The organism is Pseudodesulfovibrio portus, from assembly GCF_026000375.1.
Lineage (GTDB): Bacteria > Desulfobacterota > Desulfovibrionia > Desulfovibrionales > Desulfovibrionaceae > Pseudodesulfovibrio > Pseudodesulfovibrio portus.
In genome coordinates this window covers 1,309,511-1,364,637 of record NZ_AP026708.1, presented here as the reverse complement: position 1 = coordinate 1,364,637, position 55,127 = coordinate 1,309,511, and the positions used below count along the sequence as shown (strand labels likewise).

57 protein-coding genes (1 of these 57 cut by a window edge) are annotated in these 55,127 nt (G+C 63.4%); 28 read left to right on the top strand and 29 right to left on the bottom strand.

Annotated elements, in window-relative coordinates:
- On the bottom strand, positions 1 to 671 hold the 5' portion of the coding sequence (locus OO730_RS06580; RefSeq protein ID WP_264983789.1) for a substrate-binding periplasmic protein. It extends 94 nt beyond the left edge of the window; only the first 671 of its 765 coding nucleotides appear in the window; it begins with the start codon at positions 669 to 671; its stop codon lies beyond the left edge, outside the window.
- Positions 672 to 767: 96 nt separating this feature from the next.
- Positions 768 to 977 carry an FmdB family zinc ribbon protein gene (locus tag OO730_RS06575; RefSeq protein WP_264983788.1) on the bottom strand — a complete coding sequence of 70 codons (210 nt, stop codon included), beginning with the start codon at positions 975 to 977 and terminating at the stop codon, positions 768 to 770.
- Between the two features lie 280 nt (positions 978 to 1,257).
- Here OO730_RS06575 and OO730_RS06570 point away from each other — a divergent pair, with 280 nt between their 5' ends.
- From OO730_RS06570 to OO730_RS06555, 4 genes are all read left to right on the top strand, one after another.
- Entirely contained in the window at positions 1,258 to 1,782 is a 525-nt protein-coding gene (locus tag OO730_RS06570; RefSeq protein WP_264983787.1) for a Spy/CpxP family protein refolding chaperone, read from the top strand.
- A gap of 169 nt (positions 1,783 to 1,951) precedes the next feature.
- On the top strand, positions 1,952 to 2,770 hold the full coding sequence (locus OO730_RS06565) for a DUF4405 domain-containing protein (RefSeq protein WP_264983786.1): 819 nt from the start codon (positions 1,952 to 1,954) through the stop codon (positions 2,768 to 2,770).
- A gap of 6 nt (positions 2,771 to 2,776) precedes the next feature.
- Positions 2,777 to 4,645, top strand: a complete 1,869-nt coding sequence (locus OO730_RS06560; protein WP_264983785.1) for a two-component system sensor histidine kinase NtrB — start codon at positions 2,777 to 2,779, stop codon at positions 4,643 to 4,645.
- Between the two features lie 146 nt (positions 4,646 to 4,791).
- A complete protein-coding gene (locus OO730_RS06555; protein ID WP_264983784.1) occupies positions 4,792 to 6,180 on the top strand; it encodes a sigma-54-dependent transcriptional regulator in 1,389 nt (462 codons plus the stop codon).
- An 8-nt stretch (positions 6,181 to 6,188) separates the two neighbouring features.
- Here OO730_RS06555 and OO730_RS06550 read toward each other — a convergent pair whose 3' ends face one another.
- On the bottom strand, positions 6,189 to 7,364 hold the full coding sequence (locus tag OO730_RS06550) for an SGNH/GDSL hydrolase family protein (protein WP_264983783.1): 1,176 nt from the start codon (positions 7,362 to 7,364) through the stop codon (positions 6,189 to 6,191).
- A gap of 61 nt (positions 7,365 to 7,425) precedes the next feature.
- Here OO730_RS06550 and OO730_RS06545 point away from each other — a divergent pair, with 61 nt between their 5' ends.
- From OO730_RS06545 to gltX, 4 genes are all read left to right on the top strand, one after another.
- Positions 7,426 to 8,052, top strand: a complete 627-nt coding sequence (locus tag OO730_RS06545; protein ID WP_264983782.1) for an MBL fold metallo-hydrolase — start codon at positions 7,426 to 7,428, stop codon at positions 8,050 to 8,052.
- Between the two features lie 100 nt (positions 8,053 to 8,152).
- On the top strand, positions 8,153 to 9,214 hold the full coding sequence (locus OO730_RS06540; protein ID WP_264983781.1) for an HDOD domain-containing protein: 1,062 nt from the start codon (positions 8,153 to 8,155) through the stop codon (positions 9,212 to 9,214).
- A 68-nt stretch (positions 9,215 to 9,282) separates the two neighbouring features.
- The gene (locus OO730_RS06535; RefSeq protein WP_264983780.1) at positions 9,283 to 9,504 is read left to right on the top strand and encodes a NifU family protein; all 222 of its coding nucleotides are present in this window, start codon (positions 9,283 to 9,285) and stop codon (positions 9,502 to 9,504) included.
- A gap of 172 nt (positions 9,505 to 9,676) precedes the next feature.
- On the top strand, positions 9,677 to 11,074 hold the full coding sequence (gene gltX / locus OO730_RS06530; protein ID WP_264983779.1) for a glutamate--tRNA ligase: 1,398 nt from the start codon (positions 9,677 to 9,679) through the stop codon (positions 11,072 to 11,074).
- Positions 11,075 to 11,160: 86 nt separating this feature from the next.
- Here the strand turns inward: gltX and OO730_RS06525 are convergent, their stop codons facing one another.
- Complete coding sequence (locus tag OO730_RS06525; protein ID WP_264983778.1) at positions 11,161 to 11,358, bottom strand: SHOCT domain-containing protein; 198 nt, start codon at positions 11,356 to 11,358, stop codon at positions 11,161 to 11,163.
- A gap of 342 nt (positions 11,359 to 11,700) precedes the next feature.
- Positions 11,701 to 11,916, bottom strand: coding sequence for a 50S ribosomal protein L28 (gene rpmB / locus OO730_RS06520; protein ID WP_264983777.1), 216 nt, complete (start codon positions 11,914 to 11,916; stop codon positions 11,701 to 11,703).
- 325 nt (positions 11,917 to 12,241) lie between these two features.
- Between rpmB and OO730_RS06515 the strand changes: the two genes are divergently transcribed.
- The 10 genes from OO730_RS06515 to OO730_RS06470 all read left to right on the top strand — a co-directional run bounded on the left by OO730_RS06515 (position 12,242) and on the right by OO730_RS06470 (position 21,995).
- Entirely contained in the window at positions 12,242 to 12,760 is a 519-nt protein-coding gene (locus OO730_RS06515; protein WP_264983776.1) for a YceD family protein, read from the top strand.
- A gap of 74 nt (positions 12,761 to 12,834) precedes the next feature.
- Positions 12,835 to 13,014, top strand: a complete 180-nt coding sequence (gene rpmF, locus OO730_RS06510) for a 50S ribosomal protein L32 (RefSeq protein ID WP_264983775.1) — start codon at positions 12,835 to 12,837, stop codon at positions 13,012 to 13,014.
- Positions 13,007 to 14,056 carry a phosphate acyltransferase PlsX gene (plsX, locus tag OO730_RS06505; protein ID WP_264983774.1) on the top strand — a complete coding sequence of 350 codons (1,050 nt, stop codon included), beginning with the start codon at positions 13,007 to 13,009 and terminating at the stop codon, positions 14,054 to 14,056. The genes rpmF and plsX overlap by 8 nt, the downstream gene beginning before the upstream one ends.
- 81 nt (positions 14,057 to 14,137) lie before the next feature.
- A complete protein-coding gene (locus tag OO730_RS06500) occupies positions 14,138 to 15,124 on the top strand; it encodes a beta-ketoacyl-ACP synthase III (RefSeq protein WP_264983773.1) in 987 nt (328 codons plus the stop codon).
- 140 nt (positions 15,125 to 15,264) lie between these two features.
- Positions 15,265 to 16,008: a 3-oxoacyl-[acyl-carrier-protein] reductase gene (fabG, locus tag OO730_RS06495; RefSeq protein ID WP_264983772.1), complete on the top strand. Its 744-nt coding sequence runs from the start codon at positions 15,265 to 15,267 to the stop codon at positions 16,006 to 16,008.
- A 31-nt stretch (positions 16,009 to 16,039) separates the two neighbouring features.
- A complete protein-coding gene (locus tag OO730_RS06490; RefSeq protein ID WP_264983771.1) occupies positions 16,040 to 16,273 on the top strand; it encodes an acyl carrier protein in 234 nt (77 codons plus the stop codon).
- 97 nt (positions 16,274 to 16,370) lie between these two features.
- A complete protein-coding gene (gene fabF, locus OO730_RS06485) occupies positions 16,371 to 17,609 on the top strand; it encodes a beta-ketoacyl-ACP synthase II (protein ID WP_264983770.1) in 1,239 nt (412 codons plus the stop codon).
- Positions 17,610 to 17,908: 299 nt separating this feature from the next.
- Positions 17,909 to 19,147 carry a serine hydroxymethyltransferase gene (gene glyA, locus OO730_RS06480; protein ID WP_264983769.1) on the top strand — a complete coding sequence of 413 codons (1,239 nt, stop codon included), beginning with the start codon at positions 17,909 to 17,911 and terminating at the stop codon, positions 19,145 to 19,147.
- A gap of 193 nt (positions 19,148 to 19,340) precedes the next feature.
- Positions 19,341 to 20,072: a substrate-binding periplasmic protein gene (locus OO730_RS06475; RefSeq protein WP_264983768.1), complete on the top strand. Its 732-nt coding sequence runs from the start codon at positions 19,341 to 19,343 to the stop codon at positions 20,070 to 20,072.
- Between the two features lie 87 nt (positions 20,073 to 20,159).
- Positions 20,160 to 21,995 (top strand): SLC13 family permease, encoded by a 1,836-nt coding sequence (locus OO730_RS06470; RefSeq protein WP_264983767.1) that lies wholly within the window; start codon positions 20,160 to 20,162, stop codon positions 21,993 to 21,995.
- 102 nt (positions 21,996 to 22,097) lie between these two features.
- Here the strand turns inward: OO730_RS06470 and OO730_RS06465 are convergent, their stop codons facing one another.
- The 17 genes from OO730_RS06465 to OO730_RS06385 all read right to left on the bottom strand — a co-directional run bounded on the left by OO730_RS06465 (position 22,098) and on the right by OO730_RS06385 (position 41,667).
- The gene (locus tag OO730_RS06465) at positions 22,098 to 22,838 is read right to left on the bottom strand and encodes a dienelactone hydrolase family protein (protein ID WP_264983766.1); all 741 of its coding nucleotides are present in this window, start codon (positions 22,836 to 22,838) and stop codon (positions 22,098 to 22,100) included.
- A 100-nt stretch (positions 22,839 to 22,938) separates the two neighbouring features.
- Complete coding sequence (locus OO730_RS06460; protein ID WP_264984135.1) at positions 22,939 to 24,606, bottom strand: radical SAM protein; 1,668 nt, start codon at positions 24,604 to 24,606, stop codon at positions 22,939 to 22,941.
- A 35-nt stretch (positions 24,607 to 24,641) separates the two neighbouring features.
- Positions 24,642 to 25,898, bottom strand: coding sequence for a cell division protein FtsZ (gene ftsZ / locus OO730_RS06455; protein WP_264983765.1), 1,257 nt, complete (start codon positions 25,896 to 25,898; stop codon positions 24,642 to 24,644).
- 48 nt (positions 25,899 to 25,946) lie between these two features.
- Complete coding sequence (gene ftsA / locus OO730_RS06450; protein WP_264983764.1) at positions 25,947 to 27,185, bottom strand: cell division protein FtsA; 1,239 nt, start codon at positions 27,183 to 27,185, stop codon at positions 25,947 to 25,949.
- 53 nt (positions 27,186 to 27,238) lie between these two features.
- Positions 27,239 to 28,129, bottom strand: coding sequence for a cell division protein FtsQ/DivIB (locus OO730_RS06445; protein ID WP_264983763.1), 891 nt, complete (start codon positions 28,127 to 28,129; stop codon positions 27,239 to 27,241).
- The gene (murB, locus tag OO730_RS06440) at positions 28,126 to 29,007 is read right to left on the bottom strand and encodes a UDP-N-acetylmuramate dehydrogenase (RefSeq protein ID WP_264983762.1); all 882 of its coding nucleotides are present in this window, start codon (positions 29,005 to 29,007) and stop codon (positions 28,126 to 28,128) included. The genes OO730_RS06445 and murB overlap by 4 nt, the downstream gene beginning before the upstream one ends.
- Positions 29,008 to 29,015: 8 nt before the next feature.
- Complete coding sequence (murC, locus tag OO730_RS06435; RefSeq protein ID WP_264984134.1) at positions 29,016 to 30,422, bottom strand: UDP-N-acetylmuramate--L-alanine ligase; 1,407 nt, start codon at positions 30,420 to 30,422, stop codon at positions 29,016 to 29,018.
- Positions 30,423 to 30,492: 70 nt separating this feature from the next.
- Positions 30,493 to 31,572 carry an undecaprenyldiphospho-muramoylpentapeptide beta-N-acetylglucosaminyltransferase gene (murG, locus tag OO730_RS06430; protein WP_264983761.1) on the bottom strand — a complete coding sequence of 360 codons (1,080 nt, stop codon included), beginning with the start codon at positions 31,570 to 31,572 and terminating at the stop codon, positions 30,493 to 30,495.
- Positions 31,569 to 32,693: a putative lipid II flippase FtsW gene (gene ftsW, locus OO730_RS06425; RefSeq protein ID WP_264983760.1), complete on the bottom strand. Its 1,125-nt coding sequence runs from the start codon at positions 32,691 to 32,693 to the stop codon at positions 31,569 to 31,571. The genes murG and ftsW overlap by 4 nt, the downstream gene beginning before the upstream one ends.
- The gene (gene murD, locus OO730_RS06420; protein ID WP_264983759.1) at positions 32,686 to 33,990 is read right to left on the bottom strand and encodes a UDP-N-acetylmuramoyl-L-alanine--D-glutamate ligase; all 1,305 of its coding nucleotides are present in this window, start codon (positions 33,988 to 33,990) and stop codon (positions 32,686 to 32,688) included. The genes ftsW and murD overlap by 8 nt, the downstream gene beginning before the upstream one ends.
- Positions 33,991 to 33,994: 4 nt before the next feature.
- Entirely contained in the window at positions 33,995 to 35,071 is a 1,077-nt protein-coding gene (mraY, locus tag OO730_RS06415) for a phospho-N-acetylmuramoyl-pentapeptide-transferase (RefSeq protein WP_264983758.1), read from the bottom strand.
- Entirely contained in the window at positions 35,068 to 36,453 is a 1,386-nt protein-coding gene (locus OO730_RS06410; RefSeq protein WP_264984133.1) for a UDP-N-acetylmuramoyl-tripeptide--D-alanyl-D-alanine ligase, read from the bottom strand. The genes mraY and OO730_RS06410 overlap by 4 nt, the downstream gene beginning before the upstream one ends.
- A 2-nt stretch (positions 36,454 to 36,455) precedes the next feature.
- Positions 36,456 to 37,982 carry a UDP-N-acetylmuramoyl-L-alanyl-D-glutamate--2,6-diaminopimelate ligase gene (locus OO730_RS06405; protein ID WP_264983757.1) on the bottom strand — a complete coding sequence of 509 codons (1,527 nt, stop codon included), beginning with the start codon at positions 37,980 to 37,982 and terminating at the stop codon, positions 36,456 to 36,458.
- Entirely contained in the window at positions 37,957 to 39,864 is a 1,908-nt protein-coding gene (locus OO730_RS06400; RefSeq protein ID WP_264983756.1) for a penicillin-binding transpeptidase domain-containing protein, read from the bottom strand. Before OO730_RS06400 ends, OO730_RS06405 begins: the two co-directional genes overlap by 26 nt.
- Positions 39,865 to 39,965: 101 nt before the next feature.
- Complete coding sequence (locus OO730_RS06395) at positions 39,966 to 40,244, bottom strand: hypothetical protein (protein ID WP_264983755.1); 279 nt, start codon at positions 40,242 to 40,244, stop codon at positions 39,966 to 39,968.
- Positions 40,241 to 41,221: a 16S rRNA (cytosine(1402)-N(4))-methyltransferase RsmH gene (gene rsmH, locus OO730_RS06390; RefSeq protein WP_264983754.1), complete on the bottom strand. Its 981-nt coding sequence runs from the start codon at positions 41,219 to 41,221 to the stop codon at positions 40,241 to 40,243. The genes OO730_RS06395 and rsmH overlap by 4 nt, the downstream gene beginning before the upstream one ends.
- Positions 41,221 to 41,667, bottom strand: coding sequence for a division/cell wall cluster transcriptional repressor MraZ (locus OO730_RS06385; protein WP_264984132.1), 447 nt, complete (start codon positions 41,665 to 41,667; stop codon positions 41,221 to 41,223). The genes rsmH and OO730_RS06385 overlap by 1 nt, the downstream gene beginning before the upstream one ends.
- 284 nt (positions 41,668 to 41,951) lie before the next feature.
- Between OO730_RS06385 and pyk the strand changes: the two genes are divergently transcribed.
- Positions 41,952 to 43,394 (top strand): pyruvate kinase, encoded by a 1,443-nt coding sequence (gene pyk, locus OO730_RS06380; RefSeq protein WP_264983753.1) that lies wholly within the window; start codon positions 41,952 to 41,954, stop codon positions 43,392 to 43,394.
- A complete protein-coding gene (locus OO730_RS06375) occupies positions 43,394 to 44,404 on the top strand; it encodes an HD-GYP domain-containing protein (RefSeq protein ID WP_264983752.1) in 1,011 nt (336 codons plus the stop codon). The genes pyk and OO730_RS06375 overlap by 1 nt, the downstream gene beginning before the upstream one ends.
- 72 nt (positions 44,405 to 44,476) lie before the next feature.
- Here the strand turns inward: OO730_RS06375 and OO730_RS06370 are convergent, their stop codons facing one another.
- Positions 44,477 to 44,965, bottom strand: coding sequence for a CBS domain-containing protein (locus OO730_RS06370; RefSeq protein WP_264983751.1), 489 nt, complete (start codon positions 44,963 to 44,965; stop codon positions 44,477 to 44,479).
- 238 nt (positions 44,966 to 45,203) lie between these two features.
- On the opposite strand from OO730_RS06370, the gene OO730_RS06365 reads away from it, so the two are divergent.
- Positions 45,204 to 45,974, top strand: coding sequence for a DUF3108 domain-containing protein (locus OO730_RS06365; RefSeq protein WP_264983750.1), 771 nt, complete (start codon positions 45,204 to 45,206; stop codon positions 45,972 to 45,974).
- Here the strand turns inward: OO730_RS06365 and OO730_RS06360 are convergent.
- Positions 45,971 to 46,246, bottom strand: a complete 276-nt coding sequence (locus OO730_RS06360; RefSeq protein ID WP_264983749.1) for a hypothetical protein — start codon at positions 46,244 to 46,246, stop codon at positions 45,971 to 45,973. The two genes, OO730_RS06365 and OO730_RS06360, sit on opposite strands and share 4 nt — an antisense overlap.
- Positions 46,243 to 46,548: a hypothetical protein gene (locus tag OO730_RS06355; protein ID WP_264983748.1), complete on the bottom strand. Its 306-nt coding sequence runs from the start codon at positions 46,546 to 46,548 to the stop codon at positions 46,243 to 46,245. Before OO730_RS06355 ends, OO730_RS06360 begins: the two co-directional genes overlap by 4 nt.
- A 267-nt stretch (positions 46,549 to 46,815) precedes the next feature.
- Between OO730_RS06355 and rlmD the strand changes: the two genes are divergently transcribed.
- Complete coding sequence (rlmD, locus tag OO730_RS06350; RefSeq protein ID WP_264983747.1) at positions 46,816 to 48,198, top strand: 23S rRNA (uracil(1939)-C(5))-methyltransferase RlmD; 1,383 nt, start codon at positions 46,816 to 46,818, stop codon at positions 48,196 to 48,198.
- A gap of 115 nt (positions 48,199 to 48,313) precedes the next feature.
- Here rlmD and OO730_RS06345 read toward each other — a convergent pair whose 3' ends face one another.
- From OO730_RS06345 to OO730_RS06330, 4 genes are all read right to left on the bottom strand, one after another.
- Complete coding sequence (locus tag OO730_RS06345) at positions 48,314 to 48,691, bottom strand: hypothetical protein (RefSeq protein WP_264983746.1); 378 nt, start codon at positions 48,689 to 48,691, stop codon at positions 48,314 to 48,316.
- 122 nt (positions 48,692 to 48,813) lie between these two features.
- Complete coding sequence (locus tag OO730_RS16245; RefSeq protein WP_323373372.1) at positions 48,814 to 49,350, bottom strand: CatB-related O-acetyltransferase; 537 nt, start codon at positions 49,348 to 49,350, stop codon at positions 48,814 to 48,816.
- Between the two features lie 124 nt (positions 49,351 to 49,474).
- On the bottom strand, positions 49,475 to 49,717 hold the full coding sequence (locus tag OO730_RS06335) for a hypothetical protein (protein ID WP_264983745.1): 243 nt from the start codon (positions 49,715 to 49,717) through the stop codon (positions 49,475 to 49,477).
- A gap of 109 nt (positions 49,718 to 49,826) precedes the next feature.
- On the bottom strand, positions 49,827 to 50,507 hold the full coding sequence (locus OO730_RS06330; RefSeq protein WP_264983744.1) for a substrate-binding periplasmic protein: 681 nt from the start codon (positions 50,505 to 50,507) through the stop codon (positions 49,827 to 49,829).
- A 211-nt stretch (positions 50,508 to 50,718) separates the two neighbouring features.
- On the opposite strand from OO730_RS06330, the gene OO730_RS06325 reads away from it, so the two are divergent.
- The 6 genes from OO730_RS06325 to trhA all read left to right on the top strand — a co-directional run bounded on the left by OO730_RS06325 (position 50,719) and on the right by trhA (position 54,966).
- Entirely contained in the window at positions 50,719 to 51,966 is a 1,248-nt protein-coding gene (locus OO730_RS06325) for an HD domain-containing protein (RefSeq protein WP_264983743.1), read from the top strand.
- A 119-nt stretch (positions 51,967 to 52,085) separates the two neighbouring features.
- Positions 52,086 to 52,682: a cobalt transporter CbiM gene (gene cbiM, locus OO730_RS06320; protein ID WP_264983742.1), complete on the top strand. Its 597-nt coding sequence runs from the start codon at positions 52,086 to 52,088 to the stop codon at positions 52,680 to 52,682.
- On the top strand, positions 52,679 to 53,302 hold the full coding sequence (locus OO730_RS06315; protein ID WP_264983741.1) for a hypothetical protein: 624 nt from the start codon (positions 52,679 to 52,681) through the stop codon (positions 53,300 to 53,302). Before cbiM ends, OO730_RS06315 begins: the two co-directional genes overlap by 4 nt.
- A gap of 108 nt (positions 53,303 to 53,410) precedes the next feature.
- Positions 53,411 to 53,722, top strand: coding sequence for a hypothetical protein (locus tag OO730_RS06310; protein WP_264983740.1), 312 nt, complete (start codon positions 53,411 to 53,413; stop codon positions 53,720 to 53,722).
- A 57-nt stretch (positions 53,723 to 53,779) separates the two neighbouring features.
- On the top strand, positions 53,780 to 54,226 hold the full coding sequence (locus tag OO730_RS06305; protein WP_264983739.1) for an RrF2 family transcriptional regulator: 447 nt from the start codon (positions 53,780 to 53,782) through the stop codon (positions 54,224 to 54,226).
- A 98-nt stretch (positions 54,227 to 54,324) separates the two neighbouring features.
- A complete protein-coding gene (trhA, locus tag OO730_RS06300; protein WP_264983738.1) occupies positions 54,325 to 54,966 on the top strand; it encodes a PAQR family membrane homeostasis protein TrhA in 642 nt (213 codons plus the stop codon).
- Positions 54,967 to 55,127 lie beyond the last annotated feature (161 nt).

The following is a 55,127-nucleotide window of genomic DNA, read 5'->3' as shown; positions in this document are numbered from 1 at the left end:
ACGCGGGCGGGCGTGTCGGCGTGAAAGGCGAAGTAGAGGGGGATGGAGTCAAGGGTCAGGGCCGTTTCGAAAAGGTTCGTGTCGATCCCCTCGCGGGCCATGAGATGGTAGGCGGCCGCCGTGGCCAGCAGAAGTCCGTCCGCCTTGTCTGTCACCAGGGCCTTGATGGCCCCCTGCGGCGTGGGGAAGCGCAGGAAGTGTTTCTCCTCGATGGCTGTCCCCATGAGTCCTTTTTCCGGTGCGCTGTTGATGACCGACGCCAGGATCATCGTTTTTGCGTCGTGGATGCGGGCCAGGCGAAAATGGCGGAATTTCTTGACGATGATGCCCGACTTGGCAGTGAATATCGGGCCGACCAATTTAAAGCCATGGTCCTGTTGGTGGCTTTTGGACAGGGCGAGAAAGACGGTGCCCGGCTCTTTGTAGTCCCGCTGAAGGAACTGGGCCATGGGTATGCTCCGGCTTTGCGCCACGGAGTGTCCCGTGATCCGGAACAGGTAGGTGAGCAGATCGCCGGCCATGCCGGAAGGCTTCCCGTCCTTCAGGAATTTGAAGGGCGGTACGGAGTTGGTGATGACGGTGAAGGATTGGGCTGCGGCCAGGCGCGGTGACACGAACAGGAATGCCGTGGTGCAGCAAGCGATCAGGCAGGTCTTGCAAAAGGGCAACATGCGAAGCATTCCTAACATAGGTTGTCTTGAAAGTCTGCAGCGGCGATGCGCCGCCGGTGGTCGTTCGCCCCGGCCCGGGGCGATGAATCAGATGGATCAGCCCCCGCCGCCGCCACATCCGCCGCCGGTGTTTTTCAGGGCGTTGAAGTCGGGGCCGGGGCTATCGACCTTTGCCGCGCAGGCGCTCATCAGCTTTTCGGTGTTCCCGGATCCGCACCGGGGACAGACGACCTCGTCCTTTTGCGAGAAGATGAGTTCCTCGAACTCGTGGCCGCATTCCTTGCAGGCATATTCATAGATGGGCATGCTGTGTTCTCCGAAACAGAATTGATGCGTTCAATGTGGGTGCTGCCCGGGGAAAGTCAAGGTCTTCCCGCTTGCACTTTGCACGGAGTTTGTGCAATGTGTGTGCATTGGGGTGCACAAAAAACAGTGTTTCGGGACAGTGCGATTTTCAAAATAGTTTTTATTCCTAGTCTCTTACATGTTTGGCACGGCAGATGCTTCATGCAGTGGCAAGAAGATACACACTCTCACTATCTTCCTGGCGCATTGAAACATTTACCAAATCAAAAGGAGTTCAAACATGAACAAGCAGAATCTTACCATCGCGGCACTGGCGGCTTTCCTGGTTCTTTCCATGACGGCAATGGCTTTCGCCGGTCCCGGCCAGGGTCGCGGCGCGAACCGTGGCTCCTGTTACCAGCAGAACGGCCCCTACAGCCAGCTGACCCCTGAAAAGCAGCAGGCTGTCCAGGCCATCTTCGAGAAGTACGACGCCAAGTTCGACGAACTGCGCACCCAGCTGTGGACCAAGCACTCCGTGCTGCAGGCCCTGATCAACGGCGGCAGCGCCGACGAGAAGAAGATTGCCGGCCTGACCTCGGACATCACCAAGCTGCGCGACCAGATGCGCGACAACCGTGACGCCATGCGCGCCGAGATCGAGAAGGAAACCGGCCTGGTCGGCTTCGGCCCCGGCTTTGCCCAAGGGCGCGGCTACGGTCGCCATATGGGCAACGGCTCCGGTCGCATGGGCGGCGGTTACGGCATGGGCGGCGGCTACGGCATGGGCAACGGCCCCGGCTACGGCCCCTGCGTGACCAACTAGCAGACATGAAATACATTTTCCGTTAACCCGGAAAACAGGATGCGTGCGGGGCGGCGAGCTGATGTGGCTTGTCGTCCCGCAACCGATATTATAATTCACGGCAGGCAGGTTCCGTATCAGGTCAAGGTCGAGAAGGGCGTAAGGCCCGCAAGCCCGTGAGGAGAAACCCATGTTGCGCAAAATTACGTCACTGACATCTTTTCTGACCTTCATCGTCTCGATCGTCACCAGCGTGGTCCTGTACGTCGTCCCCCACGGCCGGGTGGCCAACTGGGCGGACTGGACGTTCTGGGGCATGAGCAAGGATGACTGGGGAGCCACCCACACCACCGTGGGCACCCTGTTCTTCATCGCATTGCTGCTCCACCTCTGGCTCAACTGGAAGCCGCTCATGGCCTACATGAAGAACCGGGCGCGCGAGATGGTGGTCATGACCGTGCCCATGGTCATCAGCCTGGCCCTGACGGTCTACGTCTTTGCCGGGACGCTCATGGGACTGCCGCCCATGCGGCAGCTCCTCGACTACTCCACGCAGATCAAGGAGTCGGCCACCGAGGTCTACGGCAACCCGCCCTACGGGCACGCCGAAGACTCCAGCCTCAAGAAGTTCTGCGGCTATCTCGGCTTCGACCAGGCCGAGGCCATGGCCGCCCTGGAAAAGGCGGGGTATGTCCTGGAAAAGGGCGAGCAGTCCGTGATCAAGGACATCGCCCGCACCCGGAACGCCAGCCCGCAGCAGGTCTTCGACGACATCCGGAACGCGCTGGGCGGCGACCCGTTCTCCTCTCTGCCCGCCACCCCGCCCGAGGGGCTGGGCAAGCTCAAGCTCAGTGATCTCTGCGCCTCCTTCGGCCTGGACCTCAACGAGGCCATGGCCCGGCTCGAGGCAAAGTCGTTCGCGCCCGCGCCCGACCTGTCCATCAAGGACATCGCGGCCAAGGCGAACGCGGTGCCGCGCGACGTGTACGCCGCCCTCCGGGGAGAGTAGGTCCCAATGGAAGTCGCACGCCGAGACAGCAATGAGAAAGGCCCTCTGGTGGCCCTGGTTCTGGCGCTCATAGTTTTGGGGCTGGGCAGCCTGTATCTGACCTGGCAGTCCATTGCGCAGCAGCGCAAGATCGTCGAGGACCACATGATCATGACCGGCAACTCAATCCTGCGCGGCGTGGACAACAACATCTTTCGCATCGGCCGGAGCCTGCGCATGGGCGCGCAGTCCTCCCAGGTCTTCCGGGCCATGGCCGAGGAATTGTTCAAGGAACTGTCCAAGTCCGACGACATCGTGTTCATCACCCTGTTCGGTCCGGACGGCCAGCCCCTGGTGTCCTCGGCCAGCCGTGAGCAAACACCCATCTTCAAGCTGCCCGACTCGGTGAAGGTCGATCTGGAACCGGGCCGGGCCTGGCACGTCATGGCCGAGGTCCAGAAGAAGGGCGTGCTCGTCTCCGGCTTGCGCGCCCGGCAGGGAATCGCCGTCCTGAGCGGCCTCCCGGACGACGGGTCGGAATCCGAGCACCGCCAGAGGCGGGGGCGCGGCATGAATATGGGCGGCATGATGGGCCAGGACCAGGTCCCGGACGGGCCGCCGGTCTTCCTGGTGGTCGGCCTCAACGCCGAGAAGCATCTGGCCCAGTTCCGCAAGTACCGGCAGGCGGCCACCTACCAGACCGGGTACGTGTTCCTGGCCGCAGTGGTCTTGTGGTCCCTGGCGTTTGCCTATCTGAGGCGGCGCGAGGCCAGCCGCAAGCTGCTGCGCATGGAGCGGTTCCAGAACCAGCTTCTGGACAATATGCCCGACGGCCTGGTCACCCTGGCCGCCGACGGCGAGATCATGGCCGCCAACCACTCGGCCAAGAAGCTTTTCTCCCCGGCCGGAGCCGAGGAACCCCCGGAGATCATCGGTTCCAACTGGCGCGACCTCGACCTCGGCCACCCCGAGGGCGACGGCGACGCGTCCTCCCCCTACAAGTGGCAGCAGTACGACTACCAGGGGCGCAGGCTGGAGATTCTCACCCTGGCGCTCATGGCCCACGAGGAGGGGGGCGACCCGGAGGAGGGGCGGCAGCTGGTGCTCATCCGCGACCGCACCCGCATCCGTTCCCTGGAAGAGGACCTGAACGAGGCCAAGCGGCTGGCCGCCATCGGCTCCCTGGCTGCGGGCGTGGCCCACGAGGTGCGCAACCCGCTCTCGTCCCTGCGCGGTTTCGCCCAGCTGTTCGCCAACAAGCTCAAGGGCCAGGCTCCGCTGGATCAGTACGCCACGGCCATGGTCCAGGAGGCCGACCGCCTCAACCGCGTGGTCACGGACCTGCTCTATCTGGCCCGGCCGCGTCAGCTCGCCCCGGTGGCCATCGACCTCTCAGGCGTGGGCGATTCCCTGAAGCAGCTCATGCGGTTCGACTTCGAGAACAAGCAGACCGAACCGGTTTTCGAGTTCGGGGCCGAGCCCGTGTATGCGGACCAGGACGCGCTTCGGCAGGTGCTGCTCAATCTCATTTCCAATTCCCTGGACGCCATCGAAGGCTGCCCGGAGTGCGACAAGCCGGGCCACATCAGGCTGACCTCCGAGCCGGGAGACAACGGGGTCTGGATCACCGTGGCCGACGACGGGCCGGGCATGGACCCGGACCTGGGCGACGACGTGTTCAAGCCGTTCATTACCGGCAAGAAGACCGGCACCGGCCTGGGGCTGGCCATTGTCCAGAACATCATGCGCGCCCACAAGGGCCGGGTGGTCATCGAATCCGAGCCCGGCGAGGGCACGAAAATGAAATTGTTTTTCCCAGACGGTCCGGCAGGACCGGCGAATGATACTTTTGACAACGAAAAGGACGCAGCCGCCTCAGGGCGCAGTCACGAATAGACCACAACCCGTTCTTTAACCCGAACCGCGCGGATGCGCTTGCAAAAAGTTTGGGAAAAGGGAGGGATGGGGGTCCGGGGGAAGGGAGGGGAAAAACCCTTTTCAAAGGGTGTTCCCCTCCCTTCCCCCGGCCGCCGGAGGCAACCATGAACGAAGAACGCATCGCATTGATAGTCGACGACGAGCCCGGCCACAGGATGATGGTCCGGGCCGTGCTGGAAGATGACGGCTGGACCGTGCTCGAAGCCGATTCCGGCGAGCGCGCCCTGACCGTGCTGGCCGAGGAGGCCGAGTCGGGCACCTACCCGGACGTGGCCATGGTGGACATGAAAATGCCCGGCATGGACGGCATGCAGTTGCTCAAGGAGCTGCAGGTGCGCCGCCCGAGCATGCCCGTGATCCTGCTGACCGCCTTCGGGTCCGTGGGGTCCGCCGTGGACGCCATGAAGCGGGGCGCCTTCGACTATCTGACCAAGCCTGCGGACAACGACGAGGTCATCGCCGTGCTCGGCAAGGCCTTCGAGTATCACCGGTTGCTGGAGGAAAACGCGCGCCTCAGGGAGGCGGTGTCCGGCGAGGCGGATTTCATCGGGGCCAGCCCCGGAATCGAGCTGGTGCGCGACCTCATCGGCCAGGCCGGGCCCACCGAGGCCACCGTGCTCATTCTCGGGCCTTCGGGCACGGGCAAGGAGTTGGTCGCCGAAGGGCTGCACCGGGCGTCCAACCGGGCCGACCGGCCGCTGATCAAGGTCAACTGCGCGGCCCTGCCCGACGATCTTCTGGAATCCGAACTGTTCGGCTACGAGAAGGGCGCGTTCACCGGCGCGGTCAAGGACAAGCCGGGACGGTTCCAGTTGGCCGACGGCGGCACGCTCTTCCTGGACGAGATCGGCGAGATGCCCGCGCCCCTGCAGGCCAAGCTGCTGCGCGCCCTGCAGGAAAAGACCATCGAGCCCCTGGGCTCGGTCAGGACGATCTCCGTGGACACGCGCATCATCGCGGCCACCAACCGCAATCTGAAGAAGGAAGTGGCTGCCGGAAGGTTCCGCGAGGACCTGTACTACCGGCTGGCGGTCCTGGAAATCCGCATCCCGCCGCTCAACGAGCGCAAGGAGGACCTGCCGCTGCTGGTCAGCTTCCTGTTGCGGCGGCTGGGCAACAAGAACAACAAGATCATCCGCACGGTGACGCCCGCCTTCCTGGACGCCCTGTCCGGCTACGACTGGCCCGGCAACGTGCGCGAGCTGGAAAACGTGCTGGAACGCGCCCTGATCCTGTCCCGGGCCGACGCTTTGGGCACGGACCTGCTGCCGCCCCAGATCACCGGCGCGCGCGAGGCGGGGATTTCCATCGACGTCGATCCCGTGTTCCAGCAGCCCTCCGCCCCGGCCAACCTTGAGGAGGCCGAGAAGCTGGCCATCATCCAGGCCCTGGAGGAGAACGGCAACCACCGCGAACGCACGGCGGACGCGCTGGGCATCAGCCGCCGGACCCTTCAGTACAAGCTGAAGAAGTACGGGCTGACCAGGCGATAAGACGTCGGTCAGGACAACGCGAAGGCGCGGATTTCGTCGATCCGCTTGAGATAATCCGCCTGGTACAGCGGCCCGTTGGCCGTGAACTGCCGGGCGGTTTTTTCGTGGGCGTCGGCCCACAGGGCCATGGCCGGGTTGCGGAAGATGCGACCGTAGTTCCGGATCATGTGCAGGGTGTTGTGGCAGACCGGGGTCAGGTGGCCGGTGCGGGCCAGGAGCTCGGTGTAGTCGGTCTGCAGGTCGAGGTAGAACGCGCCCACGGCCTCGGCGCAGAGGTAGTTGCCGCCCGAGGCGAGCTTGTGCAACATGGTCTCCTGGTCCATGGGGCGGGGACGCCAGGCCCGGTTCCACTCCCGGGGTACGGTTTCGTTCCTGCCGTAGGAAATCTTCCCGGTCTTGAGAAAGCCCGCGATCTTGGCGGCCAGCCTCGGCCACATGGAACCGATGTGCTCCACGTCGCGGCTGGCGGAAAGTGCCGTGACCGCGTCGTCCGTCTCTTCCAGCTGAATCTTGAAGAAGGGGCAGTGGGCCTCGATGGAGGTCCCGGATTCCGCCCATATTCCCCCGAACACCCGGTCCATGTCGATGAGGTGGAGATTGTCCAGCGCCCGCTGCCAGCCCCGGAAGTGGGCCGGGGCCTCGCGGCAGAGCTGGTCCCAGCCCTCCAGGTAGGAGTGGGGCTGCGGCCCGAAGGCCGGGAAGTGGGACAGGCGCGAGACCACGATGATCGGCACGCCGGGGAAGTGGGCCCGGACCGCCGCCAGGAATTCGCCGTATCGCTTCAGATAGGTGGCCGGGTTGGGCCGGATCAGGCCGCATTCCCGTTGCGCCCACGCTTCCAGCTCAGGCTTGTCGGCCCATGCTGCGGGGTCCATGAAGAAGATGTACTGGTCCCGGTTGTGGATGATCAGCGGGGTGTTCTCGTGGAACAGGTTCAGGACGATGAGCGAGGGCGGCGCGTCCTCCGGGGTGATCATGCGGAACTGGTTGTCCAGGGTCCGGCCATGGACGTAGTCGTCGAGCCCCATGTCGCGGAACAGCCCGGCCAGCTCGTCCGGCACCGCGCCCGGGGAACTGGCGTAGGTCAGGGGCGAGGCCGGCACGCGGTGGACGGCGGGCAGCCCCAGGTCGGCCACGGACCGGGACAGGAAATCCATTTGACAGTTGCCCAGAAAGTACAGCATTTATATCCTTAACGAGTATCACCTTAGAATTCTTGAAACATCATTACCCGGCAACGCGTTCATGAGCAAGCTGATCATCGAAACCTTCATCCTCGGCCCGGACGAGACCAACTGCTACCTGCTGAGTGCGGACGGGGACGCAGTGGTCGTGGACGCGGGCATCGAGCCGGACCGTCTCCTCGACCGCATCGACGAGCTGGGGTTGAACCTCACGGGCGTGTATCTCACCCATTTCCATGTGGATCATATCGGCGGGGTCAAGGAACTCCTTAACCGCTTCGACGTGTCGGTGTACGCCAGCGGCGAGGACGAGTTCCTCAAGGACATCTCCCTGGAGGCCAAGGGCATCCGCGAGCTGGTCCCGTACATCGACTTCGGCTACGAGCGCATCGGGCCGGGCAGGCGCCGGGAGCTGGGCCAGCCCATGCTCGTCCTGGACACCCCCGGCCACACGCCGGGATCGCTGTCCTATTTCTTCCCGGCCGCGGGCTGCGTGTTCGTGGGCGACCTGATCTTCATGATCGCCGTGGGCAGGACCGACCTGCCCCAGGGCAGCGGCCCGGAGCTTCTCGCCTCCATCCGGTCGCGCATCCTGAGCCTGCCGGACGCCACCCGCATCTACTCCGGCCACGGACCCATGACCACGGTGGCCCACGAGAAGCAGTACAACCCCCATTTCCTGAAATGAGTTGTTGAACGGCTGTTTATCAAAAAAATCTTTTTCTTCCTCGCGATTTATTTTAGGCTGAAAGCCAGGCTCGCTTCCCCAACCCTGAGGACAAGACGCAATGGAAGAGAACAGCACGGAACCGGTCAAGGAAATTGCATCCGAAATAATTCAAGCGGCGAAAAAGCTGCTTTCCAGACGATTCAAATATATCGAAGAGCCGGACGACTCCATGAAGCGGCTGGCCCGTCTCGGGGTCGATCACGTGGCCAGGGACATGGCCGCGCATCCCGAGAGGTACAGGGAGGGGAAGTCCGCAGCCGACCTGCCCGAGGTGACTCCGCTGGACCCGCTGGACATCCTGCGCAAGGATCACCAGCTTCCGGCCCTGCCCCAAATATTCCTGGAACTGCAGCAGGCCATCGCGGGCAAATCGACCTCGGCGGACGACCTGGCCGCGATCATCAGCCAGGACCCCGGCATGACCGCCTTTCTCCTGCGCATGGTCAACTCCGCCTTCTACTCCCTGCCCATGCAGATCGACACCATCTCCCGGGCCGTGACCGTGGTCGGGGTCAACCAGCTTTCCACCCTGGCCGTGGGTACATCGGTCATGAGCCTGTTCAAGGACGTGCCCGCCGACGTCCTGGACATGGAGCTGTTCTGGAAGCATTCGGTGGGCTGCGGCCTGATCGCGCGGCGGCTGTGCCGCATCACGGGCCAGGGCGACCCGGAGCGGGCGTTCGTGGCCGGGCTGCTGCACGACATCGGCCAGCTCATCCTGCTCCAGACCGAGCCGGAGCGGGCCACGGCCGTGCACGCCCACGCCCGCAACAAGGACGTGCTCCTCGTTGCCGAGGAAAAGAAGCTGCTCGGCTTCGATCACGCCACCCTGGGCGGCATGCTGCTCAGGAAGTGGAATTTCCCCTTTGTCCTGGTGACCGCCGTGCTCGAACACCACCACCCCAAGCCCACGCAGAAGGACCCGGAGCCGCATCTGGTGCATTGCGCCGAGACCATCGCCACAGGCCTGGGCATCGGTTCCAGCGGCGAATACTTTGTCCAGCCTCCGGACCCTGCGGTCTGGGCGGCCATGGGCCTCACCCCGGACCGCATGGACGAGATGGTCCAGGACCTTGACGAGGAACTGGAAGAGGCGTTCCGCGTCCTGATCGACCAATAGCCGTATTTGACATCCCCGGCCCGAGGCCGTAATCCATCCGTCCGAACACCCTACACGGAGGCTTTCCCATGCGTGAAAAAGTTGAATCCGTTCTCGACAAGGTCCGGCCCATGCTTCAGGGCGACGGCGGCGACGTGGAACTGGTGGACATCACCGACAACGGTATTGTCCAGGTCCGCCTGACCGGTGCCTGCAAGGGCTGCCCCATGTCGCAGATGACGCTGAAAAACGGCATCGAGCGAATCGTTTTGAAGGAAATCCCCGAAGTGAAGGGCGTCGAGGCCGTATAGCGCGGCTTCCGATAGCGGGCCATCTTCGCAGTTGGAAAGGTTGCGGCTGTCCTCGCCGTATTGAGATACGGCTGTGGGAACCGCGAACCCTTCCGCCTACGAATCTGGCCCACTCTCGAAAGCCTGAGGGCGTCAACCGGCTGTTGATCGATTTTTCAAGGAGAATATACACATGACCAAGATCGTTTCCCGGTTCGCGCCCAGCCCGACCGGATACCTGCATATCGGCGGTGCCCGCACCGCGCTTTTTTCCTGGCTCCTGGCCCGTGCCGCAGGCGGCGAGTTCCGGCTGCGCATCGAGGACACGGACCGCGAGCGGTCCACCCAGGAGGCCACGGACGCCATCATCGACTCCATGAAGTGGCTCGGCCTTGAGCACGACGGCGAGATCGTGTTCCAGTCCGCCCGCGCCGACCGCCACAACGAGGTCATCGACCGGCTCATCGAGTCCGGCCATGCCTATTACTGCCGGTGTTCCAAGGAAGACGTGGACGCCATGCGCGAAAAGGCCATGAAGGAAGGCCGCAAGCCCAAGTACGACAGCACCTGCCGCGAAAAAGGGCTGACCGAAGGCGTGGTCCGGCTCAAGGCCCCGCAGGACGGCGCCACCGGATTCGACGACATGGTCAAGGGATTCATCTCCGTGGAGAACTCCGAGATGGACGACATGATCCTCCGCCGCACGGACGGCACGCCGACCTACAACCTGGCCGTGGTGGTGGACGACCACGACATGGGCGTGAACCACGTGCTTCGCGGCGACGACCACGTCAACAACACCCCGCGCCAGATCCTGATCTACAAGGCCCTGGGCTGGGACATCCCCCGGTTCGGCCACGTGCCCATGATCCTCGGCCCGGACAAGAAGAAGCTTTCCAAGCGCCACGGCGCGCTGTCGGTCATGGAATACGAGAAGATGGGCTACCTGCCCGAGGCCGTGACCAACTACCTGGCCCGGCTGGGCTGGTCCCACGGCGACCAGGAGCTGTTCACCATGGAGGAGATGGTCAAGCTCTTCTCCACGGACAACCTGGGCAACTCGCCGTCCGTGTTCGACCTGACCAAGTTCGAGTGGGTCAACGGCCAGTACATGCAGAAGGCCGACCCCGAGCGGTTGGCCGGGCTGCTCTGCGACTTCTTGGCCCGCGAGGTGGGCGAGGAAGAGGCCGGGGCCGTGTCAAAGGCCGATTTCGCCAGGATCGCGCCGCTCCTCCAGCCCCGGGCAAAGTCCATCCTCGACATGCTGGAGCAATCCCGTCCCTTCATCGTGGACGCCCCGTTCCTGCCCTATGACGAGGCAGCGGTGAAGAAGTTCCTCACCGACGAGACCAAGCCCCTGCTCGAAGACATCGCCGACCGCATCGAGGCGCTGGCCGAATTCACCGAGCAGTCCCTTGAGGACCTGCATCGCGGATTCCTCGAGGAAAAGGACATCAAGTTCAAGGTCATCGCCCAGCCCATCCGTGTGGCCATCGTCGGCAAGACCCAGTCTCCGGGCCTGTTCGAGACCATGATGGTGTTGGGCAAGGAACAAACCCTGGCCCGCATGAGAAGGGCCGTGGAACTCTAGGCATCAGGCATGATCAATGGAAAGCCCCCGTCGGATAAATCCGGCGGGGGCTTTCTCATGGGGAGAGGAGGTATTCTGTTCTCGAACTATTTTCTGAGTTCCTTTCGCATGGACTCGTATGTCTGGGCATCGATTTCGCCCATGGCGAACCGTTCGCGGAGGGTTGCCTCCGCAGAGTCCGGGCCTGCGGCGCTGGTCGGTTTGCGGAACATCCGCACCGTGAAGTAGACGATCAGTCCCAGGATGACCAGTTGCAGGATGCCGCCGAAATGGAAGGGCATCATCCAGCCGCTCCATCCTCCGCCGCCTCCGCCCTGCCAATACCCGGGGCCGTTGCACCAATTACTGAAACTTAAAAAATCCATAGCTGTCACCTTCCGTGTCGTTTGCGGAAGACTAAGCATACCCTGTGCCAAAACGAATATGTCGTGATTTCATGTTGTTGCAGGAAATCGGGCGGAGCGAGGATGTGCACCTGTGCAGTATGGTGCACAGTCCGGGCGTCAATTACTGCACATGGCTCCTCTCCGAAGACCATGACGAGCCAGGCAAAAGAACGCAAAAAAGCTGCCATCGTCATGTGACGATGGCAGCATAGCTTTACAAGCCGGAAAAGCTAAGCGGACTTAGGCTTCTTCTTTTTTGCGGGCAACGGGCTTGACCACGGCACCATTACGGATGCAGCGGGTGCAGGCCTTGATGCTGACGACCTGGCCGGATTCGAGCTGGTGGCGAACCTTCTGCAGGTTGGGCATGAAGCGGCGTTTGGTCTTGATGTGGGAGTGGCTGACGTTGTTGCCGCTCTGGGGGCCTTTTCCACAAATATCGCAAACCTGGGACATTGCGACCTCCTGATGTATTCAAATGAAATAGTTCAATTAAAATCTTTGCTCGTCGCCCGGAGTTGGTAGCTCCCCCAGGCAGCGGGAGTGATTCATTACCCAGCCTGCAGGCAAATGGCAAGGGTTTTTTTCTTGACAGATGATATTGTTCCACATAGGAAGCACCGGTTGCCCAGCCCTAACGGCTGGTTGACCAGAGCGCACCGTGTGCTGCGTTGCTGCGGAGAAGTCCGGTCCCCGCGTATGGTAGACATCGCTCCGGGCGGCCTTTTCCTTGCGCCGTGCACATGGCATACTCCGATCAACCGGACAGGCGGAGGATAGTATGTTTGAATTATGGTTACCGATCAGCGACATCGCCGCCGAGGGCAGGAGTTACACCTTTGACGACCAGGCGCTTTGGCGCGAGGCGTGGCGGGAGTTCAAGCTCGCCGTGCGTCCGGGACGCGACCTGGTGGCCGAATACACCATCCTTCCCCAGTCCGACAACGGCGCGCTGGTTCGCGGCACCCTCAAGGGGAGCGTGAACCTGGCCTGCGACCGGTGCGCGGGGTTGTTCGAGCAGGAGATCGACGTCGCCTTCGACACCTTTGAGCAGCTCCCGGACGGGGAGTACGACGAAGTGCCGAGGGTGCGCGAGGAAAACGGTCAGCTCCAGCTCGACCTGGGCGCGGTCCTCTGGGAGGAATTCGCCCTGACCCTGCCGTTCAAGCCGTTGTGCTCCGAGGAGTGCAAGGGCATCTGCCCCGGTTGCGGCAAGGACCTCAATACCGAGGCCTGCGTGTGTGAGCAGGAAGAGGGCGACGAAAGACTTGCGGTTTTCCGCAACTTGAAGATAAAGTAACGCCCCTTGCCCGGACGGACTACGGATTCGGGCGGGCGGACAAACGACATCATATTACTTAAGAGGTATACATCATGGCAGTCCCCAAGAAAAAGACTTCCAAGTCCCGCAAGGGCATGCGTCGCTCCCACGATCAGGTGGCGGCTCCCAACGTCGTCTACTGCGAATGCGGCGAACCCACTCTTCCTCATCGCGCCTGTTCCGTCTGCGGCACCTACAAGGGTCGTCAGGTAGTCAGCGGCGACGATGCCTAGCACCGGCGCAACATCGGCTCCGCGCATTGCCGTGGATGCAATGGGGGGCGATTTCGGTCCCCAGGTGGTCGTGCCCGCCGCAGTGGAAGCTGCGCGCGAGGGCATAGCCATTGCGTTGGTCGGCGACGAAGCGGTCGTCAATGCGGAATTGGCCGGATGCGATGCCGAAGGGCTGGACATCCGGGTCGTGCATGCCTCCCAGGTCGTGGAGATGGACGACAAGCCCGCCGACGCGCTCCGGCGCAAGAAGGACTCGTCCATCCAGGTGGCCTGCCGTCTGGTCAAGGACGGCGAGGCCCACGGCGTGGTTTCCGCAGGCAATTCCGGGGCCACCGTGGCCTGCGGCATGTTCGTGCTCGGCCGCATCAAGGGCGTTCAGCGTCCGGCGCTGGCGGGCATCCTGCCCACCGAGAAGAACCCGGTGGTGCTCATCGACGTGGGCGCCAACGTGGACTCCAAGCCCCAGCACCTTTTCCAGTTCGGGCTCATGGCCGACGTGTTCGCGCGCGACGTCCTGGGTCTGGACAAACCGTCGGTCGGCATCCTGTCCATCGGCGAGGAGGAGGGCAAGGGCAACGCTGCCGTGCGCGAGGCTTTCGACCTGCTCAAGAAGTCCCAGTTGCGGTTCATCGGCAACGTCGAGGGCCGCGACATCTTCACCGGCGAGGTGGATATCGTGGTCTGCGACGGCTTTGTGGGCAACGTGGCCCTGAAGCTCTCCGAAGGACTGGCCACTTCCCTCGGCCGCATCCTCAAGGACGAGCTGAAGTCGAGCTGGCTGTCCAAGCTCGGCACGCTGTTGTCCATGAGGGCGTTCAAGCGGTTCAGGAAAGTGACCGACTATGCCGAATACGGCGGCGCGCCGTTGCTGGGTCTCAAGGACATCGTCCTCGTCGCCCACGGCAAGTCCAATCAGCTGGCCATGGTCAACTGCATCCGCATGGCCGCCACCTCGGTGCGCAACCGGGCGCACGAGCATCTGGTGGAGAAGCTGGCCGACCATCAGGGACTGAACGGCAAGTCGGAGAAGAGCGCCGCCTAGACCGGTCAGCCCGCAGGCCAATCCTTGTGCAAGTCCTTGCCCGGCTTGACCGTACGAGTGCATTGGCATACACACCCCTCCATGATCAATTTCATCATTCGCGGTTTTGGCAGGTATGCTCCTGAAAAGGTGCTGACCAACACCGATCTCGAAAAAATCGTCGATACGTCCGATGAGTGGATCACCACCCGGACGGGTATCAAGGAACGGCACGTCGTGGCCGACGACCAGGCCGCCTCGGACATGGCCTTCGAGTCCGCAAAGATGGCCCTGGCCGACGCGGGCATGGATGCGTCCGAACTGACGCATATCGTGTGCGGCACCTTTACCCCGGATTCGATGATCCCGTCCTGTGCCTGCATCGTTCAGGAAAAGCTCGGCATCTCCGGCCAGGCGTGCGTGGACGTTCAGGCCGCCTGTTCCGGCTTTCTCTACGCCCTCCAGACAGCGCGCGGCTACCTCATGCTGGAGCCTGACGCGAAGATTCTGGTCGTCACGTCCGAGGTCATTTCCCGGCGCGTCAACTGGGAGGACCGGACCACCTGCGTGCTGTTCGGCGACGCCTCCGGCGCAGTGATCCTGACCTCGGGCACCGAAGAAGAGAGCCCGCGCGTGCTGGACTCCATGCTGGCCGCCGACGGCAAGCTGGGCAACCTGCTCACCGTGCACGGCGGCGGTTCGGCCTATACCTACAAGCTGGGCGAGCCCGTGGGCGAGGAGTTCTTCGTCCAGATGGCGGGGCGCGACGTGTTCAAGCACGCCGTGCGGTCCATGTCCTCCATCTGCAACGATCTGCTTGAGCGCAACGGACTGACCACCACCGACGTGGACGTGCTCCTGCCCCATCAGGCCAATTACCGCATCATCGACGCCGTGGGCCGCAAGCTCGAGATCCCGGAAGAAAAGGTCTTCTGCAACATCCATAAATACGGAAACACGTCCGCCGCTTCGGTCCCCCTGGCCTTGTCCGAGGCTGTGGAGTCCGGGTTCATCAAGGACGGCGACCTGGTCCTGCTCACCACCTTCGGCGGGGGCTTCACCTGGGGCGCGACGCTGGTTCAATTCTGATATTAAAACAGGTGTTTCGTTGCTTTTTATCGTTAATTGATGAATACGCTACAATCCTGTTACGAAGCCCCGATAATTTGCAGTCCGGCACCAATTGGTATATGGGGTGCTGATCAAAGAGAGAATCACGAGGTTACTCAATGAGCGATCTTCCCAAAGTCGCCCTGGTCACGGGCGGGTCCCGCGGCATCGGCCGCACCGTGGCCGAACGGCTGGCCGCCGACGGGTTCGAGGTTTATTTCACCTATGTCAGTCGCCCCGAAGCAGCCGAAGCAGTGGCTGCATCCATCAGGGAGGCGGGCGGCAAGGCCCGGGCCTTCCAGCTCGATTCCGGCGACCGCGACGCGGTGGCAGCCTTTTTCAAGGATGAAATCAAGGGCAAGGTGTCCCTTGAGGTGCTCGTCAACAATGCGGGCGTCACCCGCGACGGGCTGATGATGCGCATGAAGGACGAGGACTGGGATACGGTCCTCCGCATCAACCTGACCGGTTGCTTCGTCTTCCTCAAGGAAGCGTCCAAGATCATGGGCAAGCAGCGCGCGGGCCGCATCGTCAATATCACTTCCGTGGTCGGCCAGATGGGCAACGCGGGCCAGGCAAATTATGCCTCCGCCAAGGCGGGGCTGATCGGCCTGACCAAGTCCGCCGCCCGTGAGCTGGCCTCGCGCGGGATCACGGTCAACGCCGTGGCTCCCGGTTTCATAGAGACCGACATGACCGCTGCCCTGCCCGAAAAGGTGGTGGAGGCCATGTTGGAGCAGATTCCGTTAAAATCCCTCGGAAAGTCCGAGGACATCGCAGCCGCCGTCTCCTTCCTGGCGGGTCCCGGAGCCGGGTACATCACTGGCCAGGTACTCGGGGTCAACGGCGGCATGTACATGTAACGTAAGAAAAACATTGGTATTGGAGGAAATTATGTCCGACGTAGCAGCAAAAGTGAAAGAGATCATTGTCGACCAGCTGGGCGTGTCCGAAGACGAAGTCGTCGAAACCGCCGCCTTCGTTGAAGACCTGGGTGCCGATTCCCTGGACCTGACCGAACTGATCATGGCCATGGAAGAGGAATTCGACCTGGAGATCGATGACGAGCAGGCCCAGAAGATCCTCAAGGTCGGCGACGCCATCTCCCACATCGAGAAGGCTCTCTAGATCGACTGCTTTAAAGAAGTTGCGTATTGTGAGCGTCTTACGCACCCATAAGGTGTAAGACGCTCCTTTTTCATTACACCAAGACACGGCAGGTAGCATGAATAGAGTAGTCGTTACCAGCGTCGCGGCCATCACACCGCTCGGCAACGACGTGGACACCAGCTGGCAGAATCTCCTGGAGGGCAAATCGGGCATCGGGACGATCACCAGGATCGACACCGCCGATCTGGCCACCACGATCGCCGGCGAAGTCAAGGACTTCGATCCCACGGAGTTTATCGGAAAGAAGGAAGCGCGGCGCATGGAGACGTTCACCCAGTACGCGGTGGCCAGCTGCAGGATGCTTCTGGATCGGGCTGGTTGGACCGTGCCCGAATCCGAAAGGGACCGGGTCGGCACCGTCATCGGCGTGGGCCTTGGCGGGCTGCAGTCCATCGAGACCACGCACAGCAAGATGCTGGAGCGTGGGCCGGGCAAGATATCGCCGTTCTTCATCCCCATACTCATCGCCAACATGGCTGCGGGCCAGGTGTCCATAGCCGCCGGCGCCATGGGGCCCAACATCTGTACCACTACGGCCTGCGCCTCCGGCACCCATGGTGTGGGCGCAGCCTACACCGACATCGCCATGGGCCGGGCCGACGCCATGATCTGCGGCGGTGCGGAGTCCACCATCACCCGTCTCGGCATTGCCGGGTTCAACGCCATGAAGGCCTTGAGCGTGCGCAACGACGAGCCGGAGCTGGCCTCCCGCCCGTTCGACGCGGACCGCACCGGGTTCATCATGGGCGAGGGCTGCGGCCTGCTGCTCCTGGAATCCCTGGAGCACGCCAAGGCGCGCGGCGCGGAAATCCTGGCCGAGGTGGTCGGGTTCGGCGCGTCCGGCGATGCCTACCACATGACCGCTCCGCCCGAGGACGGCTCCGGCATGGCCTACGCCATGGGGGGCGCCCTGCGCGAAGCCAGGGTGGACCCGTCCAAGATCGACCACATCAACGCCCACGGCACGTCCACCTACCTGAACGACCTGTGCGAGACGCGGGCCATCAAGAAGGTGTTCGGCGACCACGCCTACAACATCAACATCTGCGCCAACAAGTCCCAGGTCGGGCACCTGCTCGGCGCGGCCGGCGGCGTGGAAGCGGTGTTCGCGGTCAAGACCATTGCCGAGGGCGTCATCCCCGGCACCATCAACCAGACAAATCCGGACCCCGAATGCGATCTGGACGTCTGCGCCGACGGCCCGCGCGAGAAGCAGGTCGAGTACGCGCTGTCCAACTCGTTCGGATTCGGCGGGACCAACGCCTGCGTGCTGTTCAAGCGGTTCACGGGCTAGCTGAACGATACCAAAGGGGGGCCTCGCGGCCTCCCTTTTTTAATTGTGCTCATGACGCCTTAATCCTTGCGGGTTGCGCTCGAACGCTCTACAAGCAAGGCCTGAATGGGAATAATCGGACGGGTTGAACGACCTCTCCGTGACGATATAAGGACGGATCTCCAGCCCACGGGTTGCGGCGGGAGCGCCGGGCCGGGACGGTGAAAAAGCCGGACCGGTGCCGATGACGCCATGACCGCCACGCCGCCCGATTGGGGTGGGAAGCCATTCGCATCCACTTTCAACCAGAGGGTATCATCATGGAAGAACTGCTTATCCAGGATCCGGCGGTTGCCGCCGCCATCGCCGACGAGGTGGACCGCCAGGTCTCCAAGCTGGAACTCATTGCCAGCGAAAATTTCGTATCCACGGCCGTGCGCCAGGCACAGGGGTCGGTCATGACCCACAAATACGCCGAAGGCTACCCCGGCAAACGGTGGTACGGCGGCTGCGAGTTCGTTGACGAGGTCGAGGACCTGGCCCGCGACCGCGCCAAGGAGATTTTCGGCGCGGCCTATGCCAACGTCCAGCCCCACTCCGGCTCCCAGGCCAACATGGCCGTCTACTTCGCGGCCTGCAAGCCCGGCGACACCGTGCTCGGCATGGACCTGTCCCACGGCGGCCACCTGACCCACGGCTCCCCGGTCAACTTCTCGGGCAAGCTGTTCAACATGGTGCACTACGGCGTGTCCCGCGAGACCCAGACCATCGACTACGACCAGGTCGAGGCGCTGGCCAAGGAGCACAAGCCGACCATGATCATCGCGGGCGCGTCCGCCTACCCGCGCATCATCGATTTCGCCCGCTTCCGCCAGATCGCCGACGAGGTCGGCGCCAAGCTCATGGTTGACATGGCCCACATCGCCGGTCTCATCGCGGCGGGCGAGCACCCGTCCTGCATCGAGCACGCCCACTACACCACCACCACGACCCACAAGACCCTGCGCGGCCCGCGCGGCGGCATGATCCTGGGTGCCGAGGACCTGGAGCAGGAGCTCAACTCCAACATCTTCCCCGGCATCCAGGGCGGCCCGTTGATGCACGTCATCGCAGCCAAGGCCGTTGCCTTCGGCGAGGCCCTGTCCCCCGGTTTCGTCGAGTACCAGCAGCAGGTCGTCAAGAACGCCAAGCAGTTGGCCGCCTCCCTGACCGAGGCCGGTTACAATCTGGTTTCCGGCGGCACCGACAATCACATGATGCTGCTCGACCTGTCCGAAAAGGACTATACCGGCAAGGACGCCCAGATCGCCCTGGACAAGGCGGGCATCACCGCCAACAAGAACACCATCCCGTTCGAGACCAAGTCCCCGTTCCAGACCTCCGGCATCCGCCTGGGCACTCCCGCCCTGACCACCCGGGGCATGATCGAAGAGGACATGATCGTGGTCGCCGAAGCCATCGTGGCCGCGCTCAACAACATGAACGACGAAAAGGTGCTCGAGGAAATCTCCAATGAGGTCGAGGAATTCGCTCGCGAATTCCCGCTCTTCGCCTGGTAGATCACACCCGACGACAAATGAAATACCCGTGCCGGCTGACGCTGGTGCGGGTTTTTTATTGGGGCGGTCTGTCCGGGGGGGCAGTAATGAGATTAACAGATATAGAAGTGCATGGAGATGGGCAGACTGGTAGACATGAAGTGGACGATGATGTATGCGTCTCGTCCTGGCGGAAATCCTTATTGGGGTGATTATGCGTGTCTATACACTGGTGACTGCCGTATTGCTTCTGTGGTGCCCGGCTGCCCTTGCCGAGGCCATCACCATGCAGGCGATAGTCTATCCTCCTCTGGTTTATGAAGAAAATGGTGAAGTGTATGGCGTGGCCCCCGAAGTGGTCAGGGCCATTCAGGCGGAGTTGGGGGATACCAACCCGCTGGTGGTCATGCCCTGGCTGAGAGCGTACGAGCTGACCAAGAGCGGCAATCGCCACGCCCTGGTCGCCATTGTCCGCATCCCCGAGCGTGAGAAGCTTTTCAAGTGGGTCGGGCCGGTCTTCAGCGAAGGCGATTATTTCTTTCAGAAGCGGGGCGCCAACCTGAACATCAGGACCCTGGACGATGCCCGCAGGGCCGCCCGCATCGCCGTGCGCCGTGACGGCTATACCCATCAGGCCCTTCATGCCGAGGGGTTCGTCAACCTCGACGTGGGGCCGAGTTACGAGTCCAGTTACAAAAAACTGGTCCAGGGCCGTGTGGACCTCGTGCTCATGGGTGAGCGAACCCACTACTACATGGTCAAGCAGGCCGGACTCGATCCCAACGATTTCGAGCGCACGGATTACGAATTTGCCAGGTCTTCGGCCTGGCTGGCGTTTTCCAGGGACATCCCCGACGAGACCATTGCCCGATGGCAGGAGGCCCTTGACAAGCTCAAGGCCGACGGGACCTATGATGCCATCATGAGACGCAATTTCAGACACTGATTCCCCGCCGCCCCAAGGCCGTTTTCCCCTTCGACGGGACCGGGTTCGTGTTCCAATGGGGTGGGTCTTGTGGTAGGAGGAAATACCATGATTCTACCGCCTCCCCCCAACGTTCATGCCCTGGCCGTCCTGGCGCTGACCGGCGTCGCCCTTGTCCTGTTCAGCCGCGAGAAGCTGCCGCTGCAGACGTCGAGCCTGCTCGTTATGGTGGCGCTGATCGTCGGCTTCGAGGTGTTTCCCTTTCAAACGGACCGGGGGACGCTCCACGCCGTGGACTTTTTCCTCGGTTTCGGCAACGAGGCCCTGATAGCGGTCTGCGCGCTGATGATCGCCGGGCAGGGGCTGCTCAGGACCGGCGCGTTGGACCCCATGGGGCGGATGCTGGCCCGGTTTTGGAAGGTCAGCCCCCAGGGCGCGCTGCTGCTGACCCTTATCCTCGGAGGCTTCGCCAGCGCGTTCATCAACAACGTCCCGGTGGTCGTGTTGCTGCTTCCCGTGCTGGTGTCCGTGTCCCTCAAGACCAAACAGCCGGCCACGTCCGTTTTGATGCCCATGGGCTTTTCCACCCTGCTGGGCGGCACGACAACCACCATCGGCACGTCCACCAACCTGCTGGTCGTGTCCGTGGCCGTGGACATGGGCCTCGAACGGCTGGGCATGTTCGACTTCGTGCTTCCGGCCGTCATGGCCGGCGGCGTCGGCATCCTCTATCTCTGGCTGGTGGCTCCGCGCCTGATCCCCAAGCGGGACATTTCCCTGACCGACCCGTCTCCGCGTATCTTTACCGCCCACCTGGGCGTTACCGCAGAGAGCCTTCTGGTGGGCCAGCCGCTGTCCAGGGCTCTGGAACTCACCGACGGCCGCATGAAGGTCACGGCCCTGGAGCGGGGCGAGGGCAACCAGATCATGCTGCTGCCCGACGTGACCCTGAGGGAGGGCGACCACCTGGTGGTCAGCGACACGCCCGACAATCTCAAGGAGTTCGAGCAGGTGCTGGAAGGCACGCTCTTCCCCGTGGGCTCGGAGGACCAGCCCATCTGCGAAGACAACCCGCTGCAGGCGGCGGACCAGAAGGTGGCGGAGATCGCCATCTACGAAGGTTCGCCCCTGGTTGGCAGGACCCTTGAGAACCACCGGTTCGCCGAGCGCCATGGGCTGACCGTCCTGGCCCTCCATCGGCCCGGCAGGCAGGTGACCCGGATGGTGGAAAAGGTCCGCAACGTCCGCCTCCGCGCGGGCGACATCCTGCTGGTGCAGGGGGCGGAGGAGAAGATCGCCGAGTTGAAGCGGACCGGCGAGTTCCTGGTGCTCGACTCGATCATGGACGTGCCGTCCTCTGAAAAGGCGCCCGTCGCCCTGGCCATCATGCTCGGGATCATCCTGGTGGCGGCCCTGGGCTGGCTGCCCATCGCCATCAGCGCCACCTGCGGTGCGCTGCTCATGATCCTCACCGGCTGCCTGACCTGGAACGAAGCCACCCGCGCCCTGAGCGTGCAGGTGGTGCTCATCGTGGTGGCCAGCCTCGCCCTGGGCGCGGCCATGCTCAAGACCGGCGCGGCCGAGTACCTGGGCACGCTCTTCGTGGCCGCCACCGGCACTACGTCGCCGCACGTGGTCATCTCCGGGCTCATGCTGCTCATGGCCGTGCTGACCAACATCATCTCCAACAACGCCGCCGCAGTCATAGGCACGCCCATCGCCATCTCCATCGCCACCCAGATGGGGCTCCCGCCCCTGCCGTTCGTCCTGGCCGTGCTGTTCGGCGCGAACATGAGCTACGCCACGCCCATGGCCTACAAGACCAACCTGCTGGTCATGAACGCGGGCGAATACTCCTTTTCCGACTTCGTCAAGGTCGGCGTCCCCCTGGTCCTGGTCATGTGGGGCACGCTGTCCGTGCTCCTGCCCATGTTTTACCTTTGATGCCTCCGGCGGCCCGAGGGGAAACTCTTGAAAGAGTTTCCCCTCGGGACTTCCCTTCAGAACTGTTTGTATCCGCCTTGGGCGGGAGCGCGGAGCGCGGTATTACTTGAGGGTTTCTTCGAGGAAACCGGTGAACCGGGCCCACGATTTCTTGTCGGCGTCCTCGCGGTAGCGCGGCGAGCCGAACACGGTGAAGGCGTGGGGCGCGCCGCTGTAGATGTTCATCTCGTGCCTGATCCCGGCGGCCTCAAGCTCCTTGGCCAGCCCGGCCAATTCATCCATGGACACGGCCTGGTCGGCCGAGCCGTGGAAGACCAGAACGAATCCCCTGACGGCGGAAACGTCCTGCCCCTCGGGCGTGGCCAGGTTGCCGTGGAAGAGGACGAACGCCTTGAGGTCCGCACCCGACCGGGCCAGCTCCAGCACGGCGGTGCCGCCGAAGCAGTAGCCCATGGCCACGGCGTTGGCCGTGTCGCCGCCCAGCGCCCGCGCCTTGTCCAGCGCCCCGTCGAGCAGGGCGCGCATGCGGCCCCGGTCGGCGTAGAGCGCGCCGGTCAGCCGCTTCTTGTCCTCGGTCTCGGTGGGCCGCACGCCCGCGCCGAACAGGTCCACGGCGAACACCGCGTAACCCAGCTCGGCCAGCATGTCGGCCCGCTTCACCTCGTAGTCGGTCAAGCCGTCCCAGTCATGGACGAGCAGCACCAGCGGCGCTTTGTCCGCAGGGCTGACAAAATAGCCTTCAAAGGATTCGCCGTTCACGGTGTACGGCACGGCCCCGCCCATCCCGGCCATGGCCGTGACGGGGATCATCAGCAACGTCAGTATGATGAGCAGATGCTTCATGGCAATCTCCTTGGTTTGAACGGAGTTGATTGCCATCAATATACCACAACAGGGGTGGTCTATGGGAAGCAAAATCGGCGGGAGGGGGAGAGAGCGGGGATTATTCGTTCGAGGGAGTCTCCAGCCCGCACCCGGCGCACTGGGCGCAGCCTTTGGCCGAGCAGCCGGGGGAGACCTTGGCGGCCTTGGCGCGTTGCCATTCCTTCCACAGGTGTTCGCGGTTCACGCCGATGTCGATGACGTCCCAGGGGAAGGGCTCGTCGCGGGCCCGTTCGCGGTCGAGGATGGTTGCCGGGTCGCCCTTCCACAGCTTGAGCGCCTTTTTCCAGCCGCCCTGTTCGGCAGCCAGTTGGATGAAGTCCGCCACCTCTTCGCCGCCGCGCGCGAGCAACCCCTGGAGCCGGGCCTGGAACGGATTGTCGTGCTGGAGCGTCACGCCCTTGAACGGCTTGGCCATGCGCGTCAGCTGCTTCATGCGCGCGTTGAGTTCGGCATCGCCCATCATGGGGGCCCACTGGAACGGGGTGAACGGCTTGGGCACCAGGGAGCTGACCCCGATGGTGATGCGCATGAACTGCTTTTTGCGGCCGCCGGGCTCCTCACTGCGGATGGCCACGATCTCTTCGAGCAGGGCGGCCAGCTCGGTGTAGTCCTCGTCGGTCTCGCCGGGCCAGCCCGCGATCAGGTAGAGCTTGAGGTGGTTGACCCCGTACCGGGCGCAGAGCCGGACCGCGTTCTTGAAATCCCTGATGTCGAGCTTCTTGCTCATCATGCGCCGCAGCCGTTCGGAAGCCCCTTCCAGGGCCAGGGTCACGGTGCGGATGCCGCGTTCGCGCAGGTAGGTGAGGAGCTCCTCGGTGATGCCGTCCGCGCGCATGGAGGACAGGGAAAATTTCTTCTTTTTTTCGTGCAGCCACTTGAGAAAGGGGAGCAGGTCCGGCCAGTCTGTCAGGGCCGTGCCCACCAGCCCCACCTTGGGCGGGTCGGCCAGCTCCACGATGCGCTTGAGCTCGTCGAGCCTGGCGTGCCGGGGCGGGCGGTAGATGAACCCGGCGGCGCAGAACCGGCAACCGTAGGGGCACCCCCGGTTGACCTCCAGCAGCAGGGTGTCGCGGAAGGCGGCGGTGCCGGAGATGAAGCAGGAAAAGGCCGGGTCCGTCAGCGGGCCGGGTTTGCCGGACACGATGCGTCTGACCGGGGTCTTGGAGCGGCCGGGAGCGTACACGCCGGGCAGGTCCTTGACGGCTTCGAGGATGTCGTCTCTGCCCAGGCCGTCGAAGACGAGCTGCTTCACGGTCTCGAACAGGTTCAGGAAATGCTCTTCGGCCTCGCCCACCCAGAAGAGGTCCACGAAGGGGGCGATGGGGGCCGGGTTGAGAAAGGCGATGGGCCCTCCCGCGATGACCAGCGGGAGAGAAGGGCGTTCCGCCGCAAGCGGCGGAACGCCCGCCGCCCGGAGCGTTCGAGGAAGACTGAGGAAATCTTCCTCGAACGTAATGCTCCAGGCTATTACAGGGAATGAGGATAGTGGGCTTTTTGATTCGCGCGTGACGGGGCTTTCGCCATCGGTCAGTCCCAGCTTGTCCGGGAAGACACGTTCAACGGCCAGGCCGGGCTCCTCGGCCAGCGTCCGGTATACGGACTGCCAGCCCAGGGCGGATATGGCGGCCTTGTCGCCTCCGGGGACGGCCAGCGCTACGGGCAGCCGTCCTCCGAGGTCGGGAGCCAGGGGCTCCCGGACGCCATGATACAGGGTTCGCTTACCTATGACGGTATCCCCCTACAGCGCGCGAGGTACGCATCCTAGTCTACATTCTTGCGAATGAAGGCAGGGACTTCGAGATTGTCCTCCTCGAAAATGAATTCCTCTTCGCCGGGACCGGCAACGGCCCGCTGGCTCATCCGGACGTTGGGCATTTCGGTGGTGTTCAGTTCGCCGCCCGCCTTGCGCAGGTACGCCGGGATGTTGCGGTCGGTGTTGAGCACCTTCTGGTGGACCGCCCGCTTGGGCTGGGCCACTGCCTGTTCCATGCCGCGCGGCTTGCCGAGCAGCAGCAGTTTCTGCTGTTCCGCCTTGGAAAGGACCGGTTCCGGCTCTTCCGCCGCCGGGTCGATGCCCGTGGCGATGACCGTGATGCGCATCTCGTCGCCCGCGTCCGGGTCGAAGACTGTGCCGAAGAAGATTTCGGCGTCGTCGTGGGCTTCCTTGTAAATGATGTCCGCAGCCTCGGAGACCTCGTCGATGAGCATGTCCGGGCCGCAGGTGATGTTGATCAACACGCCCTTGGCGCCCTCGATGGACACGTCTTCCAGCAGCGGGGAGGTGATGGCCTTCATGGCCGCTTCCTTGGCCCGGGATTCGCCGGACGCGATGCCGGTGCCCATGAGCGCCATGCCGGAGCAGGACATGGCGGCCTTGACGTCCGCGAAGTCCAGGTTGATCAGCCCGTGCACGGTGATCAGGTCGGCGATGCCCTTGACCGCGTAGTACAGGACCTCATCCGCCTTCTTGAGCATGTCGGAGAAGGACGCCTTCTTGGCGGCCAGCTGGAGCAGCCGGTCGTTGGGGATGGTGATGATGGAGTCCACCACGTCGGACAACGCCCGGGTGCCCTCTTCGGCCTGTTCCAGCCTGCGGCGGCCTTCGAAGTAGAAGGGCTTGGTGACCACGCCCACGGTGAGCGCGCCCAGTTCCTTGGCCACCTGGGCCACGACCGGGGCGGAACCGGTGCCGGTGCCGCCGCCCATGCCGGCGGTGATGAAGACCATGTCCGCGCCGTCCAGGGCCTCGCGGATCTGCTCCACGGACTCCAGGGCGGCGTTGCGGCCGATCTCCGGGTTGGCGCCCGCGCCGAGACCCTTGGTCAGCTTCTCGCCGATCTGGATCTTGTGTTCGGCCATGGACTTGTTGATGTCCTGGTTGTCGGTGTTGGCAACGATGAATTTGACGCCCTTGAGAGCGGACATGATCATGTTGTTGACCGCGTTGCCGCCACCGCCGCCGCAGCCCACGACCTTGATCTTGGCGCTGCTTTCGTGTTCGATTTCAAAGTATTCCATGTGTCTTCCTCCTCAGTATTTTCCCTGTTTTCCCTGTATCTTCAAAACTCACTTGATGTCCGTGAACCACTTCTTCATGCGCGAGACGATGCGGTCGAAGCCGGAATCGTCGCGAATCTTGAAGGGACGGACCTTGTTGTGCAGGCCTTCCTCTTCCGCTCCGTGGAGCAGCAGGCCGACAGCCGTGGCGTACTTGGGGCTGTGCACCTCGCTGGCCAGGCCGCCGATGCCTTCCTCTGGCGCGCCGATGCGCACCGGCAGGTCGAAGATCTGCTCGGCCAGCTCCTGCATGCCGTCGATCATGACCGTGCCGCCCGTGAGCACCACGCCCGCAGCGATCATGTTCTTGAAGCCGGACTTGATCAGCTCCTGGTCCACCAGGGCGAGTATCTCCTCGCAGCGCGGCTCGCAGATTTCCGCCAGCACGCGCTTGCTCATCTTGCGCGACTCGCGACCGCCCACGCTCGGCACCTCGATGATCTCCTCGCTGGTCACCAGGTCGGCCATGGCGCAGCCGTATTCCATCTTGATCTTCTCGGCGGACATCATGGGCGTGCGCAGCCCGTAGGCGATGTCGTTGGTCAGGTTGTGGCCGCCGAGCGCCAGCACGCTGGTGTGCTTGATGGAGTCCTTGGAGAAGACCGCGATGTCCGTGGTGCCGCCGCCGATGTCAACCAGGGCAACGCCGATCTCCCTTTCCTCGGGGGAGAGCACCGCCTTGCTGGAGGCCAGCGACTCGAGGACGATGTTGGACACGTCCAGGCCGGACCGGTTGCACGACCGGATGATGTTCTGGGCCGAGGTCACCGCGCCGGTGACGATGTGCACCTTGACCTCCAGGCGCACGCCCGCCATGCCAAGCGGATCGGCGATGCCGCGCTGGTCGTCCACGATGAACTCCTGGGGCAGGGTGTGCAGCACCTCGCGGTCCATGGGGATGGCGATGGCCTTGGCCGCCTCGATGACGCGGTCCACGTCGCGCTGGGTGACTTCGCCGCCCTTGACCGCGATGACGCCGTGGGAATTGAACCCCTGGATGTGGGACCCGGCGATGCCCGCGTACACGGTGCGGATGTCGCACCCGGCCATGAGTTCCGCGTCCTCCAGGGACTTCTTGATGCATTGGACCGTCTTTTCGATGTTGACGACCACGCCGCGCCGCAACCCGGTGGACGGTGCCGTGCCGATGCCGATGATGTCGACGCCGGTGTCCGATGCTTCGCCCACCACGGTGCAGATTTTGGTGGTGCCCACGTCGAGGCCCACGATCAGATCATTTCTAGCCATAAACAAACACTCCTCAATGTTGTTCCCTGTATCCTTAAGTACTATCCAGAGCGCTATCCCTCGGAGGGCTCGCGCTTCTTGATCCAGATTTTTTCGCCGCTGGCCGCAATGATGGCCGCGTCCTTGAATTCGTTGCGCCTGAGCAGGTCGCGCCAGACGACCTTCATCCGTTCAAGCTGCGTCTCCCATTGGTCGGTGCCGAACCTGACGGTCAGGCCTCGTCCGCCCGCGTGGCCGTCCAGGTAGATTTCCAGTTCGTGGGCGCTGGTCAGCTTGATCCAGGCCGTCTGGCTCTGGGTGAAGGGGGTCTTCTTTTCCTTCATCTTTTCCAGAATGCCCCTGAGCACCGCCGGGCCTTCGTCCAGCCCCTCGGCCACGGTCAGGATCGGCAGGGAGGCCATTTCGCCGGGGTGCATGGGCGCGATGACCCGGCCCGAGGCGTCCGCAAAGTAGAGGCCGTCGCCCTGGCGAATCCAGAAGGCCGGGACCTTTTCCTCCACGCCGATGCGGAGCCGGTTGGGAAATTCCCGGCGCACGGTCACGGACTCGATCCACGGGTTGGCCGAGAGCCGCTGCTCCACTTCGCCCACGTTCATGTCCAGGCAGTTGAGGCCGAGACCGATGTTCGCGCTTTTCAGGATGTCGCCACGGTTCAGCCGGTCGATACCGGTGACGTGGATTTCCTTGAGTTCGAAATAGGGGTGGGTGGTCAGGTAGCGGTAGCCGAAAAGCAGGCCCACGCCGAGGACCGCCACCAGGGAGAGGGTGAGCATGAGCATCACGCAGCGGACCATGAACTGGCCGATCCCGGCCAGCCTGCGCTGCGGCCTTTTCCGGGTGTTGGACAGGGTGGTCCTTTTCTGGGTGCGGAAGGAGTTGGAGCGCTTCTTGCGCTTGCTGCCCAGCGTGATGCGGCTCTGCTTGCCGATTGTCAGGGTACTCACAGTATGATGACCTCCATGTCGAGGATGATGCCGAATTGTTCCTTCACCTTTTCGCGGCCCTGGTCGATGAGCTCCAGGGCGTCTTGGGAGGTGCCGCCCCCCGTGTTGATCAGGAAGTTGGCATGGATGTCCGAAAAGGCCATGCCGCCGAGGCGCGCGCCCTTCATGCCCGCCTTGTCCAGCAGCATCCCGGCGGACTCTCCCTCCGGGTTCTTGAAAATGCATCCCGCGCTGCGTGCGGTGACGGGCTGGGTGGCTTTTTTCCTGTCGTAGTTGTCCTGCATGGTCTTGCGCACCTGTTTTGGCTGGCCTTCGGTCAGGGCCAGTTCCACCTGCCAGATGAGCGCCTTGGCCATGGGAATCCCGGGCGTGAAGCGGCGATAGCCGAAGTCGCACTGTTCCCGGTCCAGCCAGAACAGCCCCTGGCCCGGCGACCAGAGCCGGACGCGGCTGACCACGTCGCCGATCTCGGTGCCGTAGGACCCGGCGTTCATGGCCACGGCCCCGCCCACGGAGCCGGGGATGCCGGTCAGCCCTTCCAGGCCGGACAGCCCGGCCATCTGCGCCCAGCCGAGCAGGCCGGGCAGCCGCTGCCCGCCGCCGCAGCGGACGATGAGCCTGTCGCCGACCTTTTCCACGCGCTCGGGGCCGGGAGGCGTGGCCGTGCGGATGAGCGCCACGTCCAGGTGGGTGTCGGGCGCCAGGAGGTTGCTGCCTTCGCCGATGACGAACGGCCGCAGGGGCTCCTTCATGAGGAAGTCGCCCAGCTCGTCAAGGTCCCGCTCGTCGCGGGCCACGAGTTCCACCTCGGCGGTGCCGCCGAGCCGCAGCGTGGTCCGCTCGGCAAGCGATGGTCGGGCAATGCGTTCCAGGGCCATGGTCGTCCTTACTCCTCGTCCGTGTCGTTTTCGGCACGGTCCGGTTCCTCGTCGGGTTGCTCGAGCCAGTTCTCGCCGATCGTCCAGATGGAGCCCGCGCCCTGGGTCATGAACAGGTCGCCGGGTTTGAGGATATCCTTGAGCCGTTTTTCCAATGACTCGAAGTCCGGGAAAAACTGGACCTTGGTCTCGGACACCTGCTTGATGCCCTGGGCCAGGGACAGGCCGGAGACGCCGGGGATGGGCGACTCCGAAGCCGGGTAGATTTCGGTCAGCAGGAGCAGGTCCGCGTCGGCGAAGGCCTGGCAGAATTCGCCGAACAGGGCCTGGGTCCGGGAGAAGCGGTGGGGCTGGAAGGCCACCACCAACCGGCGGTCCGGGTAGCACTCCTTGGCCGTGCGCAGGTTGGCTTCGATTTCGGCGGGGTGGTGGCCGTAGTCGTCCACCACCACGACCCCTTTGCGCTCGCCCTTGCGCTCGAAGCGGCGGCCCACGCCGCCGAAGTTGCCCAGCCCGTTGATGATGTCGTGTTTCTCGAGCCCGGCCTCAAGGGCCACGCCGATGCAGGCCAGGGCGTTCAGGACGTTGTGGGTGCCGGGTTGGGCCACGGTCACTTCGCCCCATTCCTCGCCGTCCAGGTAGACCTTGAACAGGGTGCGCAGGTGGGCGGTGATGATCTCGCCCCGCAGCCGGTTCTTGTTGCCCAGTCCGTAGGTCAGGCAGGGGCGCTTGATGAGCGGGAGCAGCCGCTGGACGCCCTCGTCGTCGCCGCAGACCACGTTCATGCCGTAGAAGGGGATGGAGTTCATGAAGCGGATGAACGACAGGTCGATGGCGTCCTGGTTGTCGTAGAAATCCATGTGGTCCTTGTCCACGTTGGTGACCACGGTGATGATGGGGGAAAGCCGCAGGAACGAGCCGTCGGACTCGTCGGCCTCGGCGATGAGGTAGTCGCCCTCGCCCAGGCGGGCGTTGGCGCCGTATGTGTTCAGCTTGCCGCCGATGATCACGGTGGGGTCGAGCCCGGCCTCGGTGAAGATGGTGGCCATGAGCGAGGTCGTGGTGGTCTTGCCGTGGGTCCCGGCCACGGCGATGCCGGTGCGAAGGCGCATCAGCTCGGCCAGCATTTCGGCGCGGGGGATGATGGGGATGCCCCGGTCGCGGGCTTCCACCAGTTCCGGGTTTTTGTCCGGGATGGCCGTGGACTTGATGAGCACTTCGGCGTTGCCCACGTTGTCCGCGCCATGGCCGATGAAGACCGTGGCCCCGAGTTTTTCCAGCCTGCGCACCGCCGCCGAGGCGGACAGGTCCGAGCCGGTGACGTGAAAGCCCATGTTGATGAGCACCTCGGCGATGCCGTTCATGCCGGAGCCGCCGATGCCCACCATGTGGATGTTGTTCACCCGCGCCCGCATTGCCGGGCAGGCCTCGCCGCCCACTGTCAGATACGGTCCCTGTGCTGCTGCCATAATCCTGTCCTCCTGCCTACGCCGCCAGTCCTTCCAGACCGGCCACTATATCCGCGGCTGCGGCGGGCTTGGCAAAGCCCCGCGCCGCCTCTTCCATGGCGGACAGCCTCTCGGCGTCGCCGAGCAGCCTGTTCACGGCCCGGAACAGCCCCTCGCCGGTCAGTGCCGGTTGGGGAATCAGTTCCGCCGCGCCCAGGTCCGCCATGGCCTTGGCATTCATTGTTTGATGGTCGTGCGTGGCCTGGGGAAAGGGCACGAAGATGGCCGGTACCCCTGCCGCCGCGATTTCAAAGACCGTGGACGCCCCGGCCCGGCATACGGCCAGGTCGCAGAGCGCGTATTCGGCCCCGATGTCCTCGATGAATTCCCGGACCTGCGCCGGGTCGGCGCCAGCGGCTTCATAGGCCGCGCGTACCCGGACGTAGTCCGTCCTGCCCGCCTGGTGCACGAGCCGGATGCCCGCTTCCATGAACCGGGGCAGCGCCTCGATGATGGCGTCGTTGACGGGCCTGGCTCCCTGGCTGCCGCCCAGGACGAGGACCCGCCGTCCCGTTGCCCGCCCCCTGCGCCGCTTCGCGGCCTGGAGAATCTCCTGGCGCACGGGATTGCCGGTCAGGTAGGTCTTGTGGGCCGGGAAGACGCGCAGTCTGTCCGGGAAGCTCAGGAAAATTCGTTTCACCACCTTGCCGAGCATCTTGTTGGCCACGCCCGGCACGGAGTTCTGTTCGTGGATGGCCGTGGGGATGCCCAGGATGCGCGCGGCCAGGACCGGGCAGAATCCGGCATAGCCGCCGAAGCCGATGACCGCGTCAGGCTTGAAGCCCCAGACCGCTGCCAGGGCCTTGGGCACGCCCGTGCCCAGCCAGCCCAGGCCGGAGAGGACGCCGGGGATGCCGCGCCCCATGATGCCGGAGGCCGGGAGTTCCAGGAATCGCAGGCCGTGTTTGCGGGCCATGTCGCCCTCCACGCCCGGGCCGCCCATGAACAGGATGTCCACGCCCTTGTTGCGCAGGGTCAGTTCCGTGGCCGTGGCCAGGGCCGGGAAGATGTGGCCGCCCGTGCCGCCGGTGGTCAGGATGACGCGGTTCAGGATCATGCCTTTGCCCTCCTGGAGAGGTTGAGCAGGATGCCCGCGCAGATGAAGGACACGGTCAGGCTCGATCCGCCGTAGCTGATGAACGGCATGGCCACGCCCTTGGGCGGCACCGTGCCCAGCACCACGGCCAGGTTCAGGATCATGCCCAGGGCGATGATGCAGGTCAGGCCGAAGGCCGTGAACCGGTCCTGCAGCTCTTCGAGCCGCATGGCGATGCGCAGCGCGCGATACAGGAAAAATCCGATGATGCAGAAGAAGATGGACATGCCGACGAAACCCAGTTCCTCGCCGACCACGGCCATGATGAAGTCGTTGTGCGCCTCGGGCAGGAAGAAGAGCTTGGACTGTCCCGCGCCGAAGCCCTTGCCGAAGAGCTTGCCCGAGCCGAAGGCGTACAGGGACTGGACCAGCTGGTAGCCCTCGTTCTGGGCCAGCTCGTGCGGGTTGAGGAAGGCGGTCCACCGCTTCAGCCGGTAGGGCGAGGACGAGATGAGCATGTAGCCCGCGCCGCCCGCGAAGACCAGGGACAGGAGCAGGTAGCTGATGCGCGTGCCGCCCACCATGCACATGAACAGGAGCAGGCCGCACAGGACCACCGCGCCGCCGAAGTCCGGCTGCAGGAGCAGCAGGCCGCACAGGAAGCCGGTGACCAGGAACGGGGGGAGGAAGCCCACCGAGAAGGTGCGCACCATGTCCTGTTTCCGGGAGAAGAAATAGGCGAGATAGAAGACCAGTGCGATCTTGGCGTATTCCAGGGGCTGGAAGTTGACCGGCCCCAGGCGTATCCAGCGGCTGGCGCCGTTGACGCTGACCCCCAGGGGGGAGAGGCACAGGCCCAGCATGATCACGGCCAGCCCCACCCAGAAGTAGGTCAGTGAATAGAGCAGGTTGCGGGGGACGTACATGCAGGCCAGCATGATGATCAGCCCCACGCCCGTGAAGGCGAGCTGGCGCTTGAAGAAGTAGTAGGTGTCCTGGTACTTCTGCTCGGCCATGATGCCCGAGGAGGACAGGACCATGATCAGGCCGAAGGCCCCGAGCACCAGGGTGGCCACCAGGAGCCAGTGATCGATGCGCCCTGCGTTGCCCGCGCTTTTCTTGGCGTTGATGCCGCTAGTCATGCAGCCCCCCCACCACGCGCTTGAAGTCCGCGCCGCGTTCGGCCATGCCGTTGTACTGGTCGAAGCTGGCCGTGGCCGGGGAGAGCAGGACCACGTCGCCCGGGGCGGCCCCGGCGGCCAGCCGCTTGGTCGCGCCTTCCAGGGTCTCGTCCCAGCTTACGGGGAAGCGTTTCGCCAGTTCCGGCTCCAGGTCCTCGCGCGCACCGCCGAACAGGCCTACCTGCACGACCCTGCCGTCCACGTCCCGGGCGAACCGGGCCACGTCGCCGCCCTTCCACACGCCGCCCATGAGGATGCGCACCGGGCGGTCGAATGAGCGGACCGCAGCCAGGGCCGCGTCCAGGGTGGTGGCCTTGGAGTCGTTGACGTAGAGCACGCCCTTTTTTTCGCCTACCGGCTCGATGCGGTGGGCCAGGGGCTTGAAATTCATGATGGTCGCGGCCGCCTGCTCCTCGGTGACGCCGAACCGCCTGACGGCCTGCCAGGCCGCTTCCACGTTGGACCGGTTGTGCTCGCCCGGAAGGTGCGGGGCGTCGAAGCGGTCCGTGGCGTCGAACCATTCCACATGGGCGTTGGTGAAGGAGCGGTCCTTGAGCACCGGGCGCAGCGACTCGTGCAGCAGGGCGGTGTCCTCGCCGGTCATCTGGGAAAAGAGGTTGAGCTTGGCGTCCAGGTATTCGTCCATGTCCTCGTGGTAGTCGAGGTGGTTGGCCGAAAAGTTGAGGAACACGCCGACGTGCGGCTTGAACAGTCGGCAGTTCTGGAGCTGGAAGCTGGACACCTCGAGCACGATGATCTCGGCGGGTTCCATGTCCAGCAGGTATTCGCACAGGGGCACGCCGATGTTGCCGCCGGTAAAGGCGCGGCGTCCGGCCTGCGCGAATATCTCGGAGATCAGGGTGGTGGTCGTGGTCTTGCCGTTGGACCCGGTCACGGCCAGCACCGGGGCCTCGATGAACCAGGAGGCGAATTCCAGTTCGGCCACGATCTTGCGCGCGGGAATGCCTTCAAGCACCGGGGCGAGTTTCCTGACCGGCACGCCAGGGGAAAAGACGATGATGTCCGCGTCCGCGAAGTGCTCCTTCTTGTGCTCGCCCGCGACCAGTTCCGCCTTGCCCTTGAGCGGTCCCAGCACGTCCTCGGTGAGGTCGTCCTTGCGATCCGCAACGCGCACGCGCGCGCCGAGCACGTCCAGCAGACGGGCGGCGGCCAGGCCGGACTTGCCGGTGCCCACCACCACGGCCTGCTTGCCCGTGAGGATCGCTTGATCGATGAAGTTGCGAACGATTCGATTCACGGAACTACCTCAGTTTCAGCGTGGATAGGGCCATGAGGGCCATGAGTATGGACAGAATCCAGAAGCGGACGATGATCTTGGATTCCGGGATGCCCTTGAGCTCGAAATGGTGGTGCAGCGGGGCCATCTTGAAGATGCGCTTGCCGCCGGTGAGCTTGAAGTAGCCCACCTGGAGAATGACCGACAGGGTCTCGAACACGAACACGCCGCCCACGATGGCCAGCAGCAGTTCCTGCTTTGCCAGCACGGCCACGAAGCCCAGGGCGCCGCCCAGTCCCAGTGAGCCCACGTCGCCCATGAACACCTGTGCCGGGTGGGCGTTGAACCAGAGGAAACCCAGCCCCGCGCCGACCATGGCCCCGCAGAAGACCGTGACCTCGCCGATGCCCTGGATGTTCTGCACCTGGAGGTAGTCGGCCATGGTGGCGTGGCCGGACACGTAGATGAAGATGGCGAAGCAGGCCATGGCCACCACCATGGGGCCGATGGCCAGCCCGTCCAGGCCGTCGGTCAGGTTGACCGCGTTGCTGGCGCCCACCATGACCACCATGGCGAAGGGCAGGTAGAACCAGCCGAGGTCCGGCTGGAAATTCTTGAAGAACGGCACGGACAGCTGGGTGGAGTATGCGGGCTGCTGGATGAGCAGGGCGATGGCCGCCCCGGCGACCATGCACTGGAGCAGGAATTTGGCCTTGGCCGTCAGGCCCTCGTTGCGGCGCTTGACCACCTTGATGTAGTCGTCCGCGAACCCGATGGCCGAGAACCCGCCGAACACGAGCAGGGTCAGCCAGACGTAGACGTTGGACAGGTCTCCCCAGAGCAGGGTGGACACGCCCACGGCGATGAAGATCATGACCCCGCCCATGGTCGGGGTGCCTTCCTTGGCCTGATGCTGCGGGCCGTCCGCCTGGATGTACTGGCCGCACTTGATGCGCTTGAGCCAGCGGATCATGGCCGGGCCGAACAGGATGGATATGATCAGGGCGGTCAGGAGCGCCCACACCGACCGGAAGGTGATGTAGCGGAAGACGTTCAGGACGCCGACGTCGGTGCTGAGCGGTACAAGCAGGTTGTAAATCATTTGTTGCCTCCAGGTGCTCCCGCGTTCAATTCGCGGCAGAGCGCATTGGCGTACTCTTCCATTTTTAGGGAGCGCGAACCCTTGACCAGGACCACGCCCCGGTCGATGCCCGTTTCGCGCCAGGCTCGAAGAAATTCGTCGGGCGTGGTCAGCGGGATCACGGCGCCGCCGCAGGTGCGGGCCACGTCGGCCAGGTGGTCGCCCTTGTAGAACACCGCTGCCGGGGCGGCCTCGGCCACCAGGGTTCCCAGCTCCTCGTGGCGTCGGGTCGCTTCTGCGCCCAGCTCGCGCATGTCGCCCAGCACCAGGACCAGCGGGGCCTCGTCGGCCATGGTCGTGGCCGTGCGGATGGATCGGGCCATGGACAGGGGGTTGGCATTGTATGTGTCGTCGATGACCGTGACGCCGCCTCCCACCTTGCAGCAGAACCGCTGGCCGTCCACGGCCATGTCCCTGACGCCTTTGATGACGTCGTCGCGGGACAGTCCCAGCTGGTGCGCGGCAGCGGCCACGCAGGCCAGGTTCTCGGCGTAGTGTTCGCCGCAGAACGGGGCGGTCAGTTCGCCGTCGCCCTCGGGGGTCTTCAACCGGAAACGTCCCCAGTTTTCGGTGTCCGAGCCCCCGAGGAACGAGGCAACATAGGAGGTGTCGGAATTGGCGTTGGTGGAAAATCCGATGGGCGCGTCCACGATTTCTCGGGCCGCGTCCCAGAGCAGCGGGTAGTCCGCGCAGACCACGGCCCGGCCGTTGGGGCGCAGGTAGCGGAGCAGGGCGGTCTTGGCCTGGGCCACGCCCGCCTCGTTGCCGAGGCCTTCCAGGTGGCCGGGGCCGACGTTGGTGATGACGGCCAGGTCGGGCGAGGCCACCGGAGCCAGCTCCTCCATGTCGCCCTTGCGGGAGATGCCCAGCTCCATGATCCAGACTTCCTGTTTTGCCGCGGCCTTGAGCATGGACATGGGAAGCCCGATCTGGTTGTTGAAATTGCGGTAGTTCTTGGCCGTCTCGAATTTCCGGGACACCACGGCGTAGAGCATCTCCTTGACCGTGGTCTTGCCCGCCGTGCCGGTGACGGCCACCAGCTTGGCCCCGCACATGTCGCGCCAGCAGGCGGCCAGCCGACCCAGCGCGCCCAGCGAGTCGCGGACCATGATCACCGGGGCGTCCACGTCGTCCAGCATGCGCGAGGCCACGATGGCCGCCGCACCGGACCTGGCGGCCTGGGGTGCGAACTCGTGGCCGTCGTAGTTCTCCCCGGCGATGCACACGAACAGGTCGCCCGCCTCGACGGTGCGCGAGTCCGTCTTCACCGAAGCGACGCGGATGTCCTGGTGGCCCTCTTCGGCCATGTTGCCGAGGCAGCGTTCAATATCGGCCAGGGTCATGTTCACGAACGGGTTTCCTCGATGCCTTTGAGGGCGGCTTCCTTGTCGGAGAAATGGCGTTTTTCCTTGCCGATGACCTGGTAGTCCTCGTGCCCCTTGCCCGCGATGAGCAGGGCGTCGCCGGGGCGCATCTCGCCGATGGCCATGGTGATGGCGGTCTGCCGGTCAACGTGTTCCAGGACGCGGGCCGCGCCCTTGAGGCCGGGCCGGGCGTCGTCCAGGATGGCCAGCGGGTCTTCGGTGCGCGGGTTGTCCGAGGTCAGCACCGCGATGTCGGCGTAGCGGGCCACGGCCTCGGCCATGAGCGGACGCTTGACCCGGTCGCGGTCGCCGCCGCAGCCGAACACGGTGATCAGCCTGTTGAAATCCAGCTTCTTGAGCGCCTGCTGCACGTTCTCCAGGGCGTCCGGTGTGTGGGCGTAGTCCACGAAGATGTCCAGGCCCGCGTCGTTCATGACCCGTTCCAGCCTGCCCGGCACGCCCGGGAAGGTGGACAGTTTGCGCATGTCCTTGCAGTTCAGGCCCAGCTGCAGGCCCACGGCCTGGGCGGCCAGCAGGTTCATGGCGTTGAACGCGCCCACGAGCGGGGAATGGATCACCCAGCTCTTGCCCTTGTACGAGGTCTCCAGCTCGATGCCCTGGCCGGTCATGGACAGGATGCGGCCCTGGACCAGGGGCTTTTTGCCCACCTCCTGCTCCACCAGGGCGGTGTCGCCGATGCCGTAGCCCACGCCGTCCTCGCACGCCTTGAGCAACCGGCGTCCGTAGGTGTCGTTGTAGTTGAGGACGTTGGCCTTGCGCGGCAGGGGGTAGTCCATGAAGAGCATGGATTTGGCCCGGAAGTATTCTTCCATGGTCTCGTGGTAGTCGAGGTGGTCCTGGGTCAGGTTGGTGAATACCCCGGCGTGAAAGTCCAGCCCGGCCACCCGGTACTGGTCCAGTGCGTGGGAGGAGACCTCCATGACGACCACGTCCACGTCCGCCTTCTTCATGTTGAAGAGCAGCTCGTGGAGCATCCAGCAGTCAGGGGTGGTCAGGGGGGCGTCCATTTCGAAGCCGGGCCAGCGGTAGGTGACGGTGCCCAGCACGCCCACCTTGAGCCCGGCGGCGGCGAACAGGTGCTCGATGATATAGGAGGTGGTCGTCTTGCCGTTGGTGCCGGTGATGCCCACCAGTTTGATGTCGCGCTGTTCCACCTTGAAGAAGGCGCGGGCCAGTTCGCCCAAGGCGGCGGCGGGATTGTCCACGTACACGGCGGCGGCCCTGTCCTCCACCACTGGAGCCACCAGGTCGCGGTCGGCCTCGGCGGCCACCACGAAGGCCGCGCCGTTGTCCAGGGCGGCGGGGATGTAGTCGATGCCGCGCACGCTGGTTCCGGGCATGGCCACGAAGCATTCGCCTTCCTGGACCTTGCGTGAATCCGTGCGGACCATGAGGCCCTTTTCCGCTTTTTTGAGCAGGCTCTGAAATTCCATGACGCCCGTCACCTCTTCTTCCTTGCCGCTATGAGAGCCAGAGAACAAAAACATTGTCCGAACCCTCCTTGGTTTGGCCGGCCGGCCAGGGCTTCCCTGGTGCGGGCTCCTGACGATCGACCGTCATTCCCTGTCCCTTGATGACCGGGACGATTCCCATCTTGACCAGCATTTCGAGCGCCCGGCGCACGGGCATGCCCTGGATGTTCGGCACCGTGTTCCCGGAGGCCGTCCTATCCGTCGGGGCGTCCACGGCCCGGTCCAGGGGCTGCGCTTCCGCCTCGACCAGGGACGTGGTCTCACCGGCATCGGCGTGCAGGGTCTCGGACAGCTTGCCGTGGTAGGCCAGCGTCCGAACCGTGATTTCCCGGCAGACCGGGGCGGCGACCATGGAGCCGTAGTTGGCCTTCTGCGGCTCGTCGATCATGGTGATGACCAGCAGCTCGGGCTCGTCCGCAGGGACCAGGGCCACGAAGGAGGAAAGATACTGGTCGCCGTAGCCGCCGTCGGGCGACGCCTTCTGGGCCGTGCCGGTCTTGCCCGCCATGGTGATGCCCTCGATGCGGGCGCTGCGCCCCGTGCCGTCCTCGTGGACCACGTCCTTCATCATGGACAGGACCCTGGCCGCGGTCTCGGGGCTGAACACCTGGATGGCGGCGTTCCTGTGCTCCGGACGGGGCTCCTTGACCAGCCGCAGGGACTTGGTGGCTCCCTGGTTGGCCAGGCAGAGAAACGCCTTGGCCAACTGCAGGGCCGTGGCTCCGACGCCCTGGCCGAAGCTGATGGCCGCCAGGTCCACGGAGGTCCACTTGGCCGCCGGGTGCAGGATGCCGGGTGACTCGCCGGGCAGGATGACCCCGGTCCGGTCGCCGAAGCCGAGCTTGGACAGGTAGGAGTGGTAGACGTCCGCGCCCATGTCCGTGCCGATCTTGGCGCAGCCGATGTTGGAGGAGTAGCGGAGCACCTTGTTGGCGGGCAGCCATTTGGCCGGGTGGGTGTCGCGGATGACCTTGCGGGCCACTTTCCAGCGTCCGTTTTCGCAGTCGATGAGCGTGTCCGGCTCGATGACGCCCTCTTCCAGGGCGGCGGCGAACAGGAAGGGCTTCATGGTGGAGCCGGGCTCGTAGATGTCGGTGATGGCCCGCAGACGGCGCTGGGTCGGCGAGGAATGGCGGACCGTGTTGGGATTGAAGAACGGCTGGTTGGCCATGGCCAGGATGTCGCCGGATTCCACGTCCACCACCAGGACGATGCCCGCGCGGGCGTCGTACTTGGCGATGGACTTGGCCAGGGCCTGTTCCGCTGCGTGCTGGATGTGGGTGTCGATGGTCAGCTTCACGTCATGGCCGTTGATGTCCACCTCGCGGCCCTCGCCGTCCAGGTAGAAGCGGCGGCCCTTGCGGTCGCGCCGGACCACGAACCGCGCCTTGCCCGGTTCGAGCCGGTCGTCGAACACGCGCTCCACGCCCTCGCGTCCCTTGCCGTCGATGTCCACGAAGCCGAGGACCTGCCCGGCCAGGTGGCCGTTGGGGTAGATGCGGGAAAATTCACTGAGCTGGTGCACCCCGGCCAGACCTGCGCGGGCCACGCTGACGGCCTCGCGGTCCGTGACCTGGCGCTTGATCCAGACGAACTGCTTGGCGGAGGTGAGTTTTTTCCTGACCTCGGCCACGGAGAGCTTGAGGGTCTTGGCCAGCACGGCGGCCGTGTGGTCGGGGCGGGTGATCTCATAGGGATAGGCACAGACGGACTTGGCCTCCACCGAGGTCGCGAGCATCTCGCCGTTGCGGTCGAGGATGCGGCCCCGCTCGCCGTATTCGTACTCGGCGGCGTGGCCCTGTCGCGAGGCCCGGTCGGCCAGGGTGTCGCCCTCGAAGAGCTGCACCCATGCTGTGCGGACCCAAAGACCGGAAAGCGCAATCGCGAAGAGGGCCATGACGACCCCTATCTTGATCCCGCTGCGATCCTTGCGCCCATTCTTTCCACTCGTCATCCAGACTCCCACTATCCACGGCGCGTTTATGATAAAACGCGCTGTCAGTCGGCTATTCGCCTGATTTGTCCAGGCGCAGCCACTCCCAGGCCGAGTCGGCCCGCGAGTTTCTTGAGCTCGTAAGGCGAAACCAGGTTGTTCCTCTCAACCGCCAGTTTCGCTGCCAGATCCTCTTTCCGGCCGAGGCTCTTCTCCATCTTGCGCAGGTCGTAAGCCATATCCATACGCTCGATGTTCAACCATACCGCCCCAAGGCCAAGGGACAGCGCCATGCCCAGCAGGCACATCACCATCCAGAGGAGCGTCTTGTCGGTCTTGCTCATGCATCATCTCCGTCGGGTGCGAGCTTTTCCGCCACCCGGAGCTTGGCACTCCGTGCGCGCGGGTTCGCATCCCTTTCGGCGTCCGAGGCGGCCAGCGGTTTCTTGGTGAGCACTTTCATCTCGGGTACGCCGCCGCAGGTGCAGTGGAGTTGATGCGGGGGGCATTTGCACCCTTTGGCGGCATCCCGAAATGCGTGCTTCACGGCCCTGTCTTCCAGGGAGTGAAACGAAATGATGGCCAGCCTCGCGCCCGGCTTCAGGCGTCCGACTATGGTTTGAAGGTAGCGTTCAAGTTCCTCAGTTTCCCTGTTGACCGCTATTCGCAGTCCCTGGAAGGTACGGGTTGCCGGATGATTGCGGGCGGTGTGCCGCATCTTGGGCGGGTAGGCCAACCTCACTATCTCGGCCAATTGGAGCGTCCTCGTGATGCGCTCCTTGTCCCGTGCCTTCAGTATCGCCGACGCGATTTTCCCGGCCAGGGGGTCTTCCCCGTAGGCCCTGATGATCCGCGCCAGATCACCATGTTTCAGCGTATTGACCAGTTCCTCGGCCGAAGCCGCGGCATCCGTGCCCATGCGCATGTCGAGCGGTCCGTCGTGGACGAAGCTGAATCCTCTTTCAGCAACGTCCAGCTGCATGGATGAGACGCCGAGGTCCAGGACCGCGCCGTCCACCGTATCCCAGCCGACCTCGTCAAGGGCCTCCTCAAACCGGGAGAAAGGCAGGTTGAACAGATGAACGCGGTCCGCGAACTCCGCCAGGCGCGTCCTTGCAAGCGCCAATGCCTCCTGGTCCCGGTCAAGCCCTACGAGCTCGGCCTTTTCGCCCGCCGTCCTCAGGATGGCCAGGCTGTGGCCGCCCATGCCCAGGGTGCCGTCCAGATAACGGCCTCCGGGTGCGGGGCGGAGCCACTCAACCACTTCATGTAAAAGAACCGTCGTGTGCAGCGATGCGGGATCGAACGTCTCCGGCTTCATCAGAAGGGCATGGAGACGTTGTTTTCGGCCAGCTCGGTGGACACGTCGTAGTCCTCGTCAAGCAGCCGTTCGAAGGATTCGGCGGACCAGATCTCGAACCGTTTGCCCGCGCCCATGACCACCACCTCGCCGTCGAGCTTGCCGGACTTGCGAAGGTGCGCGGGAATGGCGATGCGCCCCTGCTTGCCCACATGCGCCTCCGTGTAGCCGGAGTTGAACAGGCGGATGGTGTTCTGGAGGGCGCGGCTCGGGGTCTTGATCTTCTCAAGCTCGGCTTCGAGCCGGGTCCACTGTTCAGGGGTGATGCCGATGACGTGTTTGTCGTAGATGGTCAGCACGATGACCGCGTCCGGCAGTGCGGCGCGGATCATATCCCGGAACTCGGGCGGCAGTATGAGCCGACCCTTGTCGTCCAGGCTTCTGTGTGCGTGACCTCTGAATTTCATCATTTCCCCCGGAGCAATCCCTTGCCCCACATCTTTACACCTTTATTACACTAAATTCCACTTATTCCCACGTGTGCTAGAAAATCAAGGGAAAGTCAACCGCTTGGCCCAAAATGATGGACATAATAAAAGGAGTCTCATTGATTTTTCCGGGGGGTACGCCTAGACTTAGCCCACATCTTTGTTGAGATCGTATGTATAAATACAATAAATCCAACATGTAAGATTAAAGAAGCGGTCAAAAGACGCGGTTACGCCACACGGATCGCGGCAAGGAGACGTCCATGGACAGGCACATCAAGATCATCGCCACACTGGGGCCCGGCACCGAAACCTATGAAGCGGTCAAGGAACTGGTGGAGTCGGGAGCCAAGATCTTCCGGCTCAACTTTTCCCACGGCGGACGTGAATTTTTCGCCAAGATGGTGGACATCATCCGCAGGCTCGAAAAAGAGACCGGGCTGACCCTGACCATCCTCCAGGACCTGTCGGGCCCGAAGATCCGCACCTGCGACGTGGGGTTGCCGCCCTTCGAGGTGAGCAAGGGCGGGGAGGTGCTGCTCGGCACTTCGGACAAGTTCGAGAAGGTCGAGGAGCCGTTCATCTGCCTGGACATCCCGGAGATGTACGAGGGCGTGAAGGAAGGCGATCCCGTAGCCCTCGGCGACGGCGTCATCCGGTTCAAGGTGATCAAGATCGAGGAAGAGCACCTCATCAGGCTGGAGGCCACCAACTCGGGGCTCTGTCCGCCCAGAAAGGGCATCACCTTCCCCGGCATGACCACGCCGCTGGCCCCGCTAACCGAAAAAGACAAGGCGGACCTGGCCATCGGCATGCAGTTGGGCGTGGACGTGGTGGCCATGAGCTTCGTGCAGAAGCCCGAGGACATCTGCAACCTGCGCGCCGAGATGATCCAGTACGGCAGGCGGGTGCCCATCATCGCCAAGCTGGAACGCATCGCCGCCCTGGAACGGCTGAAAGAAATCCTGGAAGAGGCGGACGGCATCATGGTGGCGCGCGGCGACCTGGGCCTCGAGCTCGACCTGGCCGAGCTGCCCGTGGCCCAGAAACGGATCATCAACGCCTGCAACAACGCGGGCAAGCCGGTCATCGTGGCCACCCAGATGCTGCTGTCCATGGTCAACTCGCCCATGGCGACGCGGGCCGAGACCACGGACGTGGCCAACGCCATCCTGGACGGCGCGGACTGCGTCATGCTCTCCGAGGAAACCGCCATCGGGCGCTATCCCGGCGAGACCGTCCGGTTCATGCGCAAGATTTCCTACGAGATCGAGGCGTACATGTTCGAGCCCGGCAGGCTGGAGATCGACCGTGGCGGGGAGCGGGACAACCCCTCCACCTTCCTGGCGTATGCCGCAGCCATGCTGGCGGGCAAGACCAATGCCAAGGCCATCGTCTGCCATTCCACTTCCGGCGCCACCACCCGGCTGCTGTCCTCCTGCCGTCCCAAACAATCGATCTACGCCCTGTCTTCGGACCACACGGTCCGGCACTTCACCAACCTTTCCTGGGGCGTCATCCCCGCCGAACCCCTGGTCGTCATCGACGACCACCAGGAACGGGCCGAGGTCTTTGTCCGGCAGTCGCCCGTCTTCGAGGAGGGCGACATCGTCATCGTTACCGCCGGGCAGCCCGAAAAGGGCAAGTCCGTGACCCAGACCAACGTGGTCAAGCTGTATGAAAAACTGAGCAAAGAAGCGAGCTGATGCAAACCCAGAACCAGAACATCTCCGACGGACTCAACGAGGAATACTACCAGATCAGCGCCGACATCCTCGGCAGCTTCAACAAGTACCGTCCGCCGCTCAACATCTACATGTTCAAGGAGGATGTGGCGCGCATCATGCCCTACTACAAGGTGGGCGGGCGGCTTTCCAACGAGCAGGTGGAGGAACTCAAGGGACTGACCAACCAGGGACTGATTTTCGTTTCGCGCGACGACCATCCGGTTTACGTCAAGCACATCAGCTACCAGCTCGACCTGGTGCTGGTGGACGGCAACCTCATCGAGCGCGAAATAGCTGACATCTTCATCCAGGCGCTGACCCGTCGGCTGGCGGAGTTCTTCGAGCAGCCGGTGAAGGCCGTGTTCGAGAAGCTCTGGGTGGACGTCATGGTCCTGACCGAATACCTCTACTCGGACATGTCGCGCACCAGGGCCCTGGCCCGGCGGCTGCACACCGAGCACACCCTGGAAAACCATTCGGTGAACACCGCGATCATGGGAGCGGCGCTGTGGGGCAGGCTCAAGGGCGAGGATTTTGCGGAGGCGATCAAGCGCAAGGTCTTCGACCGCACCATGGTCGGCCTGTTCCTGCATGACATGGGCATGACCAAGGTGCCGGAGTTCATCAGGAGCAAGAAGCAGCCTCTGACCATCGACGAGCGCAACAAGGTCAACGCCCATATCAAGGTCGGCTTCGAAATGCTGCACAAGCTGGAGCTGCGCTATCCCGAGATGGAGCAGTGCGTCACCCAGCATCACGAACGGGCCAATGGCTCGGGGTATCCGCTCAAGTCCATGAAGCAGGACTTCGCGGGCCGCCTTTGCGCCGTCGCCGACTCGTTCTGCGCCATGATCGCCAACCGGCCCTACGCCGAGGGCATGGGCTTCATGAAGGCGGCGGCTTCCCTTGCGAACGATGCCGCCTATGATCGGGAGCTGACCAAGGCGTTGCAGGTGTTCCTGTTGCTGGACCTGAAGCTGAAGCCGTAGACGGTGTCGTTTTTTCGGCATGAAAAAAGGCCGGTCCCCCGGGGACCGGCCTTTTGCGTGCGTCGAATGCGCCTACTTGAAAATCTGGACCATGTCGCGGGTCATTTCCCGGTACACGTCGGTGACGTAGACCACGCCCATGACCTTGTCCGCTTCCATGACCAGGGCCCAGTCGCGGCGGGATTTGAGGAACACGTCCAGGACCACCAGGATGGGGTCGTTGGGCTTGAGCAAGGGCGGGTCGGTGATCAGCGAGTCCTCCAGCCGTTCCTGGGTGCAGATGAGGCATGCGTTGGCGAACTGCTGGTCCCAGTCCACGGAGCCGTCGGCCTTGAGGTTGTCGTCCTTGAGGACCGATTGCTTGACCGCCTTGAACAGCTTCCAGAGGTTGATGGCCCCCACCAGCTTGCCGCCCTTGTTCAGGACCACCACCACCTGGGAATCAGGCGCTTCCACCATGGCCTCGCGCATGACGCGGATGGCTTCGGCCAGGCTGGCGTCTTCCCGCACGGTGGGAAATTCGTCTCGCATCATGTCCCAGGCGCGTTTTCTGAGCATCATATGGGCTATCCTCCGATGAATTACGGTTGTCAGTCAGTGTTGTGCAACATTAAGTACCGCCAGAGCATTTTTTTGTCCATATAAACAACGGGTAACGCGCCGCCACCGCAAACCCTCCCGGAGTTGTTCCTTCTTGGGTTGTCGGCAACTGTACGAAATGACGAAGAAAAATTTATAAAAGCCGTCCGCGAACGGTTTTCGCCTTGACTCGGGCATGGATGATGCAAATGTTCTCCCCATGAAGAAGATCACCTTTCTGGCGGCGGTCCTGGCTGTCCTCACCGTGCTCCCGGGCCGTGCCGGGGAGCTGCCCTTCGGCCCCGGAGAGCGCATGGAGTACGAGATATACTGGACCGTTTTCCATGCGGCGGACGCGGTGCTCGAGGTCATGGACGACACCGAGATGCGCGGGGAGCCCGCCCGGTATTTCAAGGCCACGGCCAGAAGCGCGGAGTGGATCGACAACATCTACCGGGTGCGCGACACCATCGAGTCCTGGACCGACATGGACGTCGGCTATTCCCTGCGCTACATGAAGGACCAGAACGAGGGGTCCTACCACAAGAAGGTGGACCTGGTCTTCGACAAGAAATCCAATCTCTCCCACCGCTATTCGCGCGGCAAGTATTCCATGTCCCTGGTGCAGCCCGTGGACGTCTTCGACCCAATGTCCATCCTGTTCGCCTTCCGCAAGTATGACCTCTACGAGGGCATGCATTTTGCGGCCAACGTGTCCGACGGCAAGAAATCCGTGGTCAGCGAGGCCTTTGTCGAGAAGGCCGAGGATGTGGAGACCGACCTGGGAGCATTCCGCTGCTTCAAGGTCAGGATCGACGTCAAGCACCTGTCCGGCGTGTTCAACAAGTCCAAGGACGCCTCGCTCTACGTCTGGTTTACGGCCGACGCCCGCCGCATCCCGGTCAGGGTCAAGTCCAAGGTGTCGGTGGGCCACTTCTCCATGGAGCTGGTGGGATACCGGCCGCCCTCAGTCGTGGCGGCTGAAAACTAGCCGCCGTCCTCCAGCGTATTCACGCGCACCTTGTTGGAGCGGGGGAACTCCCGTTTCAGCACGCTTTTGAGCACCCGCTTCATCCCCTTGAGGTCGGTCTCGACGGTTTCGGCGCGGAATCCGAATTCCGTGGCCGCGAACCGGTCCCCGTCCATGCGGCGGACACGCAGTCCGCGATCCCGTTTGTAGGTCAGCAGTTCCAGCCCATGGCCCACGGGGAGCTTTTTGAGTCGGGAAAGAATGGTGGGAACGGCCCCGGCGATATCGATCATATCTTCTTCCGTTTGACGTGCACGTCCGCATCGGCTTGGCCGAGGTCGTACAGGCGGATTTTTGTGGAGCGGGGAAATTCCTTTTTGAACAGTGTCTTGAGCAGCTTTTTCATCTTGGAGAGATCGACCTGAAAGCGGTCCTGGAAAAAGCCGTTCTCCACCACGTCGAATTCGTCCGCAGCGGTGCGCCGGATGACCACGGAGCGGTTGCGCTTGTATGTGCGCAGGTCCACGGCGTGGCCAACGGGGAGCTTTTTCAGCTTGCGGATCACGGTTTCCACTCCGGTGGCCTTGTCTATCATGGACGCAAAGATAGACAGCGGGTATGAATCGTGTCAAACCACGGCTCCTTCAGCCTGTTGGAAAACAGCGATCTGCGGCGTTAAGTGAATTGTTGACGGGCACCGCGAGGCTGCAAAATCTTATGCCTCAGGTATGCTTCGAAAAGTTCAACCCCTCACGTACCGGGAAGGTACGCTTCGGCCTTGAATTTTTCTCGCGCCTCGCATCTCACTGTTTTTGAACAGTCTGAGTTTTTTGAAAGGCCTGTAATTGAACCGGAGATAATCATGTCCCTCAAGAAAGACGACACCATCGAATGCACCATCGAATCCCTGGCCTTTGGCGGTCGCGGCGTGACCCGCGTGGACGGCATGGCCGTGTTCGTGGCCGGTGGCCTGCCCGGAGACACGGTGCGCGCCCGCGTGACGCGGGCCAAGAAGCGGTTCGCCGAGGCCGAGGCCGAGGCCGTACTCACCCCGTCACCCTTCAGGGTGGAGCCCGTCTGCCCCCACTTCGGGGCCTGCGGCGGCTGCGCCCTGCAGAATCTGGAATACCCGGAACAGGTAAGGCAGAAAGGCGACCAGGTGAACAACGCCCTTGCCCGCATCGGCGGCGTTGACGTCCCAATGGACGACCCCGTGGGTTCGCCCCAGGTCTGGCGCTACCGCAACAAGATGGAGTTCGCCTTCGAGCGCCGCGACGGCGGCCTGCACCTCGGCCTGCGCGGCCGGCTCCCGGCCGGGGAAAAGGGGCTGCCCCCGGTGCTCGACATCGAGGAGTGCCATCTGTGCGCCGAGAGGGACGTGGATATTTTGCGCGCGGTCCGCGATTTCTGCCGCGAGTCCGGCGTGGCCGCCTATGATCCCAAGACCGGCAACGGGTTCTGGCGGCACCTTGTCATCCGGCGCACCGCTCTCGGCGAGGTGCTGGTCCATGTCATCACCGCGCCCGACAGCCGCAAGTACAGGCAGGTGGAAGCCCTGGGCGCGGCCCTGGTGGACCGCTTCCCGGCCCTGACCTCGTTCGCCCACTCCTCCCGCACCCGGCGCAGCGTCGCGGCTGCGGGCGAGCTGGTGGAATTCCGGCTCGGCACCAAGGCCGTGGAGGAGATGGTCGCCCACGGCGGTCGCGAGGCGCGCTACCACATTTCCCCCAATGCGTTTTTCCAGACCAACAGCTCCGGAGCGGGCGAGCTGTTCGGCGCGGTGCGCGAATACGCCGGGCTGACCGGCGCGGAGACCGTGCTCGACCTCTACTGCGGCTCCGGGGCCATCGGCATCTTCCTGGCCGACGCTGCCAAGCGCGTCATCGGCTATGAGATGAGCGAGGAATCCGTGGCCAAGGCGTGGAGTTCGGCCAAGCTCAACGGGTTGACCAACTGCGATTTCGTGGTCGGGAACCTGGACAACGGCATCGAGGACATCGCCTCCCTGCCCAAGCCCGACGTCCTGGTGGTGGACCCGCCCAGGTCCGGCATGCACGAGAAAACCGTGCTGGCCATCCTCAAGCTCGCCCCGGAGAAGATCGTGGCCGTGTCCTGCGACCCCAACACCCTGGCCCGGGACGTCAAGCGGCTGTCCGAAGCCTACGAGGTCAAACGGGCGCGCGCCGTGGACATGTTCCCGCACACCCACCACGTGGAGACGGTCTGCCTGCTGGAAAGGCGCTGAGTCCCGGCAACGCATCCGATGCAGTTCAAAAGGCCTTGACGGGGTATTCCGTCAAGGCCTTTTCCTGTCATTGATGGCCCCGAACGCCACGGCATGCCGTCGTTCGCGGGTGGCTTCAGCGATCTTTCAGCAGCCACGCCTTCCCTTTCTCGATGTCGTCGAACATCATCACGTTGAAGGCCCGGTTGCGCAGCGATGTCTCGAAATACTTGCACGCCGTGAAGTCGTGGGGACTGCAGACCACGGCGCCACGGATTCCGTAGGTCTGCAGCCCCTCCTTGTCCAGCATCTCGGACATCAGGACGGCGTCATAGACCTGGAATTTCAAGGTCGCTTCGCTCTCGTTGAAGAGCACGTATTGTATGTCGTTTGCGCGGGCCTTGAGAATGGAGGACCTGATATATTCGAAGAACTCCTCGGGGGACTCCGGCGCTCCCGTGCACGTCACGAGCAGATAGTCGTCCCTGATCCGGGAGTCATAGGAAAAACCCATACGTTCTCCCTGGCATAAGGTTGGTTCGGAGGCAGGTTGGCACATATTTTCCTGTAAAGATATTAGAAGCTGCGTGCCGCCGTGCGCTCCGGAAGAACGGTTTCGGGATATCTCTTGTTCCGCTAGCCTGTTACGATCAATGAACGCAGGTCGGCCTCAGGGTGTTCTGTCAGGTCGAGGTTGAAAAAGGCGCTGTTCGCGGCGATGGTCGATTCATCCCAGTCCCACCAGGCTATTTCCAGCAACTCCTGTATGACGTGTCGGCTGAAGCGATAGCCCGCCACGGTTGCCGGTACGCCATATGCCACTGCAAAGGGGGGGATGTCCCTGGTCGCGACGCAGCCTGCCCCGAGCACGGCCCCGTCGCCGATAGTCACCCCGGACATGATGCAGACGTTGTCCCCGATCCAGCAGTTGTTGCCGATGTTCACGGGGCCTTTGGTCTTGCTGATTGAAGTGAATCGGTGCTTGTCCTGGAGCCCGACGTTCAAGTTGGCATGGCCGATGTCGTGCGTTTTGCTCTGTATGCAGAGATTGCACCCGATAGCGCAGTATCTGCCTATCGTTATCGGGCAGGATTCATGGCCGCGCAAAAAGGACGGGCCGTTGATGTTGGTCCCTGTGCCGATAGTCACGTACTTTGTTCGGATGTCCTGCAAGGGTACTGACCTCCATTGTTTCCGGCCACGTCCCTTCCCCTGGTCTGTGCCCTTGGAAAGGTATTGTGTCTTTACACGTTCGAGTTCGTAGCGCTCCGCGCCCCATGGCGCATGGCCGGGTCGGCTACGGGAGCTGCGTCGGGATGGGGCCCTTTTGCTGCCTCTGTTCCCGCGCACGGGAGTGCTGCGCCTTCAGTATCCTGTCGAATTCGACGAGCAGCCCCATGCGCTCCGCCAGGAGCTGGAGCATGTCGATATCCGAACCGCCGTAGGAGCCGTCCTCGGTTTTGACCTTGCTTGGGGGGAAGGAGTTGAAAGACACCAGCAGCACATTGTCAGCGGCCCGGGTCGGCAAGGAAAACAACATGAACCACATGATGGCGAGAAGAATCGAGCGCAATCCCATCGGGGGCTTATAGGTAAAAAGAGCCGGATGGGCAACGGCAAGTCCGGAAATTGTCCCGTGGCGGCTGTTTTCAATGCCTGGAAAGGAAGTCATCCTTGATGCGTTCGAATTCACCGTGTTCGACAAGGTCGCGCATGACCTTGTCGAATTCGGCGACCCGGTAGGCATGGGGGGAGCGTTTGGACAGGATCATGTGGACGTCCTGGTGTTCGTGGTAGGCGTATCGGGCCTTGCCGATGACATTGGTCAGGCCGATCCGGGCCAGGAGGTAGTCGGCCGACGCTTCGGTGTTGATGAAAGCGTCGATGCGCCCGGCGCGCAGCATCTTGATGTTCAGGTCTATGGTCTTGACCTCGGATTTCTCTATGGCCGCGTCCGAGTCGAAGCGGGGGAAATATTTGCTGCCTAGCTGGGTCCCGATGACCAGGGAGCGCATGTCTTCGTATCGGGTGATGGTGTCTTCCCGGCCCTTGAGGACGTAGACGGCCTTGTTCGTCCGGTTCTTGTACGGGGGCGTCAGGAAGTGGGCATAACCCTCGCGTTCCGGGCGGCGGAGCACGCCGACCATGAGGTCGATCTCGCCGTGTTCCACCATCTTGAGGCCCCGCTTGAAGGGGAGCTGGACGAAATCGAGTGCCAGATCCATCCGTTTTGCCAGCAGGTGGAGAAATTCGATGTCGATGCCGCCGGGCGTGCCGTCGTCGCCGAGCACCTTCCACGGGGGGAGCGGGTTGAAGGATACGCGAAGCACCCCGCTTTCGGCCGGCGCAGGCAGTGGCGGCAGGAAGAGGAGAGCAAGGCACAGACAGAGGGTGAGGATACGAGGCGCCATATGTGCCTTATATGCAAAATGTTGTCGTTGGGCAACGGCGGGATGACTCATCGGCGGCTTCCTTCACTTGTTGCCAACTCCGGAGTAATCCGGCACTCTGGGCAATCATTGAGCATCCATGGGAGCGAGCATGTCGATTGTCATCAGAAAGAGCTTGTTGGAACTGATTTTTTCCGGCGCATTCATGAAGCGGTGGAACGACAAGCTGCGGCCCATGGAACTGGTCGAGGTGGACAAGCAGGGGCACAAGATGATCGTGGCCTGGCTGCTCTTCCTGCTCAACTCCCGCGACATGGACGTGGCCCGCAAGAGGGCCCTGGGCGAGGCCATCATCGAGGGGGGGCTGTACGACTACCTCTACCGGCTGGTCATCACCGACATCAAGCCGCCGGTCTTCTACCGCATCAAGGAGAACCCGGACGACTACCGGACCCTGTCCAACTGGGTGCTCAACTCGCTGAAGCCGCGCATCAGCCCGCTGGGCGAGGACTTCATGCGCCGCATGGAGGAGTACCTGAATCAGCCCGAGGACACGGGGCTGGCCCGGCGCATCCTCAAGGCCGCCCATCTGTACGCCAGCTACTCGGAGTTCAAGCTGCTCAAGTCCATCAACACCATGGATCACGAACTGACCGAGATCGAGGACAGCTTCATCGACCGGCTCGAGGCCATGCGCGACCTGACCGGCGTGTCCGAGCTGCTGGACGAGGACAACAACGTGCTCGGCCTGTTCGCCCGCATGTGCGGCAGGCTGCGTTTCCAGAAACGGTGGTCCCAGACCCCGCGCGTGCCCGAGACCTCGGTGCTGGGCCACATGTTCATCGTGGCCTCCTATTCCTGGTTCTTCTCCATGGAGGTCGGCGCGTGCCGCGCCCGCAGCCAGAACAATTTCTTCTCCGGCCTGTTCCACGACCTGCCCGAGTTGCTCACCCGCGACATCATCTCCCCGGTCAAGGGCGCGTCGTTCGAGATCGGCGAGCTGATCCACGAGTACGAGATCAGGGAGTTGGACCGCGTGGTGCTCGCCCCCCTCAAGGAGGGCGGGTACACGGACGTGGCCGACAGGCTGGAATACCTGCTCGGTCTTGAAGTGGGCAGCGAGTTCAAGGCCACGGTGTGCAGGAACGACCGCGTGCTGGAGGCCTCGGAGGAACAACTGGCCGGGGAATACAACCAGGACACCCTGGACCCCAAGGACGGCCCGCTGCTCAAGGTGTCCGACGCCCTGGCCGCATACATAGAGGCGCACACCGCCCTCCGGAACGGCATCTCGTCCGACCAGCTGCACCACGCCCTGTACCGCATCCGCCAGAAGTACAACTCCCGGCCCGTGGTCGCGGGCATCCAGATTTCCGCCCTGCTTGCGGATTTTGATTAGGGCACCTCTTGAATAAATCTGGCACACCGTGTATACAAAATTCCGATTGTTAACACGGTGTCGGCGTTTCCCCGAATTTCATCACGATTTTCACGGCCGGCCCAAGGGAAGGGGTGTGCATGCACATATCTGAAGGGGTGCTATCCGGCCCGGTCCTCCTGTCCGGAGCGGCTCTGGCCGCTGTCGGCACCGCCGTTGGACTGAAGCGGATTGATTACGACCGGATAATGCCGGTGGCCATCCTGTCCGCCGTTTTTTTCATCGCCTCGCTCATCCACGTGCCCATCGGGCCCGCTTCCGGACACCTGATCCTGAACGGGCTGCTCGGCGTGGTGCTGGGCTGGGCCGCGTTCCCGTCCATACTGGTGGCCCTGACCCTGCAGGCCGTGCTCTTCCAGTTCGGCGGCCTGACCGTGCTCGGGCTGAACACCTTCACCATGGCCACCCCGGCCGTGCTCTGTTTTTACGTGTTCCGGCCCCTGCTGGCCAAGAACAACGGCAGCCGGTTCGCAGCGGCCTTCTGCTGCGGCTCCATGTCCATCCTGCTGTCCACAGTGCTCACCGCCGGAGCCCTGTCGCTGTCGGGGGACGCTTTCGTGGAAGCCGCCTGGGTGCTTTTCTACAGCCACATCCCGATCATGATCGCCGAGGGCGTAATCACCGCTTTCGCCTACTCGTTTCTCGCCAAAGTCAAGCCGGAGGTGCTCACCGCATGACAAGACTGTTGCTCATCATCTGTGCGGCCCTGGCCGCCACGCTCTGCCTGTCCGCCGCGTCCGACGCCCACAAGGTGAACATCTTCGCCTATGTGGAAGGCAACACCGTTGTCACGGAGTCCGGGTACAGCCGGTCCAGCCGCGTCAACAAGGGCGTGGTCGAGGTCCATGACGCCGCCTCCGGCGAACTGCTGCTCACCGGCACCACCGACGAGCAGGGCAATTTCAGCTTCGAGGTGCCGGACAAGGCCCGCGAACAGGGACTGGACCTGCAACTGCTGGTCAAGGCCGGAGTCGGCCATCAGGGCGACTGGGTGGTCAAGGCCGAGGAGTACATGGTCGGCGACGCCCCGGCTGCCGAGGCCGGGACCCCGGCCACCCAAACCGAGACCGCAAGCGACGCGGCTCCGGCTGCGGCACCCGCACAAGCCGTCATCGTCGCCGGGCCCAAGGCGGACATCGGTGCCGTGGAGGCCGTGGTCAAGCGCGAGCTGGAACCGGTGAAGCGCATGCTCGCGGACTTGAGCCGGCCCGGCCCGTCCGTGACCGAAATCCTGGGCGGCATCGGCTATATCTTCGGCCTGTTCGGAGTGGCCGCCTATTTCAAGAGCCGAAAATAGTTCACGATCCAAATAAACATACTGGAAAGGTCGCGATTTGATTGTCGCGGCCTTTTTTTTGTGATAATTCCCCTACAAAACGAATCCGAATTCATCCGAGGTGCTCACATGGGACTGATCAAGCGGCTGTGGAGAGGGGAAGTCGATCTGGCGCGGACGTTCTGGGTCTTCGGCTTTACTGTCGGCGTGCTTTTCAGGGGGGCAGGTCTGCTGTTGGCCGTGCTGGCTGAAAAAAACATTGGATTTGCCGCTGTCCTGCTGTCCTTCGGCGTTTTCCTGATTGTTTACCAGGTGTTCATATCCGTTGCCGTCTGGCGAAGCGCCGATCGATACCAGGGGTATAGGGGATGGGCCTTTCTCGCCAAGGCGATGGTGGTATTGGGCGTCGTGCAGTTGATTGCCGGGCTGGTCGGCATCTGACGACGCTGGATTCGATATTTTTTATCCGCCATATCTGTCAGCTACATAGGAGCGTATATGAAACTTACCACACGCAGCCGCTACGGAACACGCATGATGCTCGACATCGCCCAGCACTGCCAGGACGGGCCGGTCCGCATCCAGGACATCGCCTCGCGCCAGGGGGTGTCGGCCAAGTATCTCGAAAAACTCATACGCAAGCTCAAGGACGCCGGGTACGTCAAGTCCAAGCGCGGCCCCCGGGGCGGGCATGCCCTGGCGGTCCCGGCCACGGAAATTCCCATCGGCAAGGTGGTGCACGCCCTGGAAGGCGACGGCTCCCTGGTGGAATGCCGGTCCGGCAAGAACGGGTGCAGCCGCATGGACATCTGTCTCACGCGGCGGCTGTGGCAGGAGGCGGCGGACGCCATGTACTCCCGGCTCAACACCTTCACCCTGGCCGACCTGCTCCAGGACGCCGAGGCCTGCGCCAACCCTGACTCCCGGCCCATGGAGCTTCTCTAGCATCTCCGGCACCGGAATCTGCGGCGTTCAAACACTTGTTTAAACGCTGCGGGTCGTGTAACCAAAGAGATGAGCGGAACCTTCAACCGGGAGAAAGTGTGATTTTGGCCCTTCGCGATCCCGTCAGCGGGCTGACCCACTGCATTGCAGCCGCCCTGGCCGTGCTGGCCACGGTCCTGCTCATTTTGCGCTCGGTCGGTCCGGCCCTGCCGTGGCACATCGTGACCTTCTCCATCTTCGGCGGGGGCATGATTCTTTTGTACACGGCCTCCACCCTGTACCACTGGTTGCCGGTCAGCGAGGATCGGGTGCGCTTCCTGCGGCGGGTGGACCACTCCATGATTTTCTTTTACATCGCGGCCACGTACACGCCCATCTGCCTGATCCCCCTGCGCGGCGGGTGGGGCTGGTCCCTGTTCGGCGTGGTCTGGGGAGTGGCCCTGTCCGGCATCGTCATGAAAATCTTCTGGATCACGGCCCCGCGCCGGCTCTCCACCGCCATCTATCTCGGCATGGGCTGGCTGGCGATCATCGGCATCTATCCGATCTACCTGTCCATGCCCGGTCCGGCCGTGGCCTGGCTGGTGGGCGGCGGCGTGATCTATTCCCTGGGCGCGGTGATCTATGGCCTCAAGTGGCCCGACCCCGTGCCCGACCGCTTCGGCTTTCACGAGATATTCCACCTCTTCGTCATCGGCGGCAGCTTCTGCCACTTCGTCCTCATGTACTGGTACGTTTAGCGAAACTATCGATAGCGGCGCATCTCCTGCGTTGCTGCGGGCATCGCTGTGGAAGGCCACAGCTTCGCCCTTGCGCCTTGGCGCTGCACCACTCTCGATAGTTTCGCTGTCAGTTGCGCAATGAAAAAGGCCGGAACGTTGGAGCGTCCCGGCCTTTTGAT

Coding starts and splice junctions, on each gene's coding strand:
- OO730_RS06575 (WP_264983788.1), bottom strand. CDS start 977: ATGCCCATCTATGAATATGCCTGCAAGGAATGCGGCCACGAGTTCGAG.
- OO730_RS06570 (WP_264983787.1), top strand. CDS start 1,258: ATGAACAAGCAGAATCTTACCATCGCGGCACTGGCGGCTTTCCTGGTT.
- OO730_RS06565 (WP_264983786.1), top strand. CDS start 1,952: ATGTTGCGCAAAATTACGTCACTGACATCTTTTCTGACCTTCATCGTC.
- OO730_RS06560 (WP_264983785.1), top strand. CDS start 2,777: ATGGAAGTCGCACGCCGAGACAGCAATGAGAAAGGCCCTCTGGTGGCC.
- OO730_RS06555 (WP_264983784.1), top strand. CDS start 4,792: ATGAACGAAGAACGCATCGCATTGATAGTCGACGACGAGCCCGGCCAC.
- OO730_RS06550 (WP_264983783.1), bottom strand. CDS start 7,364: ATGCTGTACTTTCTGGGCAACTGTCAAATGGATTTCCTGTCCCGGTCC.
- OO730_RS06545 (WP_264983782.1), top strand. CDS start 7,426: ATGAGCAAGCTGATCATCGAAACCTTCATCCTCGGCCCGGACGAGACC.
- OO730_RS06540 (WP_264983781.1), top strand. CDS start 8,153: ATGGAAGAGAACAGCACGGAACCGGTCAAGGAAATTGCATCCGAAATA.
- OO730_RS06535 (WP_264983780.1), top strand. CDS start 9,283: ATGCGTGAAAAAGTTGAATCCGTTCTCGACAAGGTCCGGCCCATGCTT.
- gltX (WP_264983779.1), top strand. CDS start 9,677: ATGACCAAGATCGTTTCCCGGTTCGCGCCCAGCCCGACCGGATACCTG.
- OO730_RS06525 (WP_264983778.1), bottom strand. CDS start 11,358: ATGATGCCCTTCCATTTCGGCGGCATCCTGCAACTGGTCATCCTGGGA.
- rpmB (WP_264983777.1), bottom strand. CDS start 11,916: ATGTCCCAGGTTTGCGATATTTGTGGAAAAGGCCCCCAGAGCGGCAAC.
- OO730_RS06515 (WP_264983776.1), top strand. CDS start 12,242: ATGTTTGAATTATGGTTACCGATCAGCGACATCGCCGCCGAGGGCAGG.
- rpmF (WP_264983775.1), top strand. CDS start 12,835: ATGGCAGTCCCCAAGAAAAAGACTTCCAAGTCCCGCAAGGGCATGCGT.
- plsX (WP_264983774.1), top strand. CDS start 13,007: ATGCCTAGCACCGGCGCAACATCGGCTCCGCGCATTGCCGTGGATGCA.
- OO730_RS06500 (WP_264983773.1), top strand. CDS start 14,138: ATGATCAATTTCATCATTCGCGGTTTTGGCAGGTATGCTCCTGAAAAG.
- fabG (WP_264983772.1), top strand. CDS start 15,265: ATGAGCGATCTTCCCAAAGTCGCCCTGGTCACGGGCGGGTCCCGCGGC.
- OO730_RS06490 (WP_264983771.1), top strand. CDS start 16,040: ATGTCCGACGTAGCAGCAAAAGTGAAAGAGATCATTGTCGACCAGCTG.
- fabF (WP_264983770.1), top strand. CDS start 16,371: ATGAATAGAGTAGTCGTTACCAGCGTCGCGGCCATCACACCGCTCGGC.
- glyA (WP_264983769.1), top strand. CDS start 17,909: ATGGAAGAACTGCTTATCCAGGATCCGGCGGTTGCCGCCGCCATCGCC.
- OO730_RS06475 (WP_264983768.1), top strand. CDS start 19,341: ATGCGTGTCTATACACTGGTGACTGCCGTATTGCTTCTGTGGTGCCCG.
- OO730_RS06470 (WP_264983767.1), top strand. CDS start 20,160: ATGATTCTACCGCCTCCCCCCAACGTTCATGCCCTGGCCGTCCTGGCG.
- OO730_RS06465 (WP_264983766.1), bottom strand. CDS start 22,838: ATGAAGCATCTGCTCATCATACTGACGTTGCTGATGATCCCCGTCACG.
- ftsZ (WP_264983765.1), bottom strand. CDS start 25,898: ATGGAATACTTTGAAATCGAACACGAAAGCAGCGCCAAGATCAAGGTC.
- ftsA (WP_264983764.1), bottom strand. CDS start 27,185: ATGGCTAGAAATGATCTGATCGTGGGCCTCGACGTGGGCACCACCAAA.
- murB (WP_264983762.1), bottom strand. CDS start 29,007: ATGGCCCTGGAACGCATTGCCCGACCATCGCTTGCCGAGCGGACCACG.
- murC (WP_264984134.1), bottom strand. CDS start 30,422: ATGCGGGCGCGGGTGAACAACATCCACATGGTGGGCATCGGCGGCTCC.
- murG (WP_264983761.1), bottom strand. CDS start 31,572: ATGATCCTGAACCGCGTCATCCTGACCACCGGCGGCACGGGCGGCCAC.
- ftsW (WP_264983760.1), bottom strand. CDS start 32,693: ATGACTAGCGGCATCAACGCCAAGAAAAGCGCGGGCAACGCAGGGCGC.
- mraY (WP_264983758.1), bottom strand. CDS start 35,071: ATGATTTACAACCTGCTTGTACCGCTCAGCACCGACGTCGGCGTCCTG.
- OO730_RS06410 (WP_264984133.1), bottom strand. CDS start 36,453: ATGACCCTGGCCGATATTGAACGCTGCCTCGGCAACATGGCCGAAGAG.
- OO730_RS06405 (WP_264983757.1), bottom strand. CDS start 37,982: ATGTTTTTGTTCTCTGGCTCTCATAGCGGCAAGGAAGAAGAGGTGACG.
- OO730_RS06400 (WP_264983756.1), bottom strand. CDS start 39,864: ATGGCCCTCTTCGCGATTGCGCTTTCCGGTCTTTGGGTCCGCACAGCA.
- OO730_RS06395 (WP_264983755.1), bottom strand. CDS start 40,244: ATGAGCAAGACCGACAAGACGCTCCTCTGGATGGTGATGTGCCTGCTG.
- rsmH (WP_264983754.1), bottom strand. CDS start 41,221: ATGAAGCCGGAGACGTTCGATCCCGCATCGCTGCACACGACGGTTCTT.
- OO730_RS06385 (WP_264984132.1), bottom strand. CDS start 41,667: ATGAAATTCAGAGGTCACGCACACAGAAGCCTGGACGACAAGGGTCGG.
- pyk (WP_264983753.1), top strand. CDS start 41,952: ATGGACAGGCACATCAAGATCATCGCCACACTGGGGCCCGGCACCGAA.
- OO730_RS06375 (WP_264983752.1), top strand. CDS start 43,394: ATGCAAACCCAGAACCAGAACATCTCCGACGGACTCAACGAGGAATAC.
- OO730_RS06370 (WP_264983751.1), bottom strand. CDS start 44,965: ATGATGCTCAGAAAACGCGCCTGGGACATGATGCGAGACGAATTTCCC.
- OO730_RS06365 (WP_264983750.1), top strand. CDS start 45,204: ATGAAGAAGATCACCTTTCTGGCGGCGGTCCTGGCTGTCCTCACCGTG.
- OO730_RS06360 (WP_264983749.1), bottom strand. CDS start 46,246: ATGATCGATATCGCCGGGGCCGTTCCCACCATTCTTTCCCGACTCAAA.
- OO730_RS06355 (WP_264983748.1), bottom strand. CDS start 46,548: ATGATAGACAAGGCCACCGGAGTGGAAACCGTGATCCGCAAGCTGAAA.
- rlmD (WP_264983747.1), top strand. CDS start 46,816: ATGTCCCTCAAGAAAGACGACACCATCGAATGCACCATCGAATCCCTG.
- OO730_RS06345 (WP_264983746.1), bottom strand. CDS start 48,691: ATGGGTTTTTCCTATGACTCCCGGATCAGGGACGACTATCTGCTCGTG.
- OO730_RS06335 (WP_264983745.1), bottom strand. CDS start 49,717: ATGTTGTTTTCCTTGCCGACCCGGGCCGCTGACAATGTGCTGCTGGTG.
- OO730_RS06325 (WP_264983743.1), top strand. CDS start 50,719: ATGTCGATTGTCATCAGAAAGAGCTTGTTGGAACTGATTTTTTCCGGC.
- cbiM (WP_264983742.1), top strand. CDS start 52,086: ATGCACATATCTGAAGGGGTGCTATCCGGCCCGGTCCTCCTGTCCGGA.
- OO730_RS06315 (WP_264983741.1), top strand. CDS start 52,679: ATGACAAGACTGTTGCTCATCATCTGTGCGGCCCTGGCCGCCACGCTC.
- OO730_RS06310 (WP_264983740.1), top strand. CDS start 53,411: ATGGGACTGATCAAGCGGCTGTGGAGAGGGGAAGTCGATCTGGCGCGG.
- OO730_RS06305 (WP_264983739.1), top strand. CDS start 53,780: ATGAAACTTACCACACGCAGCCGCTACGGAACACGCATGATGCTCGAC.